At 38.6% G+C, this 57,671-nt stretch carries 48 protein-coding genes and 1 tRNA gene (1 of these 49 running past the window's edge); 17 read left to right on the forward strand and 32 right to left on the reverse strand.

Features of this window, described 5'->3' with window-relative positions; genetic code table 11:
• Positions 1-5 precede the first annotated feature (5 nt).
• Both FHK89_RS13670 and FHK89_RS13675 read right to left on the reverse strand, forming a co-directional pair.
• The gene (locus tag FHK89_RS13670; RefSeq protein WP_230655621.1) at positions 6-572 is read right to left on the reverse strand and encodes an IS630 family transposase; all 567 of its coding nucleotides are present in this window, start codon (positions 570-572) and stop codon (positions 6-8) included.
• A complete protein-coding gene (locus FHK89_RS13675; RefSeq protein ID WP_230655620.1) occupies positions 520-849 on the reverse strand; it encodes an IS630 transposase-related protein in 330 nt (109 codons plus the stop codon). The genes FHK89_RS13670 and FHK89_RS13675 overlap by 53 nt, the downstream gene beginning before the upstream one ends.
• Positions 850-1,046: 197 nt before the next feature.
• On the opposite strand from FHK89_RS13675, the gene FHK89_RS13680 reads away from it, so the two are divergent.
• From FHK89_RS13680 to FHK89_RS13690, 3 genes are all read left to right on the forward strand, one after another.
• On the forward strand, positions 1,047-1,385 hold the full coding sequence (locus FHK89_RS13680) for a hypothetical protein (protein WP_230661403.1): 339 nt from the start codon (positions 1,047-1,049) through the stop codon (positions 1,383-1,385).
• Between the two features lie 12 nt (positions 1,386-1,397).
• Complete coding sequence (locus FHK89_RS13685) at positions 1,398-1,568, forward strand: signal peptidase complex subunit 1 family protein (protein ID WP_230661405.1); 171 nt, start codon at positions 1,398-1,400, stop codon at positions 1,566-1,568.
• Between the two features lie 75 nt (positions 1,569-1,643).
• The gene (locus FHK89_RS13690; protein WP_230661407.1) at positions 1,644-2,798 is read left to right on the forward strand and encodes a hypothetical protein; all 1,155 of its coding nucleotides are present in this window, start codon (positions 1,644-1,646) and stop codon (positions 2,796-2,798) included.
• A gap of 22 nt (positions 2,799-2,820) precedes the next feature.
• Here the strand turns inward: FHK89_RS13690 and yaaA are convergent, their stop codons facing one another.
• Positions 2,821-3,621, reverse strand: a complete 801-nt coding sequence (gene yaaA, locus FHK89_RS13695) for a peroxide stress protein YaaA (protein ID WP_230661409.1) — start codon at positions 3,619-3,621, stop codon at positions 2,821-2,823.
• A gap of 564 nt (positions 3,622-4,185) precedes the next feature.
• Here yaaA and FHK89_RS13700 point away from each other — a divergent pair.
• A complete protein-coding gene (locus FHK89_RS13700) occupies positions 4,186-4,794 on the forward strand; it encodes a DUF3108 domain-containing protein (RefSeq protein ID WP_230661496.1) in 609 nt (202 codons plus the stop codon).
• A 408-nt stretch (positions 4,795-5,202) separates the two neighbouring features.
• Here FHK89_RS13700 and FHK89_RS13705 read toward each other — a convergent pair whose 3' ends face one another.
• Positions 5,203-5,646, reverse strand: a complete 444-nt coding sequence (locus FHK89_RS13705) for a hypothetical protein (protein ID WP_230661411.1) — start codon at positions 5,644-5,646, stop codon at positions 5,203-5,205.
• 83 nt (positions 5,647-5,729) lie between these two features.
• Positions 5,730-6,338 carry an NAD(P)H:quinone oxidoreductase gene (wrbA, locus tag FHK89_RS13710; RefSeq protein ID WP_230661413.1) on the reverse strand — a complete coding sequence of 203 codons (609 nt, stop codon included), beginning with the start codon at positions 6,336-6,338 and terminating at the stop codon, positions 5,730-5,732.
• Between the two features lie 279 nt (positions 6,339-6,617).
• On the opposite strand from wrbA, the gene FHK89_RS13715 reads away from it, so the two are divergent.
• From FHK89_RS13715 to FHK89_RS13725, 3 genes are all read left to right on the forward strand, one after another.
• Positions 6,618-8,141 carry a YihY family inner membrane protein gene (locus FHK89_RS13715; RefSeq protein WP_230661415.1) on the forward strand — a complete coding sequence of 508 codons (1,524 nt, stop codon included), beginning with the start codon at positions 6,618-6,620 and terminating at the stop codon, positions 8,139-8,141.
• A 32-nt stretch (positions 8,142-8,173) separates the two neighbouring features.
• Complete coding sequence (locus tag FHK89_RS13720) at positions 8,174-9,451, forward strand: cation:proton antiporter (protein ID WP_230661418.1); 1,278 nt, start codon at positions 8,174-8,176, stop codon at positions 9,449-9,451.
• Positions 9,452-10,030: 579 nt separating this feature from the next.
• Positions 10,031-10,798: a lytic transglycosylase domain-containing protein gene (locus FHK89_RS13725; RefSeq protein ID WP_230661498.1), complete on the forward strand. Its 768-nt coding sequence runs from the start codon at positions 10,031-10,033 to the stop codon at positions 10,796-10,798.
• Between the two features lie 120 nt (positions 10,799-10,918).
• On the opposite strand, the gene FHK89_RS13730 is transcribed toward FHK89_RS13725, so the two are convergent.
• Complete coding sequence (locus FHK89_RS13730; RefSeq protein ID WP_230661420.1) at positions 10,919-11,908, reverse strand: LysR family transcriptional regulator; 990 nt, start codon at positions 11,906-11,908, stop codon at positions 10,919-10,921.
• Positions 11,909-12,227: 319 nt separating this feature from the next.
• Here FHK89_RS13730 and FHK89_RS13735 point away from each other — a divergent pair, with 319 nt between their 5' ends.
• On the forward strand, positions 12,228-13,817 hold the full coding sequence (locus FHK89_RS13735; RefSeq protein WP_230661422.1) for an isocitrate lyase: 1,590 nt from the start codon (positions 12,228-12,230) through the stop codon (positions 13,815-13,817).
• Positions 13,818-14,005: 188 nt separating this feature from the next.
• Here FHK89_RS13735 and FHK89_RS13740 read toward each other — a convergent pair whose 3' ends face one another.
• Positions 14,006-15,166, reverse strand: coding sequence for a DUF4349 domain-containing protein (locus FHK89_RS13740; RefSeq protein WP_230661424.1), 1,161 nt, complete (start codon positions 15,164-15,166; stop codon positions 14,006-14,008).
• A 375-nt stretch (positions 15,167-15,541) separates the two neighbouring features.
• On the opposite strand from FHK89_RS13740, the gene FHK89_RS13745 reads away from it, so the two are divergent.
• Positions 15,542-17,047, forward strand: a complete 1,506-nt coding sequence (locus FHK89_RS13745; protein WP_230661426.1) for a CYTH and CHAD domain-containing protein — start codon at positions 15,542-15,544, stop codon at positions 17,045-17,047.
• Positions 17,048-17,087: 40 nt separating this feature from the next.
• On the opposite strand, the gene FHK89_RS13750 is transcribed toward FHK89_RS13745, so the two are convergent.
• Positions 17,088-17,675, reverse strand: a complete 588-nt coding sequence (locus FHK89_RS13750) for a L,D-transpeptidase (protein WP_230661428.1) — start codon at positions 17,673-17,675, stop codon at positions 17,088-17,090.
• Positions 17,676-17,813: 138 nt separating this feature from the next.
• Here FHK89_RS13750 and FHK89_RS13755 point away from each other — a divergent pair, with 138 nt between their 5' ends.
• A complete protein-coding gene (locus tag FHK89_RS13755) occupies positions 17,814-19,118 on the forward strand; it encodes a hypothetical protein (RefSeq protein ID WP_230661430.1) in 1,305 nt (434 codons plus the stop codon).
• A 113-nt stretch (positions 19,119-19,231) separates the two neighbouring features.
• Here FHK89_RS13755 and FHK89_RS13760 read toward each other — a convergent pair whose 3' ends face one another.
• On the reverse strand, positions 19,232-20,470 hold the full coding sequence (locus FHK89_RS13760) for an argininosuccinate synthase (protein ID WP_230661432.1): 1,239 nt from the start codon (positions 20,468-20,470) through the stop codon (positions 19,232-19,234).
• A 671-nt stretch (positions 20,471-21,141) separates the two neighbouring features.
• Between FHK89_RS13760 and pyrC the strand changes: the two genes are divergently transcribed.
• The 3 genes from pyrC to FHK89_RS13775 all read left to right on the forward strand — a co-directional run bounded on the left by pyrC (position 21,142) and on the right by FHK89_RS13775 (position 23,429).
• Complete coding sequence (pyrC, locus tag FHK89_RS13765) at positions 21,142-22,245, forward strand: dihydroorotase (protein WP_230661434.1); 1,104 nt, start codon at positions 21,142-21,144, stop codon at positions 22,243-22,245.
• A gap of 264 nt (positions 22,246-22,509) precedes the next feature.
• Positions 22,510-23,190, forward strand: a complete 681-nt coding sequence (gene rnt, locus FHK89_RS13770) for a ribonuclease T (RefSeq protein ID WP_329958712.1) — start codon at positions 22,510-22,512, stop codon at positions 23,188-23,190.
• Between the two features lie 163 nt (positions 23,191-23,353).
• Positions 23,354-23,429 (forward strand) — tRNA-Glu (locus tag FHK89_RS13775).
• Between the two features lie 185 nt (positions 23,430-23,614).
• On the opposite strand, the gene FHK89_RS13780 is transcribed toward FHK89_RS13775, so the two are convergent.
• The 12 genes from FHK89_RS13780 to FHK89_RS13835 all read right to left on the reverse strand — a co-directional run bounded on the left by FHK89_RS13780 (position 23,615) and on the right by FHK89_RS13835 (position 38,885).
• Positions 23,615-24,232, reverse strand: coding sequence for a BLUF domain-containing protein (locus FHK89_RS13780; RefSeq protein WP_230661436.1), 618 nt, complete (start codon positions 24,230-24,232; stop codon positions 23,615-23,617).
• A gap of 254 nt (positions 24,233-24,486) precedes the next feature.
• Positions 24,487-25,209 (reverse strand): 2-C-methyl-D-erythritol 4-phosphate cytidylyltransferase, encoded by a 723-nt coding sequence (ispD, locus tag FHK89_RS13785; protein WP_230661438.1) that lies wholly within the window; start codon positions 25,207-25,209, stop codon positions 24,487-24,489.
• A gap of 114 nt (positions 25,210-25,323) precedes the next feature.
• Positions 25,324-25,677 carry a septum formation initiator family protein gene (locus FHK89_RS13790; RefSeq protein ID WP_230661440.1) on the reverse strand — a complete coding sequence of 118 codons (354 nt, stop codon included), beginning with the start codon at positions 25,675-25,677 and terminating at the stop codon, positions 25,324-25,326.
• An 85-nt stretch (positions 25,678-25,762) separates the two neighbouring features.
• Complete coding sequence (gene eno / locus FHK89_RS13795) at positions 25,763-27,055, reverse strand: phosphopyruvate hydratase (RefSeq protein WP_230661501.1); 1,293 nt, start codon at positions 27,053-27,055, stop codon at positions 25,763-25,765.
• 296 nt (positions 27,056-27,351) lie between these two features.
• The gene (locus FHK89_RS13800; protein ID WP_230661442.1) at positions 27,352-29,691 is read right to left on the reverse strand and encodes a heavy metal translocating P-type ATPase; all 2,340 of its coding nucleotides are present in this window, start codon (positions 29,689-29,691) and stop codon (positions 27,352-27,354) included.
• A gap of 156 nt (positions 29,692-29,847) precedes the next feature.
• Positions 29,848-30,069 (reverse strand): heavy-metal-associated domain-containing protein, encoded by a 222-nt coding sequence (locus tag FHK89_RS13805; protein ID WP_230661444.1) that lies wholly within the window; start codon positions 30,067-30,069, stop codon positions 29,848-29,850.
• A gap of 318 nt (positions 30,070-30,387) precedes the next feature.
• Positions 30,388-30,639 (reverse strand): heavy-metal-associated domain-containing protein, encoded by a 252-nt coding sequence (locus FHK89_RS13810; RefSeq protein ID WP_230661446.1) that lies wholly within the window; start codon positions 30,637-30,639, stop codon positions 30,388-30,390.
• Between the two features lie 66 nt (positions 30,640-30,705).
• Entirely contained in the window at positions 30,706-31,545 is an 840-nt protein-coding gene (gene kdsA / locus FHK89_RS13815) for a 3-deoxy-8-phosphooctulonate synthase (protein WP_230661503.1), read from the reverse strand.
• 267 nt (positions 31,546-31,812) lie between these two features.
• Positions 31,813-33,456 carry a CTP synthase gene (locus FHK89_RS13820; RefSeq protein WP_230661448.1) on the reverse strand — a complete coding sequence of 548 codons (1,644 nt, stop codon included), beginning with the start codon at positions 33,454-33,456 and terminating at the stop codon, positions 31,813-31,815.
• A 210-nt stretch (positions 33,457-33,666) separates the two neighbouring features.
• Positions 33,667-34,668 carry a porin gene (locus FHK89_RS13825; RefSeq protein ID WP_230661450.1) on the reverse strand — a complete coding sequence of 334 codons (1,002 nt, stop codon included), beginning with the start codon at positions 34,666-34,668 and terminating at the stop codon, positions 33,667-33,669.
• A gap of 298 nt (positions 34,669-34,966) precedes the next feature.
• Positions 34,967-35,968 carry a porin gene (locus tag FHK89_RS13830; protein ID WP_230661452.1) on the reverse strand — a complete coding sequence of 334 codons (1,002 nt, stop codon included), beginning with the start codon at positions 35,966-35,968 and terminating at the stop codon, positions 34,967-34,969.
• 694 nt (positions 35,969-36,662) lie between these two features.
• Complete coding sequence (locus tag FHK89_RS13835; RefSeq protein WP_230661454.1) at positions 36,663-38,885, reverse strand: malate synthase G; 2,223 nt, start codon at positions 38,883-38,885, stop codon at positions 36,663-36,665.
• Between the two features lie 463 nt (positions 38,886-39,348).
• On the opposite strand from FHK89_RS13835, the gene FHK89_RS13840 reads away from it, so the two are divergent.
• From FHK89_RS13840 to tgt, 3 genes are all read left to right on the forward strand, one after another.
• Entirely contained in the window at positions 39,349-40,011 is a 663-nt protein-coding gene (locus tag FHK89_RS13840) for a tRNA-(ms[2]io[6]A)-hydroxylase (RefSeq protein WP_230661456.1), read from the forward strand.
• A gap of 186 nt (positions 40,012-40,197) precedes the next feature.
• Entirely contained in the window at positions 40,198-41,289 is a 1,092-nt protein-coding gene (gene queA / locus FHK89_RS13845; protein ID WP_230661458.1) for a tRNA preQ1(34) S-adenosylmethionine ribosyltransferase-isomerase QueA, read from the forward strand.
• 124 nt (positions 41,290-41,413) lie between these two features.
• Positions 41,414-42,565, forward strand: a complete 1,152-nt coding sequence (gene tgt, locus FHK89_RS13850; RefSeq protein WP_230661462.1) for a tRNA guanosine(34) transglycosylase Tgt — start codon at positions 41,414-41,416, stop codon at positions 42,563-42,565.
• 107 nt (positions 42,566-42,672) lie between these two features.
• On the opposite strand, the gene FHK89_RS13855 is transcribed toward tgt, so the two are convergent.
• The 11 genes from FHK89_RS13855 to pyrH all read right to left on the reverse strand — a co-directional run bounded on the left by FHK89_RS13855 (position 42,673) and on the right by pyrH (position 55,589).
• Entirely contained in the window at positions 42,673-44,028 is a 1,356-nt protein-coding gene (locus FHK89_RS13855; protein ID WP_230661464.1) for a sodium-dependent transporter, read from the reverse strand.
• Between the two features lie 248 nt (positions 44,029-44,276).
• Entirely contained in the window at positions 44,277-45,056 is a 780-nt protein-coding gene (gene lpxA, locus FHK89_RS13860) for an acyl-ACP--UDP-N-acetylglucosamine O-acyltransferase (protein ID WP_230661466.1), read from the reverse strand.
• A gap of 102 nt (positions 45,057-45,158) precedes the next feature.
• Positions 45,159-45,707, reverse strand: coding sequence for a 3-hydroxyacyl-ACP dehydratase FabZ (gene fabZ, locus FHK89_RS13865; protein ID WP_230661468.1), 549 nt, complete (start codon positions 45,705-45,707; stop codon positions 45,159-45,161).
• A gap of 115 nt (positions 45,708-45,822) precedes the next feature.
• Complete coding sequence (gene lpxD / locus FHK89_RS13870; protein WP_230661470.1) at positions 45,823-46,926, reverse strand: UDP-3-O-(3-hydroxymyristoyl)glucosamine N-acyltransferase; 1,104 nt, start codon at positions 46,924-46,926, stop codon at positions 45,823-45,825.
• Positions 46,927-46,929: 3 nt separating this feature from the next.
• Positions 46,930-49,377: an outer membrane protein assembly factor BamA gene (gene bamA, locus FHK89_RS13875; protein WP_230661472.1), complete on the reverse strand. Its 2,448-nt coding sequence runs from the start codon at positions 49,375-49,377 to the stop codon at positions 46,930-46,932.
• 195 nt (positions 49,378-49,572) lie between these two features.
• Positions 49,573-50,973, reverse strand: coding sequence for an RIP metalloprotease RseP (gene rseP, locus FHK89_RS13880; RefSeq protein ID WP_230661508.1), 1,401 nt, complete (start codon positions 50,971-50,973; stop codon positions 49,573-49,575).
• Positions 50,970-52,184: a 1-deoxy-D-xylulose-5-phosphate reductoisomerase gene (locus tag FHK89_RS13885; protein ID WP_230661474.1), complete on the reverse strand. Its 1,215-nt coding sequence runs from the start codon at positions 52,182-52,184 to the stop codon at positions 50,970-50,972. The genes rseP and FHK89_RS13885 overlap by 4 nt, the downstream gene beginning before the upstream one ends.
• 49 nt (positions 52,185-52,233) lie before the next feature.
• Positions 52,234-53,052: a phosphatidate cytidylyltransferase gene (locus FHK89_RS13890; protein WP_230661476.1), complete on the reverse strand. Its 819-nt coding sequence runs from the start codon at positions 53,050-53,052 to the stop codon at positions 52,234-52,236.
• 151 nt (positions 53,053-53,203) lie between these two features.
• Complete coding sequence (uppS, locus tag FHK89_RS13895; RefSeq protein WP_268993021.1) at positions 53,204-53,989, reverse strand: polyprenyl diphosphate synthase; 786 nt, start codon at positions 53,987-53,989, stop codon at positions 53,204-53,206.
• Between the two features lie 171 nt (positions 53,990-54,160).
• On the reverse strand, positions 54,161-54,715 hold the full coding sequence (gene frr, locus FHK89_RS13900) for a ribosome recycling factor (RefSeq protein ID WP_230661478.1): 555 nt from the start codon (positions 54,713-54,715) through the stop codon (positions 54,161-54,163).
• Between the two features lie 148 nt (positions 54,716-54,863).
• Complete coding sequence (pyrH, locus tag FHK89_RS13905) at positions 54,864-55,589, reverse strand: UMP kinase (protein WP_230661486.1); 726 nt, start codon at positions 55,587-55,589, stop codon at positions 54,864-54,866.
• 364 nt (positions 55,590-55,953) lie between these two features.
• On the opposite strand from pyrH, the gene FHK89_RS13910 reads away from it, so the two are divergent.
• Positions 55,954-57,671 carry the 5' portion of a non-ribosomal peptide synthetase gene (locus FHK89_RS13910; RefSeq protein WP_230661488.1) on the forward strand. 1,447 nt of this gene lie beyond the right edge of the window, so 1,718 of the gene's 3,165 nt are visible here — the first part of the coding sequence; it begins with the start codon at positions 55,954-55,956; its stop codon lies off the right edge, out of view.

Consider the following 57,671-nt stretch of genomic DNA (forward strand, 5'->3'; position numbering starts at 1 on the left):
TATAGTCAATTCAAAACAAAAGAGTTATAGTAAGGACAAATATCATAAAATAATTTAGATAAATCGTTTTCTAACCAACCTTTACGTAAAGATTTCACGTTTCCCCACTTCTTTTCAATAGGATTTAAATCAGGACTATAAGGAGGTAGGAACAACACACGATGACCATGTCTATTAAAAAGACGTGTTACTTTCTTATGGAAGCTGGCATTATCCATGACAATGACGCATTTAGTATTAAGCCTCGGAATTAAGGTGTTCTTACACCAACTACGAAATACTTTTGAGTTAATGTTTTGTTTAAAGTAATCAATAGCAAACAAGGTTTTATTATAGAGTGCACCTATAACATTTGTTCTGCTACGAGCTTGCCAATTATAACTATCAATACAAGGTTTGCCGATAGCGCTATAGCCAAAAGGACGTATGACTTCCTGCTCAAAACCGCTCTCATCCATATATACTATGGGAAATCCTTGCTTTTGATAAAAAGCTAGCTTAGCTTGATACTCTGCTCTTTTAATCAGACAAGCTTTTGGATGGCTTAAGGTCTTTTTTTTGAGTGATACCAAGGCGTTTTAGTGCGACACAGATACCTGAAGTGCTACATCCTAAACGTCTTGCACGTTCATAATGATAGCTGTCTGGATGGTTCTCTACATCTTTAAGTAAAGCGTCATTAGCAATTTTAGTCGGTTCGATATTGCGTGTTTTCTTGCTATATAACCGTTTTTTCCATTTCTGGATGGTGGTTGGACTGATATCATATTCTTGAACAGCTTCTTTAAAGGTCATTCCCTTTTCTAAGCTTTTTAATACTTGTTTGCGAAATTCTAAAGAGTATGTCATTGGTTTCCTAATTTTTGGTTCTTTGAATGACTTTATAACATTTTTAGTATGAATTGACTATAAAAGGGGTTGATGACATACAAACCATTGAGCAAGATAAGGTGGACTATCACCCAATATTGCAACAAAAGTCAAATATTTATTGTCCTGAATGTCATTCTTATCGTTTGGTCGAATTATATTGGTATCGCCGATATTTGGCAGAACATAATGTAGAAGATAGTAAAACCCATGACAACATTATAAACTTACCAAAAATATTTACTGATGATGCAAAAAACTTTGTTGGCTGTTTGCATTGTCAGCAAACCTTTAAAATAAAAATTAATGCAAAAAAAGAATGGATTGAAACTTTATTGACACTAGGATTTATACTGATAATAACTTTTGTATTACCTATAGTTTCAGATTATCTTGATACTTTGGGGATAAAGAGTAATATTTTTCTAGGATTTTTAGTGAGTTTTATTTATTTTTATTTAAGCTTTTCCACTAAACCCACCAGTGACTGTCTTGAAAAAATCTCGTTGAGTTAACAAGGAGAGATTATGAGTAATAAAAAGTGGCTAATCGTTTTAATCTTATCAACCATTATTAGCTTTATTTTGGGATACCAACTCAAATCTTTTTTATATACCGATACTTGTCTTGATATGGGGGGTGGAATGAACCCTGAGGGTTATGGAATTTGTGTGGTCAGTGAACCTACAGACCTGTAAGTATATACCCTAATCATTTTGACAATTAGACTTTGTTAGACTGGTATCTACTAAGGTATTTTTTTAGGATAAATAATGAATATTCCAAGCTATTGGTCAGAACATACCATTGAGTTTGCTTACGAAAATAAACGCAGTAAAAACAAAACCACTAAAATCAAACGTTATGGCTGGTCAAATACCAGTCAAGCTGAGGCAAAAGAACATGCCATTGAGCGTTGCCAGCAAGCAAAGCAGACTTTATTAGCAACAGGCAAAGTCAAACGGGTTGAAGGTAAAGACAGCTATTTGGATAAAACAGATTTGCCCATTCGTGAGCAAGTGCTTCATCATTATGCTGATTTAAATTGTGTCACTACGGTAAATAGTTATGGGGCAACTTGTCTAAATGTCGAAAATGTGATGATTTTGGATATTGATAATGATGATATAACACGATTTTGTTGGCGGCATAAATTTATAGATAAGCCTTTTCTAATTTTAGATAAAATAAAAATGAGATTTGTTCTTTTTGCAATATTTTTATTGGCTGTTATTTTTTTATTTAGTGTAAAGCCTTTTACCTCATGTGTTAGTGATGTCGTGTTGTATCTTAAATATATTATATGGGCTTTTTTTAGTAGTTTTTTTATAGTATGGGCTTTATTTATACTGTTTGATTCTATAGATGACAAGAGAATGGCACAATGGCTAAAAAAACAAGGCGGTGAATTAGCTATTTTAGAGATGATTATCAATAAATTCTTAGAAGAAAATAATGACTTTGCTTTTAATATTTATCAAACGCCCTTAGGTTTTCGCTTAATTGCTTTGCAAGACACTTTTTTTGCCAATGACGATAAAACCCAACTGTGTTTTAATCAGTTACCTGTTGATAGCTGTTATGCCAAATTGTGCCAAGTTCAAAATTGCTTTCGAGCCAGAGTCACAGCAAAGCCGTGGCGGATCGAGCAAGATAAATATCACCACCCACAGCAACAGCAACAACAAATAGAGCCTAGAATACCCAATAGATATTTTTGGCTAAACAATGATAAGACCAAAGAGCGTAATGAATGGCTACAGAGCTATCATCAATTAGCTAAGAATTATTCTGCTTGTCATTTTATTAAATGCATCGGGCAATCTGCTACTCATTCTATTAACTCACCTATCAATGAACAAGTAGCAAAAGTGGTGCAGTTGTATGATGATTTATGCCGTAGCCATCGTAAGTTGCCATTGGCATAAGTTAAAATTTTTGGCTTTTTACTTATTGGTTTTTTTTATCTCGGCGGAATGTCCATGTATTCTCATCAGAATCATCGGCACAATAATAATACCCTGCCAAATTAAAGTCTTTTAGCTGTTCAGCATTACTCAGTTTATTTTCTACCACATATTTCACCATTAAGCCACGAGCCTTTTTGGCATAAAAGCTAATTACTTTGTAGCTGCCATTTTTCTCATCTTCAAAACGAGGGGTAATGATATTGGCGGTCAACTCTTTTTTCTTCACTGATTTAAAGTATTCATTTGATGCCAAGTTAATCAGCACTTTATCGTCACTGTCTGTCATACGCTCATTAATTACTTGGGTGATTTTTTCTCCCCAAAATTCATATAAGTTATCACCTTGTGGGTTTTTGAGTTTTGTACCCATCTCTAGGCGGTAAGGTAGGATTAAATCTAGCGGTTTTAACACACCATATAACCCTGACAAAATCCCCAAATGCTCATTTAGATAAATAACGCTGTCTTTATCCATATTATAGACATCAAGTCCTGTATAAACGTCACCATCGAATAGATAAACAGCAGGCTTGGCATTATCTGCGCTAAACGGCTTATCTTTACTCCACTGCCAATCTTGGTTGCGTTTGGTATTCAGCTGAGCTAAGTCATCAGAGATGTTCATTAACTCTTGTAAGTCGATGGGTTCTTTATTTTTTAATACCTTCATCAAACTTTGTGATTGCTCAATCAACTCTGGCTGACTGTAGTAATTGCCGATATTGATGGGCAACTCATCACTTTCGTTTAGGCTTTTGGCAGGGGATAAAACAAAGTACATGGTTATCCTTATTTTTTAAATAGGTTTATTTTTTATTAATTTTAGCTCAATTTTTCTTGCAACTTTTCCTATAACAATGAAAGTTCAACAGACTCTAAACAAAACATAATAACTATGAATCAGGGTATCTTAGCCATTATGGCAATACAGAAATATGGCATAAAAAATCTCAGAAACAATTTGTCACAAAATCCAACCCAATTTTTTTTAAATTACACCACAATACCATTAGTTATGATTTTTACTCTATTCACTACAACTTAACTTGTCTCAACTTCTTGCTATTCTCTCTTAAAAAGAAAGAAGCAAAGGGCCTCTATCGATTATTAATCAACTGACAAATTCAAAGTGAACTAAGTAAAATAAACATTGATGCCATAAGGATACAAAACCATGCTGAAACATATATTGCGTGCTAAATTTCAAACAGACTCAAGCACAATAAGTCATGAGAAACGGCAAAAAACTGATAAAAAAGCATCATTATTGACAAATATTGGCATTGGTGTCAGTCTAGCAACGGCTGCAACTGCCCCCCTCTCAGCAACGGCTGCCAATGAAATTATGCCATCTACTGCAACCTATAAATTTACTGTTGATAATAAGTACGATGGTACAGCAACTCGCAAATTAACGAAATCAGGCAGTAACTGGAATTATAAAGTCAATGCCAAAGCTTCTGGTGTGGCTCGTGCAAATCAAAGCAGCATTTTTAAAATAAATGGCAATACGGTATCACCAAGCTCTGCTAGCACCTCCTACAAGTTTTTGGGTGTTGGACGTACCCATAACCTTAGTTTTAATCCTACTGCAAAAAAAGTCACCAGTACCTATCGTGGCAAAACCAATACTTTTTCTGCACCAAATGGTGCATTTGATGATCTTAGTCTTGAGGTACAAATCAGAGAAGATTTATTAAATGGGCGTTTTTCTGGCACTTATTACATGGCAAAAAAAGACAAGGTAGAAAAAACTCAATTTAAAAAAGTAGGTACTTATAATATTACTGTTCCTGCAGGCACTTATCAAACGGTACGTATTGACCGTATCCATGATGACAGTGACCGTGCTTCTAGCTTTTGGCTTGCCCCTAGTTTAGACTATTTACCCATAAAAATAACGCAATTAAATGATGGCAAAAAAATGGAGATGCAGCTCACTGGTGTGCAATAGTTAACATACATATAGTTAATAACCTCACTCTCAACTTTATTTTATAAAATCATATATGCCCCCTCCCAAACCCTCTCCTTACTTCAAGGGGAGAACTTAAAAACCAGTTCCTCTCCCTGATGAGGGATATAGCGAAACACTGTTTCGCTCCTGAAGAGCGTTAATAAATAGTCCAGTGGACTATTTTAGCGATGCAAGACGAAAAGCTGTGCTTGTAGTACAAGACAAGAGCTATGCTCACCTAGTAAGGGGGAGGTTAGGAGGGGGTCTTATAAGTTAATAGTTAATAGTTATTGTCACTAACCATAGCTAAAAAAAGTGGGCAAAACCTAAAATATGGTCTCATCCGCTTTTTTATCTCATTGAATATGAATATTGATACCCAGATTTATGAATCATGATCAAATATTAAGCATGATTGACTGGATTATTCATAGAAGGCAAACGCTTTAATAGCTGAAATAACCAGATGTTAATCAATAATAATAACACCGCATCAATCACATAAATCCATAACGATGACCAGTTTTCAGCATAAATATGCGTAAATAACACCACCCCACTTGCACCAAAATAAACCAAAGTAATCATACTTGCCAATAATAAAGCATAGGCGGACTTACCTTTTGTCATCCATGGAGATAGCACAAATGCTGGAATTAGCCATAGACTTTGCCACACAATACCACCGATGATATCAAGTTGTGCATCATTTGTAATACTAATGCACACTGGCATGGCGAGCATACGGTATAACAGCCAAATAATCCATACTACTTTTAACCTTCGACGTATGGGCGTGACGGGTCTGACTCCTCGTGTCGCTTTGCTACGACTTTGGCGCATACGCATAAACCTTACTTTCCTTACTATTAAAAACGAGTCATTATAGATTATTTTTTAGGATCGGTATAACTTGTCACTGATAACGCTATTTATAATGATGCATTAAGTAGTGCACGTGCAGTTAGTCCCAAACGTTTACCTTGCGCCACTGCTAACATACGCTCATCTTTACTCATCGGCTCATCATGATCTGCCCCACTTACATGGGTTGCACCATAAGGCGTACCACCACGGTTGGTACGATTAAGTGCAGGCTCAGCATACGGTAAGCCCAATACCATCATGCCATGATGCAATAATGGCAACATCATACTGATTAGTGTGCTCTCTTGACCACCATGCATTGATCCTGTACTGGTAAACACACAAGCAGGTTTATTTTGCAAATTGCCTGCCAGCCAAAGCGTTACTGTACTATCCCAAAAATACTTCATTGGTGCTGCCATATTGCCAAAATGTGTCGGGCTACCTAATGCTAAGCCTACACAATCTTTTAAGTCTGCCATTGTGCAGTATAAATCGCCCTCATCAGGAATGGCAGGGCTGGCAGTGGTAATCTCTGTAGCAACCTTAGGAACAGTGCGAATACGTGCCGTTATACCCACATCTTCAATCCCTTGAGCAATGGCATACGCCAACTGCTTTGTTGTTCCATATTGTGAATAATATAGCACCAGCACATAAGGTGTTGTGGTCATAATAGGTCCTTTACATTATTTATTAAATATCAGTTTATTAAATATCAGTTTATGAAGTATTGGTTTATTAGCTATCGGATAATTAAGAAGAAGAAAAGTCATTTTGATGGTTAAAATACTGCTTGCCATCACCTATCATCAAATAATCAACCTGATAATTGATAGGAGACCCATCAGCATACACTGCAATCAATTGTATTTTGACACAATTTTTTTGCATATATAAAAGTGTAATTTTTGCTACACTATGGCAAATTTTACAATAATGTGTGCCTAAGTATGGAAAAGTTACTTAAAAAACTGCCATTTTATAACCAACAATGGTTTGTTTTTCTACGTTTTTTAATTCATCATTTTCTAGAAGATAACTGTCAACAAAAAGCAGCGTCTCTTACCTATACAACACTATTATCTATTGTCCCTGTCTTAACCATTTTACTAATAATTTTATCTTCTGTCCCAGCTTTAGGAGATGTTAGAGCGCAAATTTATCAGGTGATATATAATAACCTACTGCCACAATCGAGCATGCAAGTCAGTCAATATATCAATGAGTTTACCGAAAAGTCCACTAATTTGACTGCCATGGGTATTATGGTGCTGTTTGTGACCACAGTCATGACATTATTTACCATCGAAACTGCATTTAATCAAATATGGCGAGTAGAAGACAAATCTGGTGGTATGAAAAGTATCGTGCGCTATTGGCTTTTGCTCACCGTAGGGCCTTTGGTATTAGGCACTGCGTTTATTGTGTCGAGTACAGTACAAAGTTTGAGTTTTTTAAATCAACAAATTGCAGGCTATGGTATTGACTGGTCTTTTTGGGTTCACATTGTTTCATTTGTGGTAACCACGGCTGGCTTTATTGGCATGTATTGGTTTATCCCTAAAGCTTACGTTCCAATAAAAAATGCGGCCATCGCTGGAGTTATTGCTGCCATCTCTTTTGAATTGCTTAAATATATATTTGGTATTGCCATGTCAAATGCGACCAATTATGAAGCGATTTATGGCGCTTTTGCTGCATTACCCATCTTTTTATTATGGATATACTTATCATGGAACCTTATTTTAATCGGGGTTGAGATTAGCTATACCTTAACCATTTTTGAGACCAAAGAAGTCTATCCTCGTCATCCTTTGTTTAGTCTCCTTGACATGCTTAATTTGATTTATGACCGCTATCAATTAGGGCAACCTGTTGATGAGCAAGATCTCAGAGATGTTTTGGGACGAAAAGAGTTGCCCAAATGGTATACCTATATCCACTATCTGAAAAAAAATGACTTAATTACGGTAACAGAACATAATCGTTATGTCTTAAAAAGAGACTTATCGCAAATGTCATTATGGGATTTTTATACTACCTTACCCTACCCGCTGCCCATCAAAGACGAACTTGACCTTATGGATGATAGCATCCAAACACCATGGCTGAGTTTATTAGCACCCCGCCTTATTAATACCGAAAACTATGCCCGCAAAACTCTTGATGTGCCACTGGCAGATATTTTTTCACACAGTCATCCTCGCCCAAAAACAGAGCCACCTGAAGCTAACTTACCACAAGATAGCAATGAATATCCTGCACAACCAGAGGCTTTTGATGAGAGTGCCAACAAAACTTATGACAATCAAAATCGTGAACAAATTTTACCTGAGACAAATGAACAACCAAAGAAAGCAGAAAAAAATCGCTTCGCTATATTTAATAAACTTCGCTTGCATAAAAACACAAACACCACTTTAATTAGTGAAGATGACAATCCTAATAAACCGAATAAAACAGCGAATAAATAATAAAAACTAACCCATTTAATGAGACCTTAGCAATGCTACCAACTGCATCTCTTTCTGTATTAGATATCAGTGCCATTTTTTTATCACTAACCGCGCTTCTTGCCTATACAAATAAACGCTTTATTGGATTACCCACCACCATTGGCGTCATGGTCATCTCTTTAATACTCTCCATACTGGCAATTTTTTTGGGCTTCTTAGGGTTTGATGAGCTATTTGACTATGAAGTAAGCTTATTAGATCAACTCGACTTTACTGAAGTCTTGCTAGATGGCATGTTGTCTATGTTGCTGTTTGCAGGTGCGTTACATATTAACATTAGTGACTTACGCCGCTACAAGCTACCCATTGGTATTTTAGCGTTTTTGGGCACATTGGTATCTGCCTTTTTAATTGCCGCTGCCACCTATGTCGTTCTGCCTTTACTTGGCTTTGAATTATCATTTATCTGGTGTCTATTATTCGGTGCCCTCATCTCTCCCACAGACCCCATTGCAGTGATGGGTATTTTATCTTCAGCAGGCGCACCCAAAAGTTTAGAAACTGTGATTGCTGGCGAGTCATTATTTAATGATGGTATTGGTGTGGTGATATTTGTGCTACTACTTGGCATTCTTGCCAGTGGTGACATTCCCACAGCAGGACACATTGGACATAGCCTAGCAGTAGAAGCTGGTGGTGGTATTGCCTTTGGTATCATATTAGGGCTTATCTTGTATTACTTAATCAAAAGTATCAACAGCTATCAAGAAGAAGTACTACTCACCTTAGCAGGTGTATTGGGTGGTTACTCACTTGCCAGCTACTGGCATTTATCTGGCCCTTTGGCAATGGTGATGATGGGATTGATGCTGGGTAATCATGGACGCGCCTATGCCATGAGTGATGAAACACGTCATTATGTGGATTTATTTTGGGAATTAATAGATGAGATTTTAAACGCCATTTTATTTGTCTTAATTGGACTAGAAGTGGTGGTCATTGCTTATTCTATTAATTTATTTATTGCTGCCATTTTAGCCATTATCATTGCCTTAGCGGCTCGTTTTATCGTTGTTGGCATGACCACCAAGACCTTTAGAAAACAGCTTGACTTACCTAAAGGTGCATGGAAAGTATTGACATGGGGTGGCTTACGTGGTGGTATTTCAGTTGCATTGGTACTGCAATTGCCTGTAGGTGAAGAGCGCAATTTACTACTGGCTCTTACCTATGCCATTGTCATATTTTCTATTTTAGTACAAGGCTTAACCATTGGTAGAGTTGCAAAAAGTATCAAACAGCCCTTACCACACAAAGTCTTAGAATAATTGTAATTAAATCAAGTATTCTTAAGCTTAAGGTACTTCAATCTCAACTTTTCCCCATCTTAATCTCCTCCTTAAAAAAGTGGGAGAAACTGACTTTTAAGCTCTCCCCTTACTTCAAGGGGATGGGTTGGGAGAAGTCATATATCAATTGAGTAAATTAAGTTGAAAGTGGGGAGTAAGATAGATAGTTATAAAACTTCCCTACTTTTGGGTTATATTTATCCCTCATCAACCATGCCCACTAAATAGTTACTAAATGACTGAGGTACAATTAATGGGAGTGAATGGCTGAACAAGGTTTAAAAAAATTCATAAAATATGTTATATTAGAGCATGTTAGGCGTGTCTTATTGAATCAATTTTTTTAATATTAGATTTTTTTAATATCAGTTTGATATGGCAGTGGTTTTTAAACACTGCATCATACTATGCTTATGACCATAAAACTATAAAGCGAACTTTATCATGTATAACTCATTCGTCTCAGTCACCCGCCAACTGATGGCTAATCATTTGTTTGGAAAAAGTCATCGCTATGCTTCTATTTGTCTGCAAGCCTCTTTACCTTTGTTAGCATTCATGGCTTTACCTTCAGCACAAGCAGGCAATATGTATATTTATAAAGATAAAGACAGTGGGCAAGTGCTATTAACAAACGTGCACAAACCATCTGGCAATTTTAATAAATTTACCCAACCTGTGAAAGTCACTTATTATCCTGACTCCAAGCTCCAAACAAATAACAGTAGTAGTACTGCTACTAATGGGTATAACGGCTTTGCTGCGCCAAGTCCCAGTGCCAATCGTAACTCCTATGATGCTTTTATTAGAGACTCAGGGGCGCGCCATGGTGTTGACCCTGCGCTTATTAAAGCAATGATGCATACTGAATCGGCGTTTAATCCTAATGCACGCTCACCAGTAGGCGCACAAGGACTGATGCAACTGATGCCAGCCACTGCCAGACGCTTTGCTGTCAATAACCCTTGGAATCCTGCTGAAAATATCGAAGGTGCTGCCAAATATATCGCTTGGCTAAAACGACGCTTTAATAACAATATTGAATTTGTTGTTGCTGGTTATAACGCAGGTGAAGGTAATGTCACTAAATATGGTGGTATTCCTCCATTTAGAGAAACCCAAAACTACGTCAAAAAGGTATTGGGACGCTACAACAATCTATACAAACTTGACAGCTCGTTACTCAATACAGCAGTAGCTCAGCCAAACGTACAAGCGATGCCTGTTAGCTATGCAACCGTTAGCAATCAAGTCATTTATAATGACTCCCTAAATAATGTAAGCAGTGACAGTTATACGCAATCAGCCTATGCAGCTTTGCGTTAATACATTTTCATATTTAGTTTGATACTAAATCACAGTCATAGCGGTTCAATAAAAAGTTCAACAAAAAAGGGTAGATTAAAATATTTAATCCACCCTTTTTAATTATCCCCTATCAACCAACTAAAATAAATGATTAATCACTGGCATTTGTGGCTGCCCAGCATCTTCTTCTGCCACCACCTGACGTGCCACATGCATGATTAATTGCCGCAACCATCTGTGTGCTGGGTGATGCTGTAAAAGCGGCGACCATGCCATTGTTAGCTCAAACTCAGGAATAAAAAACGGTGGCTCTTTTAACACAATGCTGTCATTGGTCGCCTGCATCCGCGCCACTCGAGTTGGCAGGGTTGCAATCAAATCCTTATTTGCAGCAAGCATGGCAGGCATCTGATAATGACGGGTAAACACACTGATTTGCCGTTTTTGTCCTAAACGCTGCAATGCCTGATCAATCGAGCCAAGCCCACCTGACTTTTCTGGATTCACCCCAAATCCAACTCCCATACCTGTTTTGGACACCCAAACATGTTGGGCTTTTAGATAGTTTTTTAAATTAAAACGGTTGATATAAGGGCTTTCCGCTGACAACAAACAACTAAAGGTATCTCGCCATACCAAAACTTGATGGAAACTTTGTGGTATTTCATTAAAACGATTAATGGCTAAATCTACTCGCCCCTGCTCCATATCACGATAAGAAACATCTGATGGGGTCAAAAAATCCAAAATCACATTAGGCGCTTCTGAGCGTAATGCTTTTACCAGTCTTGGTACTAATGTTGCCTCTGCATAATCTGAGGTCATGATACGAAAGACCCGTGACGTACTATAAGGGCGAAACTCTGTACGTGGCTCTAATACTTGGGTCAAATCTGCCAATATTTCACGAATACGTGGCTGTAACTCCAATGCACGCTCTGTTGGAGTCATTCCCTCAGATGAGCGCACCAATAAAGGATCATTAAACAGCTTGCGCAATCGGCGTAATATATTACTCATCGCTGGTTGGGTAATACCTAATTGCTCGGCGGCACGAGTGACGTTTTTTTCACGTAATAAAACATCCAAATGCACCAATAAATTTAAATCAACTCGCTGTAAATTCATAAATATCTATATCCACTAATCTCTACCTAATAATAATTAATACCCAAAAGCACCTTGAAACTCCTATAAATACTATACTATAATAAAGGTGAATACCAAAGATAACTATCATAAATTAGATAAATCTTCTTAACCACTATATAGTTATTGACACTACTTGAGATGGTACTGAGATAGAGGGATGATGTTAATCTGCCAATTCAAATAAGTTCGGTTGTCGCAGCATTTTTGCTGCTTTTGAGTGACTACATTATACCAATAAACCTATCTTTTCTTTTTTTATTTACTTTAATATTTTATTCATCAAAGGAGATGTTAGATGTCAACTTATACATCAGCAATAGATCATATTCGTGAACTAAAACAAAAACATGGTAACTGGCAAAATATCAGTGAAACTGATGCCGCTCGTATGATTGTACAAAACCGCTTTAAGACGGGCTTAGATATTGCTAAATATACTGCTGCTATCATGCGTCAAGACATGCAAGAATACGATGAAGATACTTCTAAATACACCCAATCTCTAGGTGCATGGCATGGTTTTATCGCTCAACAAACCATGTATGCTAACAAAAAATATTTTGGTACTACCTCAAAACGCTACATTTATCTCTCTGGTTGGATGGTTGCCGCTCTTCGCTCAGAGCTAGGTCCATTACCTGACCAATCAATGCACGAAAAAACCACTGTTCCTGCATTGATTGAAGAGATCTATACTTTCTTACGTCAAGCAGATGCCAAAGTATTAAATGACTATTTCCGTGAGCTAAATGCAGCAAAAGAAGCAGGTCAAGACACCAAAGAAATTCAAGATAAAATTGATAATTTTGAATCACACGTTGTGCCAATCATTGCTGATATCGATGCAGGTTTTGGTAATGAAGAAGCAACATACCTACTAGCAAAAAGCATGATTGAAGCAGGTGCTGCTGCCATTCAGATTGAAAACCAAGTATCTGATGCCAAACAGTGTGGACACCAAGCAGGTAAAGTCACTGTACCACATGAAGATTTTATCTCTAAGCTAAATGCCGTACGCTATGCATTTTTAGAGCTTGGTGTAGATGATGGCGTTATTGTTGCTCGTACTGACTCAGAAGGTGCCTCACTAACACAAAAAATCCCAGTATCACAAGAAAAAGGCGATCTAGCTTCTAAATACATCGACTTTATCGAAGTAGAAGAAATTGATATTGCTGATGCACGTGAAAACGACGTTCTACTTAAACGTGATGGCAAACTGGTACGTCCTGTACGTCTAGCAAATGGTCTCTATCAATTCCGTGATGGTACTAACATTGACCGTGTTGTTCTAGACTGTGTGACTGCCCTAGAAAATGGTGCAGATTTACTATGGATTGAAACACCAACCCCAGATATCGCACACATTAAATCAATGGTTGATCGCATCAAAGAACAACAACCAAAAGCCAAACTTGTTTATAACAATAGCCCATCATTTAACTGGACACTGAACTTCCGTAAGCAAATCATCGCTAAATGGGAAGAAGAAGGTAAAGACATATCAGCCTATGATAAAGACAACCTAATGAGTGCTGAGTATGATGGTACTGATCTTGACAAGGCTGCTGATGAACTAGCACAAAACTTCCAGCGTGATGCAGCACGTGAAGCAGGTGTCTTCCATCACCTCATCACCTTGCCAACCTATCACACTGCTGCTCTAAGCACCCATGAGCTTGCAAAAGGCTACTTTGGTGAAGAAGGTATGCTGGCTTATGTTTCTGGCGTACAACGTAAAGAGATCCGTGAAGGCGTCTCTTGCGTTAAGCACCAAGCAATGGCTGGCTCTGACTTAGGTGATGATCACAAAGAGATCTTCTCTGGTGACAACGCGCTTAAAGCTGGTGGTGAGAAAAATACCATGAACCAATTTAATCATTAATCAATGATTAAGTTGTCCTTTAAAAACTAACTAGATATCTAATGCTAATATTAAGTCAAATAGTGTTAAATTAAATAGTTAGCAGCAAATCTTAAAAAAGACCACTCTACAATGTAGGGTGGTCTTTTTATATTTTAAACACCAATTTATATCTAAATTGGACATTGACTGTCTGGATATATCACCTATCAATTTTTATCTTTTGCTTTAGCTGGATCATCATTTTCCACTTTCATCTCTCCAAGCTGAATCGTTGCTGCACCATGAGGCTGCTTATGATTTAAATGTTGCAAACGTTGATAGACTTTTTTTATTATTTTAAATAATAAATATGCAGTTATTGCTAATAACCATAGCCACCATAAACCAATCACTCCTAGCACCACCACTTTAAGACTATCCCAACCTTTAACAAAGCGATGATAGGCTTGGGTCGAAAAGCTTGGCTGCTGTGTTGCTATCACTGATTCTAAATTTTTACTGACTTCCTTATATACAATATCAGGTTGGCTAAAACTTAGATGAATGGTGCTAAAAGCCACTTGATCTGCTATTGCTAAGCGTTGCAATTTTGCCATCTGTTGCTGCTCTTTGGCAGCATAAGTCGCTGTAATACTATCAACATTACTATTTTGGTCTTTATCATTATGGCTATTGAGGCGCTCACCACTCAACTCGTCTGCCATATCAGCATTGAGTTTGGATTCTAGCTGTTGCCGATATAAATCTAATGTCACATCTTGGGCAGTAAAATTATGCGCATTTAAAAAGGTAATTTGCTGTTGTAATTGACGCAAAAACTCACTCACTTTTTGACGTGGAATACGCAGCGTCATATTCGCTTGTCGATAATAAGTGGTCAGGGTAATATCGTCATCACCTTGCTGAAACACACGTTGAGAAAGTGATTGATTACTGATATTACTTTGTGCCACATAGCCACCTTGTTGTTGCGTGAGTATCTCAATGGCATTGCTACTTTTTACCACGTCAGCAACTTTAAAATCGGCTTCGACATTAATGACAAGTTTTTTACCTGCCACTTCAATATCAGTGGCAGTAGTATTTAGTATAATATTGCTATCTGATGTCAAGTTTTGTGTGCTATTTGAGGGTAAAATCTCTGAGCTAAAGCTATCCATTGATGTGGTCGATAAATCAGTATCAGGCATATTAGTGACTGCCATATCCGTACTACTGCTCATTGACTCAGCGACATTGTCTATCTCAGCTTCATGTTGTGGTGCCTTACCTTGACTACAGCCACTCACTACCAAAGCCCCGATTAACACCATCGAAATGAATTTACCATTTAAATGAGCGAATATGTAAGGCGGCTTTATTAACATTATTTTTGCCTTCATTTTGTTGTCATCCCATATTTATTATTGATTAAATTTATATCATATATTTCAATTTACTGAAATTTATTTTTAAACCATATAGCCACTTATTTATATATTTAATGTATATCAGCAATCAACATTCATACCATTAACTTTATTAAAAAGCTCATAATGCCTTTATAGCTTTCAATAAAATTTATTTAAAAAAATAAATTAATTTATATAAGTTATTGTTATTACAGTAAATATAAGGTAATAGTAATTATTTACAAAAATTTTAGAAATGTCATGAAGATGTCATATAAATTTGCTTGTTATTATTTGCCAACTCACCTAGGATATGAGTATCCTATTTTTTAATCGACCGAGAATTGAATTATGCAAGAGATTGAGCTGAAATTTTTAGTCCCAGAGTACAAAGTTGATGCGCTGATGCGTCAAGCTAATATCAAATCTTCACAAACCAATCAATTAGCTGCCTATTATTTTGATACTGCCAAACAAGATTTAGCAAAATCTGGCATCGCTTTACGTATTCGCAAAGAAGGAGAAGACTGGGTACAAACAATTAAAGCAACAGGTGATGGTATGGCAGCTCGACTTGAGCATAACCATACATTAGATAATCAGCAAGCCCAACTAGCAGCTGATGAACAAACACTCAGCCCTGACTTACAAATTTATAATGACTCTGATCTGGCTGACATATTAGCTCATTTTGATTTAGAGACACTTGCTGATGAGTTAATCCAGCAGTATGTCACTGATGTAGAGCGTATTACCCGTTTGGTCAAAAAAGAGGGTAATGTGATTGAAGTGGCTTATGATGAAGGACTGGTGCATCATGGTGAAGATGACAGCATTCAACAAACTATCCATGAAATCGAATTTGAACTGCTACAAGGCAGTCCTGAGTATTTATTTGAAGTTGCAAAAACTTGGTGTAAACGCTATAAACTCTGTGTCTCTACTGTCACTAAAGCTGAACGTGGTAGCCTTTTACTTGCAAACAAAGAGTTTACAGATGCAGTGAAGTCTGATCTAGATCAGCTTGATATATCCAAAAAAATGAGTCAACCCGCCTTTATGCGTGCAGTGGTGCATAACTGTATGTTACAGATACTGCCCAACGCCAGTGCCATTGCCGCAGGTAGTCCTGATGGCAACCATGTACACCAATTGCGAGTAGGTATTCGCCGTCTACGCACTGCTCTTAAGTTTTTTGATGGCTTCTCCGAGCAAGTCAATAGCGACTGGATTCCAGTGTTAAAACAGACCTTTAGTTTATTAGGAGAATATCGAGATCGTGAGATTTTGCAAATAAAAACTCAGCCCATGCTAGAGGAACAAGGTGCACCACATGTTGACTGGACACCTGAACGTGATGCGCTAAAGGTACAGCCTATCGATGCGGTACGTGCCAACGACTTCCAATTAACTTTATTGGAATTAATTGAATTTACCATGAGCGATCCCAGCAGCGAAGCAAATGCAGATAAACTTGCCAAACCCAAATTGTGTAAGATTTTAAATAAATTATTTGCAAAAATTGCCAAAGCCAGCGAACATTTTGCTGAGTTAGATCTTGAAGAACAACATGATGTACGCAAACGTCTAAAAAGCCTACGCTATATTAGTGAGTTTGTCGCTCCGATGTTCAAAAAGAAAAAGACCAAGAAGTTTTTAAAATACCTTGAACCTGCTCAAGATATACTTGGAGAATATAATGACAGCTTAGTTGGTCATGAATTTTATCAACAAAAAACGGAACAAGATGCAAATGCTTGGTTTGCAGTGGGTTACTTTGGCGCTGAACAAGAACATGCCGCAAAAGAGTGTGGCAATAGCCTAAAAACCGTAAAAAATGCACCTACTTTTTGGTAGTCTATTATAAGACTTTGGCTAGTGATTTTTGGTTAGTGATTTATTTGTTATTCGAGTGGTGGGCAACGATAGTCACTGGTGTACCTTCACTGACATAGTCAAATAGTTCCACCACGTCATCATTACGCATACGGATACAGCCGTGTGATAATGGGATACCCATAGGCTCACTATCGGGTATCCCATGTATATAAATATAGCGTTGATAGGTATCACAGCAGCCTTGATCATTCTCTCCTTTATTTATACCCGACTCACAACCCTGTAGCCAAAGAATACGACTGAGTATCCAATCTCGTTTAGGTGCTTGCCTGCCAAGATGGGTATCATAAATCTCACCTGTTGGCACTCTAGCAATAAATACACTGCGTATGGGCTGATCGCCACCAATTTTTTGTGCAATGATATGCCGTCCTAGTGGTGTACAACCACTGCCTTCCATCGCACCAATGCCATTTTTTGCTGTCGAAACAAGATATTGTTTTATCAGTTGCTGCTGTCTATACAAGCTCAAAGTTTGCTCAGCAATATTCACGATAAGATGCACACTTTGCTTATTTTTTTGTTCTTTTTGTTGTATGCCATCTTGGCAAGTTTGCACAGTGGTTATTTTTTCAGTGGTTAACATTCTTACCTCTTTAAAGCCTATATTTACAGATTATTGCTTATAAAAATATCACTTCATACCACTATATTTGAATTCAGGGATTGTATCAACGCTGCTTCCACCGTAATATAGCGTTAAACTTTAACGATCAAACTCATTATGGCTAAAATCACGCCCGCCCGTGTTTCATTGTATGATTTTTTAAGTATAGATACGCTACCGATTGCTTCATTAGCTGCTGATAGTGGACACATCTCCATACCTCAAGCAAAGATTGTTATTCATTGTGCCATTGAAGTGACAGTTAGTGCACTATTGGCATATCAACAGCAGTTTGATGCAGATAGCATACTCAAAAAGCTATTATCTCGGCATCAGGTTAAAGAGCTGCGTCGTTACAATGCTTTTAATCTGCGTACCATGCAAGTTGCCATGCAATATGGATCTTCTCTACTAGATGCCCTATATAAAGATACTGCCAGAATAGAAAAAATATCCCAAAAAATAGCAATAAAAAGTCAATCTAATATACAGCAGATACGTCCATTATTGGGTGCACTGACGTTACTTAGTCTACGAGAAATTGCTATTTTAGCAGATTATGCTCAGTTAGATGCTCAAGAGATAGAACAATGGCTACAACTACAACCACAGTTTCTACAGCTCCATTCTCGCCCAATAGATCCCTTATTAAGTGTTGCTCATACACATAGTCAGCCATCTGGTTTATCAACTGGTGATGATGCTACTGACATTAATGAGACAAATATTCAAACTTATGAGCCTATATCGGACTCATCTATAATAACGCCCAAACTGCCCTCAACAAATTATATTGTGCCAACTTTTGATAACAGTTGGCATGAATTGACAGGTTTTATATCTGAGCCTGCACGACAAAGTATACAAAACGCTGATAGTATTCCTAACTATGCTAAAGTTATCGGACATGCCATAGAAGATAATACCTCAACTATATCTGCGCCACTGAATCAACAAGACGATAGGATTTTAGCATTTGCTAATCTGCCTAACATTACCCTATCAAATCAACGCTGGCTATTAAAGCTGGCAAAAATTGCTGATATCTATCTTAGTCGTAATCGTTTGCGCATCACTGCTGAACCAAAAAAACCACCCAGCCGCCCACTCATTCCCAAGCATCTACTTGGCAATGTCAGTGATGCACCTATACAATATGATCAATCACAGCCCATTTGGAAAAATCAGGTAGTTTTGTTAATCATCGCAATTATTGGTGGTCTTAGTATTTTGGCAGTTATCAAATATCAATATAAAAAAGCCAATACCACACCCGTTGCAGAGTCATTGGTTAATAACGCATTGATTAAAGAAGCTTTAGAGAATGAATCACGTGTCCCTGATATTGCCATTGTTAGAGTAGATGATGATACGACAGAAACGCAAGCAGAAGAAGACAATACTGATAAATCTCATCAGTGATGAATGATGACTAAGAACCTAAATATCATGATATTGTAAAAAAAACAGAGACAATATATTGTCTCTGTTTTTTTATAAATCTGTACTTTACAAAATAATGAAAACAAGTCAAATTAAGAGGACAAATCTCGTCCTTTGCTGGCTTCAATGGCTAGGCGTAATCCATTAAGACGGATAAAACCTTCTGCATCTTTTTGATCATAAGCACCAGCATCATCTTCAAATGTCGCTATTTTTTCATCGAATAAAGATTGCTCAGATTTGCGTCCAACCACGCTCACGCTACCCTTATAAAGCTTGACGCGTACGCTTCCTGATACATATTCTTGCGACTTATCAATCAACGCCTGTAGCATTTCACGCTCAGGACTGAACCAATAACCATTATAGATGATTTTAGCATAACGAGGCATTAACTCATCTTTTAGATGTGCCGCTTCACGATCAAGCGTTAATGACTCAATGGCACGGTGTGCTTTGATCATAATGGTGCCAGCAGGTGTTTCATAGCAGCCACGAGACTTCATACCCACATAACGGTTTTCAACGATATCTAAACGTCCAATACCATGTTTACCACCCAGTTCATTGAGCTTAATCATCACTTCATATGGCTTAAGTGGCTCACCATCAATTGCGACAATATCACCTTGCTTATATTCAAGCTCAATATATTCTGCCTCATCAGGTGCATTTTCAGGGCTGACCGACCAACGCCACATATCTTCTTCGGCTTCAGCATAAGGATCTTCTAACAAGCCACCTTCATAAGAGATGTGTAATAAGTTGGCGTCCATTGAATAAGGTGATTTTTTCTTATTGGCAGCAAAATCGATAGGGATATTATGCTCTTCGGCATATTGCATCAAGCTTTCACGACTTGATAAATCCCATTCACGCCATGGTGCAATGGTCTTGATATCAGGAGCAAGTGCAATTGCACCCAATTCAAAACGTACTTGGTCATTGCCTTTTCCTGTCGCTCCATGACTGATGGCATCGGCATTATGTTCTTTGGCTATCTCAACCAAACGCTTGGCAATCAAGGGACGGGCAATCGATGTTCCTAACAGATATTCACCCTCATAAATGGCATTGGCACGAAACATTGGGAAGACATAATCACGAGCAAACTCTTCTCGTAAATCTTCAATATGAATATTTTTAATACCCATGGCTTGTGCTTTAGCACGTGCTGGCTCAACTTCTTCACCTTGCCCAATATCAGCAGTAAAGGTAATCACCTCAGCATCATAAGTTTCTTGTAACCACTTGGCAATAATCGACGTATCAAGTCCGCCTGAATAAGCCAAAACAATCTTGTTAATATTTTTTGCATCAATTTTTGACATAAAACATTCCTAATAAAGTTCCTAAAGTTGTGAATAAAAACCACAAATAAAAATAATCAATAAATCTAACCACCAGTCTACACCAAATTCAAAAATGACAAAAGCCAGTTTGCCCTTACTTTGTCACCATTGTGTCTACTGGCAGAAAATTTGACTAATATTTACCACCAATTTATTTATAAAACACCCAATATAATCATATAGTCCATCTAATATCATGTCACCACAAGAAAAGCACGCAAAGTTAACATCGTGGTGAATTTATAGTAGGGTCTGTTGAACTTTCACCCTATCAGGCTAATACCCATAAGGAATACAGCTATTTTTTACTTTCATGTAAAAATTGGCTAAATTTGCATGATGAAGCGTTAATGAACTGGTTAATATCCCGCTGTTATTAACAAAAGCTACCTGCGTTCATTGCCTTGACTAAGTCACTGTTTATTAAAATCAGTATCTCAATTTTTCCTATGAAGATGAATGTTCAACAGACCCTAGACAAATGATAGTAAATATAAATGGTGTTAGCCTTGTTAGGCTATAGACAGATGCTAAAACCTGCTATCATAGCCATAATTAGTATTTATAGAACTTACTATCTTATTTATCTTACCTAGTAAATGCCATTTTTATTAGCCAACATATATTATACTACATAGACCATCATGATTATGAGCAACTCTCACACCAATACGCTAGAAAATTCCCAAAACTCATCACCTTTAACAATCACTATACGCCAGCCCGATGATTGGCATATACATTTGCGTGATGGCAACGCCTTAACCACCACGGTTGCCCATGCAGCACAAAGCTTTAATCGGGTGATTTGTATGCCAAATCTTGTTCCACCCGTCAAAACTGCTGCGGACGCCATTACCTATCGCCAACGTATCGAGCAAGCTTTGATGCAAACCAATATCGACGCACAACGTAAAACACAATTTAACCCACGTATGACGCTATATTTTACTGATAACACCAGTGCTGCTGACATCAAACAAGCAGCCGAAAGTGGTATCGTACAAGCCGTTAAACTATATCCAGCAGGAGCAACTACCAATTCTGCTGATGGGGTAACTGACCTAAAACATTGCACAGCAGCCCTTGATGCCATGCAACAATATGAGCTGCCATTATTGGTACATAGCGAAGTCACCCGTGCCGATGTCGATATTTTTGATAGAGAAAAACAATTTATTGAAAACAACCTGCAACAAATCGTCCATGACTATCCAGAATTAAAAATTGTTGTCGAGCACATCACCACCGGTGATGCTGCTGATTTTGTATTGGCACAAAAAGATAATGTGGCAGCAACCATCACACCACAGCATCTATTATTCAATCGTAACCACTTGCTTGTCGGTGGCATTAAACCCCATTTTTACTGCTTACCCATTCTTAAAAAAGCCACCCATCAAGCACGACTTTTAGAAGTCGCTACCAGTGGCAACCCTAAATTTTTCTTAGGAACAGACTCAGCTCCTCATGCCACCCATGCTAAAGAAAATGCCTGCGGCTGTGCTGGTTGTTATAGTGCTGCTCATGCCCTACCCTTATATGCAACAGCATTTGATGGTATTGGAAAAATAGATAAATTAGAAGACTTTTGCAGTCGCTTTGGGGCAGAATTTTATGGTCTACCTTTAAATGACACCACCATTACACTGGTAAAAACTGACATGACCGTACCAGCAACCTACGCTTATATTGACGATAGCACCCTTACGCCACTTTTAGCAGGTGATACCCTACCTTGGTCAATCCAATAGAAGCATACTTGCAAATTAGATAATAATCAGGCTCTATAAAACTCTATTTTTTAAACAGATACATTACTTATGAATGCAAATAGCTTAACAACAAGCACCATAAACAACAGTACTAATAATACTACCACCAATATTGCTGCTGAGGCATCTCCACCGCAATTAGAAACAACATCATCAAACAACACACTAACTCATAAGACAGCGGATAGTGATGCTAATGATGATACAATCACCCATTCATCGGCAACATTAAACGCCACACCCATTCCACATATTACCCAATTAAATGAGCGTTTTCGTAAATTTATGCCAGTGGTGGTTGATGTTGAAACGGCAGGGTTTAATGCTAATACCGATGCACTGCTTGAAATCGCCTGTATTCCCATACTCATGGATAATACAGGTCGCTTTTATCAGGGTGAAGCCATTAATGCGCATATAGAACCATTTAAAGGTGCAAACCTCGAACCTAAAGCATTGGAGTTTACAGGTATCGACCCAAATAACCCCATGCGCAAAGCCATTGCCGAAGAGGAAAAAGTGGCACTGCGTCGTATATTCAAAGCGCTCAAAGAAGTTCGCAAAGCACACGACTGTCGTCAATGTGTGTTGGTCGGTCACAATGCTCACTTTGATTTGAGTTTTTTAAATGCAGCCATTACCCGTACCAATAGCAAAAATCACACACCATTTCACCCTTTTTCAGTCCTTGATACCGTTACCTTATCGGCACTGGCATTTGGACAAACTGTACTTGCCAGAGCCTGTAAAGCAGCAGGACTTGAATTTGATGGTAGTGATGCGCACTCTGCATTATATGATACTCAAAAAACAGCGGAGCTATTTTGCCATATCCTAAATCACTATCCTATGTTAGCCAACGCGCTACATACACCTAATAATGATGATATAGATACCAACAACAATAATGTTATTAATCAATAGCAAAATGACACAGAAATCTGTAATTTATATATTTAACAAGTCTATCCAAAAAAATTTGCTAAATATTGGATAAATTTAAAAAAACAGGTTGACAAAGACTCTGCTGATCATTAAAATATGCACCACTTCGATATTAATGGTGAAAGCAGTCGAAGTCTGTTGTGTCCCGTTCGTCTAGAGGCCTAGGACACTGCCCTTTCACGGCGGTAACAGGGGTTCGAATCCCCTACGGGATACCACCTATTCCTTTAGAAAATAATATAATTTTTTATATTTCTATCAAAAAGCCCAATCTATATTAGATTGGGCTTTTTTATGTATTTGTTTTTACTTATCTTAAACTTACAGGATCTTAAACTTACAGGTTCATTAAATAAGTGTTGTAAAAAATCCTAACTGCATCATTACATTAGAATATTTTATGTCAATCTGACACAATCAATAAATAAATGGATAATGTAATAAGTAGACTTAGCACTACTTGCACAGAGACAAAAGCCACATGTCTCTCTAAAAACTCAATGATCATTTTAGTTTTATTTTCCTTATTATGATTTCTATCAAAACTACTGGTAATATCAAGCTCAAAGGTGGCGCATTGATTGGGTATTAATGCCTGTAAAAAATCTTGCCATTCTGTAAGCTGCCATTGAGCCGGCTTAAAAGGTACTATGCCACTCACCTGCTGAGCATTGGCAATAGGCTTTTCAGAAGCTAATAACTGCATACTCCATGATGAAAAACGCCGCTGTGCTAAATGGCTAAACTCTAAAAAATTGACATTATAATGACGTCCATCACGAATAAGATTTTCTTTTAATTGCTGCAAGGTATATTTACTACCTTCTAAATATTGAAAAAACCAGCCATTGCCATAAAATAAAACACCTGTGAGATTATTTTTATCATTCTGTTGAGCAGATACTACTGCTATATCATTGAGTACTGGTTGAATGGGCAACAGATTATCTTTGATTTGACTGATATAAACCAACTGATACAAAGAATGTTGATGACATGACAAGGCTTTTTTATTATTCATATATACCTCTACATGACAAAAGGATAAAAAATAAGTAATCTGATGGGATTTAAATAATAGGTAATAGGATAGGTACTAAAGATTTGAATATCTAACTCTTACTCTCTTATTAATTATAATGAACATTATTATTGAATTAATTATTAACCCATAGCATGAACTAAAAACAAAATTAATACAACTAATAAATGCAATATTTTATTTCATGATTAATTTTTTATAAATCCAAAAATATGAAAATGGTTCTTATTTTATTACTCAGCAATTTGATGTGATAACACCGCTTGCAAAAGCAGTTTATCTTCAGGGCGGGTCAATTTTATATTCAGGGTGCTACCTTCAACCAGACGAATTTCGTGTCCTAGTAACTCAAAGCCACTGGCCTCATCAGTAATCAGCAGATTTTGTTTATTAATCTCTGCTAGCATGTCTCGCAGGGCAGCAAATCGAAATACCTGTGGTGTTTGTGCTTGCCACAGACAACGACGATCTAAAGTTTGCTGTATATAGTTATCGGCGGTGGATTTTTTGATGGTATCGACCACAGGGACAGCTAATATTGCACCATAGGTTTCTTGTGCTGCCGCTTGTATGACTTTATTTATATGTGCTTTGGTTACCGCTGGACGCGCCGCATCATGAATCAATACCAAGTCATTATCACTGATTGTAGATAGCTGACCGATAGCCGCCACACCCGCTAATACAGACTGCCAACGCTCAGCACCACCGATAACATAGGTTACGGGGATCGGAAGTGGTAAATGAGTAATATGATTATCATCTTTTGCCACCACCAAAAAAATATGATTAATATAATCGCTGCTGGCTAGCTTTACCAATGAATGTAGTAATATGGGCTTATCATTGAGTTGCACATACTGTTTTGGAATATCAGCACCAAAACGACTGCCTTTACCTGCTGCTACTACCAGTGTATGTACACGAGCATCAACCAAAGTCTTTGTATTATCCATACTTATTGTCTTAGTGGTTTAGTAATTTGCTAAATAACCTATCTTTATCAAACTCAATCAAACTCATAGGCAGCAATAACAACAGACATACTGTATATGACTGTCATTTCTAACTTAGGGAATACTTTCAATAACGTCATTAGGATCTACTGCTGGAGCGGCAATACTGGTATGGGTATTAGGAGCAGTAGAGAGTTGGACAAAAGTCTCATGTGGCTTAATTAAGCCCAAGTCAATCCTTGCATGCTCTTCTACTGCCTCAAGTCCAGTTTTCAGATCTTTGACATCAGCACGCAATACTTTATTTTGCTGTTCTTGTACTTGGTTTTTTGTACGCTGCTCAGCTATCTGTTGTTGCAATCGTTGACTGTCATTATAACCATTTTCACCTAGCCAATATTGATATTGCAATCCCATTAATACTGAGATTGCAACAATAAATAAGATAAACTGAGCAAAGTACTTCATTGTATTAAAACTACCAAAAAGTGGGCTGAATCACTAAATTTATAACTGAAGCAGCCAACATTAGCTTGACTACCAAACACCATAACTAGCCACGTAAGCCAATAAAAGCATCTCGACCAGGATAGCTGGCACGTACTTGTTGCTCAATACGCAATAACTGATTGTACTTCGCCACACGATCAGAGCGACATAAAGATCCAGTTTTAATTTGTCCAGCTGCTGTACCCACAGCCAAATCTGCAATGGTGCTGTCTTCTGTCTCACCAGAGCGATGTGAGATAACAGTAGCATAACCATTATCTTTTGCCAGATAAATGGCATCTAAAGTCTCAGATAATGTACCAATCTGGTTAAACTTAATTAAGATGGCATTAGCAATACCTTTATCAATACCTTGACGTAAGATGGCAGGATTGGTCACAAATAAATCATCACCCACCAGCTGCACTTTATCACCAAGCTGTTGGGTTAAATATGCCCAACCTTCCCAATCTGATTCATCAAGACCATCTTCTATTGAAATGATAGGATATTGTTTGGCTAGATTTGCCAAATAGTCAGAAAAAGCTTGGCTATCAAAGGCTTTGTTACCTTCACCAGCAAGAATATACTGACCATCTTTATAAAACTCACTGGCAGCACAATCTAATGCCAGATGCACATCATCACCAGCATGATAGCCTGCTTGCTCAATCGCCTGCAAAATAACGGTAATCGCTTCTTCATTGCTACGTAGATTAGGAGCAAATCCACCTTCATCACCCACAGCGGTATTTAAGCCTTGAGCTTTTAATACAGATTTTAGGCTATGGAAAATTTCGGTACCAGCACGCAATGCTTCAGAGAAGCTAGTAAAGCCGACAGGTTCAATCATAAACTCTTGAATATCAACGTTATTATCAGCATGTGATCCTCCATTTAAGATATTCATCATCGGCACAGGCATGGTCAAAGAGGTTTGATTGCGCAGATTGGCAATATACTGATGCAACGGTAGTTGTGAAGACAATGCAGCCGCTTTGGCAGCGGCTAGTGATACTGCCAACATGGCATTCGCACCAAGCTTCTCTTTATTTTCAGTACCATCTAAACTAATGAGTTTGTCATCTAATGCTTGTTGGTCGGTGACGTCCATTTCCATCAATGCAGCACGAATCTGACTATTCACATTGGCAACCGCTTTTTTGACACCTTTACCACCATAGCGACTTTTATCACCATCTCTTAGCTCTAGTGCTTCACGAGACCCTGTGGATGCACCACTTGGCGCAGCAGCTCGTCCGAGTGTACCATCGGCTAAGATGACATCGGCTTCAATGGTAGGATTGCCACGAGAATCTAGAATTTCACGAGCGCGAATGTCTGAGATTTCAGAAATATTGTTGGTGTTTTCAGCATACATAATCTGATTTTTATCCTTAATTGTTAAATTGTTAAGAGGTGTTTTTGCTCAATAGTGATAATTTGCAAACATGATCACAAATCTATCACCTTCATAAAAATTTTTACTTATCATAGCACAGAGTCATAGAAATTTAATATCAAGATGATACAACAATGACCAATCCATGCGACAATTAAGCCAATCAGTACCCAAATACCATAACTACCAACAGCAAACCCTCACCAAACCATGCAGTTTAGATTCATAATCTATATCAGCAAGCGATATCACTAATTTGTATCTGTTTGATTTTGATATTGGCAATGATAGCGAGTCAATCGCAGGGCATTAAATAATACAGATAATGAGCTCATTGCCATCGCAGCAGCAGCTATCATGGGATTTAAAAAACCAAAGGCAGCTAAGGGAATCCCAATGCAATTATAAATAAAGGCAAAAAATAAGTTTTGTTTGATGTTTTTAATGGTTGCTTTGGCTATATTTTGTGCTTCTAATACATGATCCAGACTGTGACCAAGTAAACGAGCAGATGCACTGTGCTTGGCGGCATCACTGCCCTCTGACATCGCAAAGCTTGCCGTTGCAGTTGCCATTGCAGGGGCATCGTTGACGCCATCACCCACCATAACCACTCGCCTGCCTTGCTGTTGTAATTGGCTGATATCTGCTGCTTTATCACGGGGGCTCATACTACCATAAGCAACATGAATATCTAATGCATTGGCAATATAATCCACCACACTTTGCTTATCACCACTCATTAAAATGACCTGATAGCCTGCATCATGCAAGTGTTGTACCGTCTGTTTGGCATCTGCTTTGATCTCATCTGCCAAGGCAAATGCACCCAACGGCACATCATCAACACTAACCGCCACCGTACTGGCAATCTGCCATGCTTTAGGTAAATGCTTGGGTAATGACAACCCTGTAAATTCAGGCGTGCCGACTTTTACCAATCCGTATCCTGATATTTGTGCCTGTATGCCCTGCCCTTGCACCACTTCAACATTTTTAGCAGCAAATAAAGATAACTGTTCTGATTTTGCAGCTTCCACCAAAGTTGTCGCTAAAGGGTGGCTAGCATGAACCTCAACACTGGCTGCCAACTGCAATACTTCCTGCCAGTTAATCTGATTGCTCACCATCATGTGGGTGATAATGACAGGCTGACCCTGTGTTAAAGTCCCAGTCTTATCAAATACCACCGTATCCACACTGCCTGCTGCCTCTAAACTTTGTGCATCTTTAAACCAAACTCCATGCCGAGCTGCCACACCCATGCCAGCCATAATAGCGGCAGGTGTTGCCAAACCAAGCGCACATGGACATGCAATGACTAATACCGACACAGCATGCAAAATGCTACGATCCATCTGTCCTGTAAACCAGTAGGTCAAGGCAAAGGTAATGATGGCAATTGACACCACAACAGGCACAAATATGGCAGCGACTTTATCCGCCAAACGCGCAAGATTGGCTTTACTACCTTGCGCTTCACTCAATGCTAGTACCATATCACCCAGTTGGGTTTGACTGCCAGTTGCTTGCACTTTATACACCAAGCTGCCATCAGCAACCAATGCACCTGCCAATACGTTATCCCCTACTTTTTTGCTCAAAGGTAGAAACTCACCTGTTAAATGACTTTCATCACACCAACCCTCACCGGCGACAACAATACCATCTGTGGCTACTCGTGAGCCTTGCTTGGCTCGCAAAACATCACCACGCTGTACTTTTGATAAATCCACCAGTTCAAAATTAGCAGCAGTTTCAGATTGAGTTTGATCATCATAATCTTGATGCTGAGCTGCAACTTGCCGCTCAACTTTTTCAGGTGTGAGCTGTAATAATAAATTAATACTATTTAGGCTTTGTTTTTTAGTGCGGTGCTCTAAATATTTGCCCAAACGTACAAAAGCAATGATCATTACCCCTGCTTCAAAATACACAGGTGCTGTATGCATGTCACCAGCATGATGTAATAGATGCTGCCACTGTATACCTTGGGAAAAAATTGCCAATCCATCATGAGTCAACCAACTATAAGTAGAATATGCCCAAATGGTTAATGTACCGATAACAACCAGTACGTCCATATTAGCAAGTCTACCTTTAATTGATGACCATGCGCTTTGATAAAAAGGAATTGCCAAACCAAATTGCACAATCGTTGACAAAACAAACTGTATCCACAGCGGTGGCATCCACACCATGCCCTGCCCGAGTAGCATACCTGCCATACCTATTAAAAATGGCAATAAACATACCCAAAGAGCAATCAGTTGCCAAGGTGGACGTTTATCTATCTTATCCTCAGGTTGCTGCGCAAATAGACTATCACTTTGTTGCTCCGTTGCCCGAAAGCCAGTCTTTTCAATCCAAGCAATGATTTCGTCTGTATTGGTTTGTGATTTATCATAATCCACACTGGCAGTTTCTCCAGCAAAATTCACACTGGCTTGCTCAATGGCTGGTTTTTTATTGAGTACTTTTTCAATACGAGTAGCGCAAGCTTGACAAGACATATCCTCAATGAATAATTGCAAATGTGCAGATTTTGCTTGAGATGTATCCGTCACTTCTTTACCAGTATCAGATGTCATAACAGCCTTCTTTAACCTTTAACTTTTATTTTATTATCAAGTTTATTTATTATCAGATATTGCTATAAAAAATAACCAGCCGTAAAGACTGGTTATGGTCGGTCAGTGCCACTACTATCATCAAAAGACAAATATAGTCAAAAGACAAAATTTTTATCAATCAGCAATCACCACATCAAAACCTGCTTCTTCAATCGTATCAACAATACGACTTAGTGAGACGACGTCATCATCAAAGCTAACCGTACCCTGTTTCTCTTCTAAACTCACCTCAATGCTCTGCACACCCTTAAGCGTGCTAACAACATCTTGCACACTTTTGACACAGCCACCACAGGTCATACCTTCAATATGAATCACTTGAGTTTGTTTACTCATTATATTGTTCCTTAGTAATAAAATTAATAATAAAAATAAAAAATCATCTAAACTTATTGCAAAAAGTATATTAAATATAACTTATACATATTATAGATTATCGGCAACTGGTAATCATTGCCTTTTATAAAGTGGGCGGGCTGTACGTATTTCCAGAAGCTTCATAGTAGTAACATGAACGTTGTAGGGTACATTTTACGTACAGCTAAATAAAAGGTAAAGGTGCATGAAATGCACCCTACAAAATGACATCGTGTTTTTGCGTAAGTCCTACTAAACAAAGCACTCAAGCTTCATCTGCTATAAGTTATCATCAGTTTATAAATTATCTGGATTTTGTGGTGCATCAACAGGAAATGGCTGAGTCACATAATCCACCATACTAATGGCAGCCTTAAGTGCATGGATTGAAGTTTGCGTATCATCATAACGCACATAAGCTACATCTTGCTCAGGTTGTAAATCAATAGCCGTTACTCCATCGATATTTTTTAATGCGGTCATGATGCTCTCAAGCCCTGCTGCATCATCAATATTTTCAATACCTACTTGCGCTGTTTGTAAGCTCATATTTTTTTCTCTTTATATTTTTCTCTTTTTGTACATTGATATCATACCTATTTTTATGGGGATGAATTAATGAGTATCAAGGACTGCAAACCCTTTGACCAAGGTATCAATTTGCTTTAGCTGCTGTAAAAATGGCTCTAGCTGCTCTAGACGTAAGGCACAAGGACCATCACACTTAGCTTTATCTGGATCAGGGTGTGCCTCCAAAAATAGCCCTGCCAAGCCCGTTGCCATACCTGCTCGTGCCAAGGTAGTAATCTGCTCACGACGACCACCAGCACTGTCTTGACGCGCACCTGGCTGCTGCAAACTGTGAGTTACATCAAAAAACACAGGCACTTGCATTTTTTTCATGGTATCAAAGCCGAGCATATCTACTACTAAGTTGTTATAACCAAATGCACTACCACGCTCACACAAAATAATTTTATCATTACCTGCTTCCAAGCATTTATTGATGATATGGCGCATCTCATGTGGGGCTAAAAACTGCGCTTTTTTGATATTAATAATGGCATCAGTTTTTGCCATTGCCTGTACCAGATCTGTTTGTCTGGATAAAAATGCAGGTAACTGGATAATATCAGCAACTTGTGCGACTGGCTCGGCTTGATAAGGCTCATGCACATCGGTAATAATGGGTACATTATATTTCTGCTTAATTTGACCCAACCAATCTATCCCCTTTTCTAGCCCTGGTCCTCTAAAGGAATGTAAACTTGAGCGATTTGCCTTATCAAAACTGGCTTTAAATACATAACCAATGCCCAAACGATTGCAAATCTCAATATAAGTCTCGGCAATCTCAAATGCCAACGCTTTCGACTCAAGCACATTCATACCGCCAAACAATACAAACGGTTGATCATTACCAATACTTATCTCATTGAGCTGAATATGTGACATTGCCACTTTTTTGTCGTTATCATTTTTTATACTGTCTGCTAAACTCATGATTGTCCTTATCACTCTTATTAAAAAATCAGTATTTATAATACAATGTTGATAAATCTGTGCAAATAAACATAGGATTTATTTTAATCATTTATCATTAAAAAAATGTAATATTTACGTAGTTAATAGATGATCCATAAAAAAGACCAATACATGCGTATCGGTCTTTTATCATATATATCAAATATTTATGAGTGATAATCAGTGACTACTAACCATCTAAGATTTATCACGTATTTGTTGATAATCAATCGCTGCCTTGATAAAGCTGGCAAATAGCGGATGTCCACCACGTGGTGAGCTGGTAAACTCAGGGTGAAACTGTACCGCCACAAACCAAGGATGATCGCTGATTTCAACTGCCTCCACCAAATGTTGCTTTGCAGAATATCCAGAAATAGTCATACCTGCTTTTTCTAATGGCTCAATATAACGATTATTCATCTCATAACGATGACGATGACGCTCAGTAATGGTGCTAGAACCATAGATTTGGCGTAATTTGCTACCTTCAACCAATTCAGCCTTTTGACCACCTAAGCGCATTGTACCACCTAAATCTGAATCATCACTACGGATTTGCAGCTCACCACGCTCATCAAGCCATTCTGTAATCAACCCAATAATAGGCTGTTCAGTTTTCCGATCAAACTCAGTTGAATTTGCTGCAATATTCATCACATTACAAGCATACTCAATTACTGCCAGCTGCATACCTAAGCAAATACCAAGATAGGGTACTTTATTTTCACGCGCATAAGTAATCGCTTTCATTTTTCCTAATTTGCCACGCTCACCAAAACCGCCTGGAACCAAAATCGCATCGGCTTGCTTTAAGGTCTCAAATAATGAATCATCCGTTTCGAACTTCTCAGCATCCATATAGGTAATAGATACATGCGTTTTATGAATGATACCTGCATGCAACAAAGCCTCATTAATCGACTTATAAGCATCAGGTAATTCAACATATTTACCCACCATAACGATATTAACATCGCCTTTAGCATCTAATAATCCATCAACCACCGCGTCCCAATCTGATAAATCAGCTTCAGGTACTTCAATACCAAAACGCTCACAAATCAAATCGTCCAAATCTTGTTCATATAGCTTTCTGGGAATCTGATAGATGGTCTGTGCATCTTCACACATAACAACCGCCCGCTCTTCGACATTGGTAAACAATGCGATCTTACGGCGATTATCTTCACTAATGGGGTGCTCAGAACGGCAAATAAGTACATCAGGCTGCAATCCAATCGAACGCAACTCTTTCACCGAATGTTGAGTGGGCTTGGTTTTGGTTTCACCTGCACTCGATATATAAGGCACAAGTGTCAAATGCATCAATAACGCATTGCTACGACCAAGCTCCACCTGCATCTGACGTACCGCTTCCATAAATGGCAATGACTCAATATCACCAACCGTCCCACCAATCTCGATGATGGCAATATCATAACCTTGCCCACTGGCATGAATTCGGTTTTTAATCTCATCAGTGATGTGCGGAATCACCTGCACTGTGCCACCCAAATAGTCACCACGACGCTCTTTATTAAGAACGGTTTGATAAATGCGACCACTGGTAAAGTTATTGGTTTTGCTCATCTTAGAGTGGCGCAAGAAACGCTCATAATAACCAAGATCAAGATCCGTTTCTGCCCCATCTTCGGTAACAAAAACTTCACCATGCTGAAACGGGCTCATGGTTCCTGGATCAACATTAATATAAGGATCCATTTTGGTCATGGTCACTTTCAGACCACGAGCTTCTAAAATGGCAGCAACAGAGGCGGCAGTAATGCCTTTACCAAGTGATGAAACCACACCACCAGTTACGAAGATAAATTTTGTCATAATAATAATTGATCTGTGAGTAAAAAAGAATTTTACTAGAAATTTGCCAAAAAATACAGACTTGACAACTTATCTATTTCTCTATTTCGCCATTTGATTCCATTTGAGTATAGACAAGACTTACAAAATTCATCTATATACCCAAAACGAACCCATAAAAAAACCCACTCCAAAGAGTGAGTTTTTTAGCAATATGAATTCTAAATGAGATTAGAATTTGTATTCTAGACCACCACCAATACCAAAGCCAGTCGTTTCGGTCTTGGTAGCAGCAGTTTCTTTTTCATCTTTATTAAATGCACCATAAACATGTCCCGTGGTTGCTTTATTGAAGGCATATTTGCCACCTACTGCAACACGAAATTTATCAGCGTCTTTAGCACCTTTGACATTAGAAAGCATATCACCTTGAGCATAGGCAGTCCAAGGGGTTCCTGTCTTCATTGTACCACTGATAGTAAATCCATTTTCTTTATCATCTCTATCATAATCTGTCACTTGATATAAAGCCCCAACAGTAATCTCTGGACTCACAGCAAAAGCACCACTAACACGGATGGCATCTTTTATGGTGCCTTTTGCAGCAGAAGCACGATGAATATAGCTTGCACCTGCTTTAAATGGCTGATCTGCTGGCTCATATTTACCAGCAATACCAGAAATTTCACCACCCGTTTTATCTTCATCTAAAGCATACATAGCCAAAAGTTGCATACCATCATAGTTTGGTGAGGCATACGCAAACGCATTGTCTGCCCGACCTAAAGCTGGCGCATATACCTTATCACCACCTCTGACACCACCAGCCGTAACATTCGCAAAGTCGACAGCATCATCAATGGCAGTCAAACGACCCGCTTTTAGAGTACCAAGCTGAGTATTTGCCAAACCTAAATAAGTATCACGTGATTTAAACTGTTGTGACTTATCACCATTAGCGATATCAATACCATACTCTAACTGATAAACAATATCTGTATTAGCAGTCAATGCTTCTTTACCTTTAAAACCAATCCGTGATGAATTTGATTTTAACGCTGGACGAGTCTTTTTATCACTACTAATGGTTTTGTTAGTTGCTTTGTCAGTCGTGTCAGTATCTTCAGAATTAACATCTAAAGTTAAAAATGCTTTACCATATACAGTAGGCGCGGCTTGCGCAGCAGATACAGATAGAGCAGTAACAGCAATTGCTAGCATTAATTTTTTCATGGGAACTCTCTCCACCTTACATTTTAGTGATGGGCTAGTCTATGACCAATACCCAGTTGTATGACCTAATAACAAAATTGAAATCCTCAAAATAATCAGTTATTTACAAATATTTAGGCATCAACTTGTGTGAGAGTAGTATGGTATATATCTATGACAACTTTATGAAAAATTAGAGTTTTATACTGATATTTATGAGCGTAAATGGTTTAGAATTCTCTAATAGATCCATAATAGAAGACATAAAAAAACTCACTCCGAAGAGTGAGTCTTTTTGCAGTTAGATACTAAATTCAAATTAGAATTTGTATTCTAGACCACCACCGATACCAAAACCAGTCATTTCGGTCTTGGTAGCAATATTTTCTTCTTCTGTTTTACCAAATGCACCATAAACGTGTCCTGTGGTTGCTTTATTAAAGGCATATTTACCACCCACAGCAACACGGAATGCATCAGCGTCTTTAGCACCTGATACATTCGATACCATATCACCTTGAGCATAGGCAGTCCAAGGAGTTGCCGTTGCCATTTCACCACTAACAGTAAAGGCATTTTCTTTATCATCAGTCTCATAGTCAGTTACTTGATATAATGCACCAACAGTGATTTCTGGGCTAACAGTATAAGCACCACTGACACGGATGGCATCTTTCATACTACCAACACCGGCTGATGCACCATGAATATAGCTTGCACCTGCTTTAAATGGCTGACCTGCTGGCTCATATTTACCAGCAATACCTGCAAATTCACGACCAGACTTGTCTGCATCTAAAGAGTACATAGCTAGAACTTGCATACCATCATAATCTGGTGAAGCATAAGCAAATGCGTTATTTGCACGAGGTGCATCAAATGAGGCTTGAACACCATCACCACCTAATACACCACCCGCTGTTACATTTGCATAATCAACTGCACCATCAATAGCTGTCAAACGACCAGCCATAATAGTACCAAGTTGTGCATTTGCTAGACCTAGATACGTATCACGTGAGTTGAATTGTGCTCCGCCACCATTTGCAACATCTACACCATACTCAAGTTGGTAAATAAGGTCAGTATTAGCAGTCAAAGCTTCACCACCTTTAAAGCCAATACGCGAAGCATTTGAATTTAAGCCTGGACGGCTCTTGCTATCAGTACTAGTGGTTGTATTAGTAGCTTTATCAGTAGTGTCAGTATCAGTAGACTGAGCATCGACAGTTAAAAATACTTTACCGTAAACGGTAGGAGCCGCTTGCGCAGCAGATACAGATAGAGCAGCAACAGCTGATGCTAAAAGTAGTTTTTTCATGGGAAGTCTCTCCACTTTACATTACATTTTTTAGTGATGGGCTGCCCTAACAGCTAACGCCCAGTAAATAAAACTTTTTTTAAACTTAATTGTAATTACAGCCCTCAAAAAAGTAGTATATATAATTACAACTATAATTACAGTAAAGTTTGGCTCATTATCAACAATAAAATAAATAGTATTGTATATCTAGTTTGTCTCATTTAATGAATGAACAAATAAAGTAATAAGATAACAATATTTATTTTAGTAATATTTTTAACCAAACTCATACTTCGCCTATAAGGATAACAACTTTGACATAATTTGCAACATTTTTTTTAATACTTGCCATTTTTATGTCAATATTTTGTGTCCTATAACCAATGTAATCACATCTAAAACATTACAACATTAGTGCAACTTATTGATTTGTATGAAAAATTTTAAATTTATTTAATAGGTGGTTAAAACTAAAGATATATTAAGTTTTTTAACTATTTCTAAAAACATACTCCCCCTTGTCTATTTGATTTTTCAAAAAGACAATCAGGGGAAGCAAATTATACTAAATTTAGAAACATCGGTGCAAGATTATCATTAATAAATAGTTAAATATTTAGTTTGAGTTAACTAATGTATACCAACATTTATGATGTTTATATTTTATATAGTCACTTTAACTAACTATTTATTAATCTTTGAGCTATGCATCTTAAGAGGCACGATCACGTTTCATTGCAAGGCGTGTCTGGTGTAATAAAGGCTCTGTATAGCCACTTGGCTGCTCATGTCCTTTAAACACCAAATCACAAGCTGCTTTAAAGGCATAAGATTTATCAAAATCTGCTGCCATAGGCAAATAATTACTATCGCCTTTATTTTGCTCATCAACCACTTTTGCCATGCGTTTTAATGCGTCCATGACCTGCTCTTCATTGACAATACCATGCTGTAACCAGTTGGCAATGTGCTGACTTGAGATACGTAGGGTCGCTCTATCTTCCATCAAGCCAACATCATTGATATCAGGTACTTTGGAGCAACCAATTCCTTGATCAATCCAGCGTACTACGTAGCCTAAGATACCTTGTGCATTGTTTTCAAGCTCTTGGCGTTTTTCTTCCTCAGTCCAATTCGTATCTTTGGCAAGTGGAATGGTTAATATATCATCTATATTGGCACGATTACGGCTTTTTAATGATTCTTGCACTTCAGGTACATTGATTTGATGATAGTGAATACTGTGCAAGGTCGCACCTGTAGGTGAGGGTACCCAAGCAGTAGTTGCACCTGCTTTTGGATGACCTGACTTAGTGGCAACCATCTCTTTCATTTCGTCAGGTTTTGCCCACATACCTTTACCAATCTGTGCTCGACCAAGCAGTCCAGTTTCTAGACCCACATCGACATTCCACTGCTCGTAAGCGGGCTGCCATGCTTGTGATTTCATATCACCTTTACGTACAAATGCACCTGCTTTCATACTGGTATGGATTTCATCACCGGTACGATCCAAGAATCCAGTATTGATAAATATCACCCGCTCACGTGCTTGGCGGATACACTCTTTTAGGTTAATGGTTGTACGACGCTCTTCATCCATAATACCTATTTTTAGGGTATTGGCAGGCAGTGATAAAGCTTGTTCAACCGCAGCAAATAAATCATTGGCAAATTTAACTTCATCAGGACCATGCATTTTTGGCTTCACAATATACATCGAACCTTCACGAGAATTTGATAAGGTATTATTGCCTTTGATGTCATTTAGTGACAATAGTGAGGTAATAAGTACATCCATAATACCTTCAAATATCTCTTCTTGCCCATCACCCAAATCAACCAAAATCGCTGGGTTTTGCATCAAATGTCCAACATTACGAATCAATAACAAGGCACGTCCTGGTAAAACCAACTTGCCACCCTCTGGCGTGGTATATTCACGATCAGGATTTAACTGACGTGTATATTCTTTGCCATTTTTATTAAAGGTCTCAGTCAAGTCACCATTCATTAGCCCAAACCAATTGCGGTAAACTTCTACTTTTTCTTCAGCATCAACCGCTGCAACAGAGTCTTCACAGTCTTGAATCGCTGTGATGGCAGACTCTAATAACACATCTTTGATATGGGCAGGATCGTCTTTTCCAACAGGATGATTGGCATCAATTTGTATCTCAACATGCAAGTTATTATTTTTTAGCAAGATACCTGAAGGCTGCTGCTCACTGCCAACGTAACCTACAAATTTTTCTGGATTTTTAAGCCCTGTATTTTGTTCACCCAAGGCAATTTGCAATTGTCCATCGGCAACACTAAAGCCAGTAACATCAGTATAAGAACCTGTTTGCAATGCAAAATGTTCATCAAGAAAAGCTTTGGCATAAGCCACTACTTCTGCGCCACGCTTTGGATTATAGCTGCTACCTTTATCTTTGCCATCAGTAGTATCAATCATATCAGTGCCATATAAGGCATCATAGAAGCTGCCCCAACGTGCATTGGCTGCGTTTAGCGCATAGCGGGCATTGCGTACAGGTACAACTAGCTGAGGCCCTGGAATACTGGCAATTTCTGCATCAACATTTTCGGTTGATACTTGAAAAGCTTCACCTTCTGGCAATAAATAGCCAATATCCGTCAAAAACTGCTTGTATTTGGCAAAGTCAATTTCACCATCTTTTGCAGGGTTGTCTAAATGCCATTGATCAATTTTACTTTGCATGTCATCACGAATGGCCAACAGCTCTTTGTTACGTGGAGTAAACTGCTTAACGATATCTGCAAATGATGACCAGTAACTATCTGACTCCACATTAACTTTGGCTAATACTTCATTTTCAATAAAGTCATACAATGTTTTATCAATAGCTAGGCACCCTTTTTGAATACGCTCGGCTTGATTGTTATTTGAGGGAGTTTGGCTTTGAGTCATTTTAGAGTCCTTGTAGTTAATGAATTAATAAAATTGTTGTTAAAAAATGAGTTAGGAATGCTAATATGGCTATAATTTCCTAAAGATTCATGAAATACATAAAAGCTTTTTACTGTATTGGTTTTATCCTACTATCAAATAATAAAATATACAAGAAACATTCATTTATCAAAAAAATATCTGTTCTTTTAATAAATGATAATCTATAGGCTGCAATACCTACAGAGATATTTTTAGTTGTTATAGAAGTATGCTCTGAGCAGTATTGAACATACCTATTATTCAAAGTCATCTATCTTATGATGATTTTAATGTGTATCAACTATATAATACTGAGTTCTTCTATTGATGAATATTGTCCATTCTCAAATAATGACAATACTACATGCTAATTTATCCTACGAAAAGCCAATATCTTAACAAATTTTATTTATCTTATTCAGCCAATGTAATTGACACTACTATGACAATCAGCACCGATGCCAGTTTATCGCAACAAGCTATTATCACATCAACCACTGATATTTCCCATATTCATAAGTTTTTGGGCGCACGTACTCCCAAAGATTGGCTCACCGCTGCCCTAGATAATATTCCGTTATTGTTACAAGATCATGCAAATTGCGAGAAAAAAGCAGCAGGGACAGCAATGAATCTCATTTTTCGCTATGAATTTCATCAAGATTTACAGTTAAAGCTGGCGCAATTGATCCGTGAAGAAATGCTACATTATGAACAAGTCATCGGCATAATGAATGAGCGAGGACAAGCATGGTCACACCTGCCCGCAGGACGCTATGCCAAAGGATTACTTAAACACAAACGTACTTACGAACCTGCGGCAATGATAGATGTATTAATTATTGGTGCATTTATTGAAGCACGCTCATGTGAACGCTTTGCTGCGCTAGCAGATGTGATTGATGACTCAAGGCTAGCAAAATACTATCGCTATCTTTTAAAGTCCGAAAGTCGCCATTATGAAGACTATCTTGCTTTAGCCGCCTCGTTAAGTGATACGCCGATAGATGAGCGAGTGGCATTTTTTAGGCAAGCTGAAGCTGAGCTCATTACCACTGTAGATGAAGAGTTTAGATTTCATAGTGGTGTGCCAGTTGCTTATTGATCTTAAATAAAAACTAAAAAACATCAAGACCTCTAAAACTGATGCACTATGCACCCCAACATCATGCTGCATTATTAAAGGTCAATGGTGTAATTTCTGCTAAACTAGCGTCTTTTAACATACCTGAATAAATAACTCTAATTGCATCACAGCTCACATTTTCAATATTAATGAATGACCAATATTATGACGAATAAGCCCTATTTAAGTGTCAATGACTACGACTACGATTTACCCGAGTCGCTTATCGCCCGCTATCCCCTTGAACAGCGTTCTGCTTCTCGCTTATTGTACCTACCCCAAACTGGTAATATCGAAGACAGACAGTTTAGTCATTTGCCTGATTTATTAAACGCAGGTGATTTAATTGTATTTAATGATACCAAAGTGATGAAAGCGAGACTGTTTGGGCAAAAAGACACAGGTGGTAAAGTTGAAGTATTGGTCGAACGCTTAACAGATGACCCAGCTATCACCCAAGAGAGATCGCATGTAGCATTGTGTCATGTACGTGCCAGTAAAGCTCCCAAACTAGGGCAAACCTTACTGCTTGCAAATAATAATATACACTGTGAGATGATTGGACGGCAGGAAAATTTATTCATCTTGGCATTTTCTGCCCCAATTTTGCCAGATTTAGAGCAATATGGTGAATTGCCCATTCCCCCTTATTTTGAGCGTCAGGCTGATGCGACAGATAATAATCGCTATCAAACGGTATTTCATGACCCTGCCAAGCTCGCCAGCGTCGCCGCTCCCACTGCCAGTTTGCATTTTGATGCGCAAATACTACAGCAAATTGCTGATAAAGGTGTGCAAACAGCATTTGTCACTTTACATGTGGGCGCAGGTACGTTTGCCCCCGTCAAAACCGATAATTTACTTGAGCACACCATGCACAGTGAATATGCGCACTTACCTCAAGCAACCGCAGAACAAATTTTGCAGACCAAAGCCTCTGGCAATCAAGTCATTGCTGTGGGGACAACGGTAACTCGGGTGCTAGAAACAGCGCAGCAACATGCCAGCAAAACCAAGCAACCCTTAGCCACATGGTCTGGCGATACCAATATATTTATTTATCCGAGTTTTGAATTTGGAGTGGTGGATCGTCTATTAACCAATTTTCATCTGCCAAAATCGACTCTATTAATGTTGGTATCTGCTTTTGCAGGCAAACAAAATATTGAAAAGGCTTATCAACACGCCATTAATAAGCAATATCGCTTTTTTAGCTATGGTGATGCCATGCTATTAGACAAACAAACCTCGATTTAGCAAAATGATGCTTGAAAATAGCTTGTGATTTGTGAAACAACTACAATTTACCAATCATTATCCTTATCGCTATTTCAATTTTCACCAAAACCTTTTATTTTTTTATTTAGTTAAGTGACATACTATGCAATTTACCCTACATAAAACCGCCACAGGCAATACCCGAGCCAGACGAGGCACAGTGCATCTAGCTCATGGCGATGTACAAACCCCTGCGTTTATGCCAGTTGGCACTTATGGTACTGTCAAAGGCATGCTACCCCGTGATATTGAAGCCATTGGGGCAGATATTATTTTGGGCAACACCTTTCATTTATGGTTACGTCCCACCACCGAAATCATCGATAAATTTGGCGGATTACACCAATTTATGAATTGGGACAAACCTATTTTGACCGATTCAGGTGGTTTTCAAGTGTTTAGCTTAGGAGCGATGCGTAAAATCAAAGAAGAAGGGGTACATTTTAAATCGCCCATTAATGGGGCAAAGGTATTTTTATCACCTGAGATTTCGATGCAAATTCAATATTCACTAAATTCTGACATCGTCATGCAGTTTGATGAATGCACCCCCTATCCTGCCACCCATGATGAAGCACAAAAATCACTGGAGCTATCACTCCGTTGGGGGCAACGCTGTAAAGATGAGCATCAAAAATTGGGCAATCAAAATGCCTTATTTGGCATCATTCAAGGCAGTATGTTTGCTGATTTACGTCAGCAATCATTAGAGGGCTTATTAGAGATTGACTTTGATGGTTATGCCATCGGTGGCTTGTCAGTGGGTGAACCAAAACACGAGATGATTGACGTATTAAACTACTTACCCGATGACATGCCAGCAGACAAACCTCGCTATCTGATGGGAGTGGGTAAACCTGAGGACATCGTTGAGGCGGTACGGCGTGGTGTGGATATGTTTGATTGTGTGATGCCAACACGGAATGCCAGAAATGGACATTACTTTGTGACAGGCAATCTGCATAATCAAGGCATTGTACGCATTCGTAACAGTCAATATCGTGATGATTTAACCCCACTTGACCCAGAATGTGACTGCTATACTTGCCAAAACTTTAGCCGAGCCTATTTGTATCATCTAAATAAATGTAAAGAGATGCTAGGGGCTCAGCTTGCTACCATTCATAACCTACGCTATTACCAACGCTTAATGGCAGGTATTCGTCAAGCGATTGAAGATGATAACTTTGATGCGTTTGTGGCAGATTTTTATGGCAAACGTGGTCAGCCAGTGCCTGCGTTAGAGTTAGAATAAATTTTAACCAATAGCAAACATTCAAAACAAAACCCCCCATAAATATTTATGAGGGGTTTTTAGATTTATAATTGCAATCCTATCTATTCTCAGCAAAAATTAGCTGTTTAGGCTGCACCAATTAAGCTACTGATAAACACAATCACCACACCGATAGGGGCGATGAATTTAGCCACTATTTGCCATGCTTTCCATGCACCATCAGACATACCAAGTTCAGCTTTAATACTGTCCTGCGCTAGCACCCAACCAACAAAGATGATGGCGGCAAGTCCTGTCAATGGCAACATAAACTTACTGGTCAACTTATCAAGTAAATCAAAGACACCATTGCCCATAATGGTAAATTCTGACCAAAGGTTAAATGACAACAACGCTGCCACACCCAGTAGCCAAATCACCACACTAGCAACAATGGTAGACATTGTACGATTCAGTGAAGTACGCTCTTCTAAAAACTCAACTGATGGCTCAAGTAAAGAGATGGATGATGTTAATGCAGCAAAGGTAATCAATAAAAAGAATAATGTACCAATTAATGTACCGCCTGTCATACTACCAAATGCAATAGGTAGACTAACAAAGATAAGACCTGGCCCTGCGGCAGGGTCTAAACCATTAACAAAGATAATAGGGAAAATTGCCAATCCTGCTGCCAATGCAAAAACAGTATCTAAGATAATCACAGTACGAGCAGTTTTTAATAGATTAAACTCACGACCCATATATGAGCCATAAGCCACCATGATGCCCATACCCAATGATAAGGTAAAGAAAGCATGACCAAGTGCAGCCAATAGAACGCCACTGTTCATTTTGCTCATATCAGGGGTAAACAGATAGCTGACTGCTTGACCAAATCCACCATTTAAAATATTGTAGCCTAAGATGACCAAAAGGATCACACCCAATAATGGCATTAATACTTTTGCAGCTTTTTCAATACCACCCGCCACACCAACACCAACAATAATTGCAGTTAGTGCCATAAACACAGTATGCCAAATTGTTAGTGTACCTGGACTTGCCAACATGGCATCAAATACAGCAGCCACAGCATCGCTGTTTTGACCCACAAAACTACCTGAGCCAATTTTAGTGACATAATTTAACGCCCAACCACCAATCACACTATAAAATGATAAGACGATAAAGCCACCTAAAATACCTGCACCACCAACAATGCCCCAAGCACGAGATTTGCCTTCACTGGCTGCTACATCTTCAAATGAATTGATGGGGTTTTTTTGACCACGACGACCAATCAGCCATTCTGCGACCAAAATTGGAAAACCAATTAACGCAATACAAAATAAATAGGTGATAACAAATACTGCCCCACCACTTTCTCCCACCATATAGGGAAACTTCCAAATATTACCTAAACCGACGGCGGAGCCAACAGCTGCAAGCACAAAGCCAAAGCTTGAGCTCCACTGGGCATGATCTTGTTTGTTTGACATCTTAATATCCTTAATAAAAATCCTAAATATAACCCCAATTCCCAGTTTTATTTCAATACAACTTGTATTTATTAGGGAAGCTAAAAAATGAATAGAAAGGGTCATTTACATTTAGTAAACGCTAAGTTTCATCTAAGAAACATAAAATGTCAAGCATATAAAAACAAAAAACCATAACTAATCGTTATGGTTTCTAAAATAATTAACAATTAGGCTAAATAATATAGCAGCTTCTTAAGACACTACTACTATCTCACAACCCCCCGTTTACTTTGCTTTAGTGAGTGAATCAATAATGCAATCATTGGCTCTTGTGGCAGTAGCTTATCTTCTAATTCACTGATGGCTTGCTTCGTCGTTAATCCAGAACGATAGACGATTTTATATGCTTGCCTTAACAAGTTAATGGTTTGCTTTGACCAGCCTTTACGCCGCATGCCTTCCAAATTTAATCCATGTGCACTCGCTGGATTACCCGACACCATGGTAAAGGCTGCCACATCTTTAAGGATCAAACTTGCTCCCCCCACCAGACTATAGTCATCAATACGGCAAAACTGATGAATACCTGAATTACCACCAATAATGACATGGCTACCAATACCAACATGACCTGCCACACCAACATTATTAGCAAAAATGTTATGGTCACCAATCACACAATCATGAGCAATATGGGTATTGACCATAAATAAGTTATGACTACCTATCTTTGTCAGTGATTTATCTTGTGCCGTGCCGCGATGAAAACTACACGCTTCACGAATGGTATTATGATCTCCAATCTCAAGCCACGTTGGCTCACCATTATATTTTAGATCCTGACAATCTTCACCAATACTGGCAAACTGATAAATTTGATTATGCGCACCAATGCGAGTATTTTTGGTCACCACAACATGGCGATGTAACACACTGTGTGCACCAATACTGACATCCTCTCCAATGATACAATAAGGTCCAATGACTGCCGTATCATCAATAATGGCACGATCTGATATGATGGCAGTAGGATGGATTTGACTCATAAAGCGTGCCCTAGTCTTAATAAAAGCAATTTAATAATTTAATGAAACTTTAAAACGTATGCTGTGACAATTGTTAATTTAATATTTTAAATCATCATACACTTAGCTATTTATTAGCATAGATGCCTTTTCTTGACGTGCTATCATGATTTCGGCACAAGCAGCTAATTTATCTTCAACATGAGCAGTACAAGAAAATTTATAAATACCCCGCTTATTCATCACTTTTTTTGCACGAATAATCAGTTGATCACCAGGCACAACTTGGTATTTAAAGCGCACCTTATCAACCCCTGCAAATAGATATAAATACCCATCTTCTGCGGTCATATTTTCACTAATAAAACCTAATACACCGGCTACTTGAGCCATCGCTTCAACCATCAACACGCCTGGCATGATAGGCTCTTGTGGAAAATGTCCCTGAAAAAACTCTTCATTGATACTCAAGTTTTTATAGGCAGTAATCCACTCACCAGGACGGCATGCGGTAACCCTATCTACCAACATAAAAGGATAACGATGTGGCAAATAATGCTTTAATACATCATATTTTAATGGCAATGTTAGTTGTCTTTGTGCCAATGCGGCAACGTCTTGCTCAGTGACTAAATGTGAGTCATCATAAGTCTGGTGATTTGCTTGAGGCATACATACTTCCTTATATTCGTATGCGCATATTGATTTATGCACACCTTTATTTATAAACTAGCTTTGACTTTTATCAATATCAAAAGTTAGTAATATTCATGAATAAAAATAAGCGTTATTTTTTACCCAATTGCCGAAAACGTACCGCAGCACGTCGCCAATCTGCTGATGGCATCGCCACTGTACCCGACGAATAAGATCCCGATTGAGTAATCGACTTGGTTACCAAGGTCGTACCAGTAATGGTGACATCATCTGTAATGGTTAAATGACCAGATATACCCACTGCCCCACCAATCATACAACGCTTACCAATGTGTGCACTACCTGCTATCCCCGTTTTGGCAGCGATGGCTGTACCTGCACCGATAATGACATTATGAGCAATCTGTACTTGATTATCTATAATAACGTTATCTTCGATAATGGTATCTGCAATCGCACCCCGATCAATACAGGTATGACTGCCAATACGAACACGATCACCTATTATCACCCGACCAAGCTGAGCTATTCGCTCCCAACCTAATTTGGCAGGATTGCTACTTGGAGCAAAGCCAAAACCATCTGAGCCAATACTGGCATGCGCATGCACTCGTACTGCTTGACCAAGCTCACAGTGATGTGCAACAACCACTTGTGACATCAAAACACAATCACTGCCTAATATAGCGCCCTCTTCTATTACCACTTGATTAGCCAAATAACAGCGATCACCAATAATAACATCATCACCAATCACACAATAAGCACCAATATAAACACCGGCTCCAATTTGTGCAGACTCCGCAATGATGGCAGTTGGATGAATACTTGCTTCTTTATTTGTTTGACTGCCTGATTTATCCTCTGGGTTTTTAACCTTAGAATGATTGCTCACGTTATCAGTTGTTAAATGATTGGCTAAATGATCTTCAAATAACTGTGATGCACTGGCATAAGCCAAATAAGGATTGTTAGTCATCAGTAACAAGCGATCATCTGCCACTTTATCTGCCTGTGCGGGGGTAATAATAATGGCACCTGCTTGTGAAGATGGTAGCGCATCTGCATAACGTGCATTTGCCAAAAAGCTAAGCTGATCATCTGTTGCTGTCGATAAACTGGCAACAGCTCGCAAACCTGTATTCAACTGGGTCTCATTGAGACTATGTTTATTGAGTACAGGCTGGCGCAGCTCTATGGCAGCAATAATTTGGGCAATAGTTACTTTAGTCATGATCTAGAATGTGCTACCAATCTGGAATTGAACATTTTCGGTTTGATCGCCTTCTTGATCATTAAATGGAAAAGCATAGCTGATTGAGATAGGACCAATGGGTGTGTACCATGTGATGCCCGCTCCGGCACTATAACGCAGTTTTTTATCTTGGGTAATTAGAGGAATATCTTGATACTTTTTACCATCTTGAATCGTACCATTATAATTTTTACCCTCATAGCTAAAGGTTTTATTTTCTTTATCGGTGGTATCAAATACTTGTCCACCTTCGACAAAGAGTACAGGGCGTACTTGATCTGCCCAATCTCCTTTAAATGGCATCGGTAAAATGAGCTCAGTACCAAAGGTTGCCAACGCATTACCCCCCACTTTTTCTGGTCGATACGTCACACCATCAACCTGAGTTTGATAAAATGGTGCTGAGCGAGGCCCTAGACTAGAGGCATCATAGCCCCGCACTGAGCCATAGCCTCCTGCATAAAAGTTTTCATAGAAAGGCAGGTCATTACCATAGCCTAGTTTGGCATAACCACGAGCAATCAAGTCTTTGTATATTGGATGATAGATATTACCTTTATAAACCACTTTTTGATATGTTTGATCACCAAAGCCAATGGTTGCATCAACTGAATGACTCATACCACGAGTCGGAAATACAGGGCGATCAAGGCTACTATAATCCCAGCCTAACAACAGATTATAAGTATTATAATCATTGTTAAAGCTGGTACGACCTTCATCTTTACCAGTATAAGTTTTTGCCTCACCACCACTATCTAGTAGCTCATGGACATTTGAAACCCCCATAAAGCGTCCACCACGTATTTCAGTATTATCAAAGTTAAAGCCTGCGCTTAGACGCTTCGTCTCATCGATGGGATAACTATAATTGACGGTTGCTCCATAAGAGTCAGTGACATAGTTACTGACGTTTTTATCATCATATTTTGTCTTTTTGTAATAAGCACTGACCCCTTGTGATACACCATTTTCGGTAAAATAAGGATTGGTGTAACCAAGACTATAAGAATCATACGTCTCTGAGCGCGACAACGCAGCATTGACTTTATTGCCTGTCCCTAAAAAGTTACGTTGACTCAAATCCACCTGAAAGGTAAAACCACCACTTTGAGAATAACCAGCGGCAATTGTTGAACTACCTGATGGCTGCTCAACGACGGTATAATTGACATCGATTTGATCTGGAGTATTAGGCACAGGACGAATATCAACATTAACTGACTTAAAATAACCTGTGCGCATGAGGCGAGCTCTAGATTGTGCTATTTTATCATTTGAAGCCAATGCGCCTTCTAGCTGACGCATCTCACGGCGCAATACTTCATCCACCGTTTTTAGATTACCAGCAAAGTTGATACGACGCACATAAACAGGGCGCGCAGGATCAATAAAATAGTCAATATCAACGGTTTTGGTCTCATCATTAATACGTGGCACAGGACGTATTTGGGCAAAATAATAGCCGTCATCACCATAACGTGTTTGCAGTGCAGCAGTTGTTTCATCCAAACTGCGCTGAGAATACTGCTCATTGGCTGCAAAACTAATATCTTTTTTTAAGGTTGCCACATCATACTTTGGCTCACCTAAGAAGTTCACTTCACCAAATTTATATTGATCGCCTTCTGTAACACTCACTTCTATAAAGATATTTTTTTTATCTTCACTAATATTTAATATGGCATTATCAATATTAAATCTAACAAAGCCATCATTTTGATACAGTGCTTTGAGATTCTCAAGACTGGCAGCCAGCTTTTCTTTGGCATAACGATCTGATTTAGATAGTACTCGTGTCCAAGAAGCTTCTTTAACAGCAAACACATCTTTGATGTCTTCATCACTAAAGTGCTGATTACCAATGATATTAATATCCACAACTTTCGCAGGTTTACCTTCAATAAATCGAATGTCTAATTTGACACGATTTCCATCTAGTAGAGTCTGCTTAACTTCAATATCACTATTATAATAACCTTGTGAGATGTATTGTTGTTGTAGCTCATTAGCAACCGCTTGTAGTGTTGATTGTTTGAGTACATCACCAACTGCTAAACCTGCTGCTTTTAGACCTTGCTGTAACCCATCTTTTGGAATGAGTTTATTACCTTCAAAATCAACTTCAGCAATGATGGGACGCTCCACCATATAATAAGTCAGCCTACCATCTTCTACTTTTGCTTGAATATTAGCAAAATTACCTGTGGCATAAAGGGCTTCAATACTTTGTGCCAGTGCTGGATCTGTCACTGTATCACCAATGTTTATAGGCAATATAGGATATAAACTATCTACTGTCTGTCTTTGTAGACCCGAAAACTCAATATCAGTGACGACAAACTGCTCAGCATGAGCAGAAACGGTAACTAAAGCTGCCAATACAGGCACACTTAAGAGTTGAATACTTAAAGATAAAGGCTTACGCATAAATATTTTCCGTAAATAAAATCTTGCTAACGTTAAAATGGATAACTTATGTTGTCTAATATTACAATAAACAGTGAAAGCTTACATTCAGATTTGTTATTCAAACTTATGTAATAAAATTAATTTTTTTGGCTAAATTTTTATATTATATCTTGTCATATGATGAATATCATACCATTAACTTTATAAGCAACTTTACAATAAACGGCTGATATCATTACCAATCGCTAATATCATAAATCCAAGCAATAATAACAAGCCTAAATTAAATCCCATCGCCTGTACCCCCTCAGATAATGGCTTACCACGAATAAGCTCAACAGAATAATAGAGGATATGCCCACCATCGAGAACAGGAATAGGCAACAAGTTTAAGACGGCCAGACTTAAGCTAATAATGGCTGTGGTTGATAACACCATCTCCCAACTAATCTCAAAACTTTGTTTTGCTACTTTAGCAATGGTGATAGGTCCTGACAAATTATCAAGCCCTATCATTCCTGAGATCATTTTACCCATTGATGACAAGGTCATGGTGGTCAGTTGTGCTGTCTTATCAAATGACTTGCCCAACGCTGCTAAAGGAGAATACGCCACCATTGTTTTATACTCATCAGGAACAACAACATCGACATCAACAGGTACAACTGCTGCTCCAATCTGTCCAATGTGATGTCCCATATTGTCTTTTTTACCTTGTGGCATAATCTGTAGCTTAACGGATTGCCCATCTCGTAATACCATAAAATCTAGCAAAGTCTCAGGATTATCTCTAATAATATAAGTGGCACTAATCCAGTCATGAACATCCACACCATTGATACTCAGTAATTTATCACCAACTTGCATACCCTGACGAATGGCTGCACCATCTGCTGTTAACTTGCCAATTACTGGCTCAATATGCGGTTGCCAAGGTAGTACACCTAAGCTAGCTAACGCATCTTGCCCCCTATCATCACCTTGCATAAATGAGTGCAACGGTACTTGATAGCTCTTAATAGCTGCTACTGTGTTGGTGTTGTTATTAGCAGTATAAGGCTGCACCGCCACCTGCAAAGTACCTGTTTCACCCATTCTATCAGCCAAACGATAATTGATCTCTTCCCAAGTTTGCACAAAATGATCATCAATGGCAATGATTTTATCGCCCACAGGCAAATTTGCAATCGCCGCAGGGGTATTGGGTAATACGCTACCAATACGTGTATTTAATTGCTCAGAAGGGGTTAAAAATAACACCCAAAATAGGAAAATGGCAATGATGAAATTCATCAACGGGCCTGCGGCAGCAATGGCAATTTTTTTCAGTGGCGTTTGGTTATTAAATGCCAAATGTTTTTCTGACTCTGCCACCTCACCTTCACGCTCATCGAGCATCTTAACATAACCACCTAATGGCAATGCTGACAATCGGTAGTTAATGCCTGTTTTTTTACTTGTCCAGCCAAATAACTTCGGTCCAAACCCTATTGAGTAAGTCAATACTTTGACTCCACATAAGCGAGCAACAATATAATGCCCCCACTCATGTAAAGCCACTAATGGTCCTAATACGACAATGGCTGCCAAAAAAGCAAGAAAAACTGTACTCATTGCTGACATAATAAGACCTCATTTGCTGCAAACTGACGTGCAATGGCATCCATTGCCATAATGTCCTCAAGACTATTGATTGACGAATTACCAAACCCAGAATTAGATGCTATCTTGTCTAAGCTGCGCTCATTAATCAAGGCAATGTCGGTTAATTTAACTTTCGCCTCTATAAACGCTTGCACGGCTACCTCATTAGCAGCATTAAGGGTAATGGTCGCCAATACCCCTGTTTTCATAGCTTCACGAGCTAATTTAAGACAGGAAAATTTCGTCAAATCTGGTGCTAAAAATTGTAAATCAGCCAAATCATAAAGCGATAAGCTGGCAACACCACTATTAATACGCTCAGGATAACTAAGCGCATGTGCAATCGGTGTTTTCATATCTGGACTGCCCATTTGTGCCAAAAAACTACCATCACAGTACTCTACCAAAGAATGGACAATACTTTGTGGATGAATCACTACATGAATACTACTTTCTGGCAAATCAAACAAATGACAGGCTTCGATCAGCTCTAACCCTTTGTTCATCATGGTAGCAGAATCAATTGATATTTTTTGTCCCATGGACCAATTAGGATGTTTAACCGCCTCAGCTAAACTGGCCTTCTGCATATCCTCATAGGTTTTATGCAAAAAAGGTCCACCAGAGGCGGTTAACCATAACCGCTGCACACCATGCGTTTTTTGATGTATTTGTTGGTTATCTAACTGCACAGCAGCAGGCAAGCATTGATAAATGGCATTGTGCTCGGAATCTAGTGGCAACAAAATAGCATCATTATCACGCACTGCTTGCATCATTAAGCTGCCTGCCATCACCAAGGCTTCTTTATTGGCAAGCAAGATACGCTTTCCTGCCTGTGCTGCTGCCAATGTTGATGCCAGTCCTGCTGCCCCAACAATGGCAGCAACCACTGTATCTACTTGAGTATCGTTAGCAACTGCCACCAAACCCTGTTCACCACCAAGTACTTCTATGCTCAAATTAGCCGCTTTAATCCGCTCAGCAAATGTATCGACTTGCTGTACTGGTACTACCACACACTTAGGTTGAAATTGCTGACATAATGCAAAGAGCTTATCTAACCGACTATGACCAGACAAGGCATAAACAGAAAAACGCTCAGGGTGAGCGGCTAATAGGGCAAGTGTACTATCACCGATAGAGCCCGTCGCTCCCAAAACTGCTACATGCTGAGTCATATTTTTATATACCTTGAATACCAATCAATCTAAAACCAACAGAACAATCTTAATATACTGATAAATTAAAAATGCCTGCTAATTGCAACAACCAACAGCCTAACGCAAAAATAGGTGTCGCAGATAATAACGAATCAATGCGATCTAATACACCACCATGCCCTGGTAAAATCGTACCCGAATCCTTCACACCTGCTCTGCGCTTGAGCATAGATTCAAATAAATCACCAAGTACCGACGCCAAAATAGTTATTGCTGAGAGTAAAACAAAAGTCGCCAATGCTATACCAGACAAATGTAACTTGAAAATACTAATCGCAATGACAACCAATAGCCCTGTGATTAACCCACCTGCCAATCCTTCCATGCTTTTATTAGGAGATACATTGGGTGCCATCTTACGTCGACCCAGTTTGCGCCCCACAAAATAAGCGCCACTATCTGCACACCACACTAACATAAAGACATACATCAGCCACCATGGTGACTGTTGCCATAGAAAAAACATCGCTGTGATAGATGCAGTTAATATGACCACTCCCATTAATGATAAACGTCTGCCATACCAGTTAGTTTTATCTGGAAACTTAGTTACCCATGACAGTGCCATGAGCCAAATTATCACTGATAAGCACCACCAAATCACCCAAACCTTTGGAAACATCAAAGTAATCATGGTAACTGCTAATACCAAAAGGACAAAACGGGCTGGTAGTCGCCACCTTGGCATCAGCTTTGTCCACTCATGAGCAGCGATTGTCACACCCACTGCTAATAGAGGAACAAATAAAATGGGGGAGTTACTTGCAAATAAAGCAACGCCAACGATAATGACTAAAATAATTGCCGTTTTGATTCGTTGCCACATAAATTCAATGCCTTACTGCCAAAAGAAACGATAAAAAAGAGAGAAATAATTGTTGTTATACTTTATATATTACGTTAAAAAATAGGATTACGTTAAAATCTTGTATTTATAATATAAATGCGATAGGTAGAATAAAAGATAGATAAAACTATTAACAAGACTCTATTTGCTCACTGGTCTTGCCAAAACGGCGTTGCCGCTGTGCAAACTGCTCTAACATCATTGCCAATTCTGTGGCATCAAACTGAGGCCATAAGGTATCGGTAAAAAACAGCTCTGCATACGCTGATTGCCACAATAAAAAATTAGAGATACGATACTCACCGCCGGTGCGAATCAACATATCGACAGCTGGCAAATCTCCTAGCTGCATATACGCATTCATCTGTGTTTCATTCACTTGCTCAGCACTTAGTTGTCCCGATTCTACTTGCTGCGCCAACTGACGGGCAGCATTAGCAATATCCCACTGCCCACCATAACTAATGGCAATCACTAATGTCATGGCATCAAAATGTGCTGTCTTTGCTTCTGCATCTGCCATTAAGTCTCGCAAATCCTCTGCTAGCTGACTGCGATCACCAATAAAACGTAAACGAATATGATACTTATGCATACGTGGCATCTGCTCATAAATAGTGGCAGTTAATAGACGCATTAACAAGGCTACTTCTTCAGCAGGACGCTGCCAATTTTCACTAGAAAAAGCAAAAACCGTTAATACCTTGATACCCACTTGCAAACAATACTCAACGATGGGATCAAGGGCATCTTTGCCCATCACATGCCCCTGCCCTTTTGGCATGGCTCTGGCAGTAGCATAACGGTTATTGCCATCCATAATGATGGCAATATGTTTGGGTATACTGGCTAAATGTTGGATATTTTTAGTATCATCACTGTGAGCAGCCGTCTCTACTGAAGTCTGTTTTATCATCAATCAACTGCCCCTAGCCCAAATCTAAACACTCAATAAATAACAAAAAACACATAACAAAAATGTGCAAAAGAACCAATATAAATGATTTAAAGCGCCTTTAACGGAACAAACCATCATGGTATTAGAGTCTGTTGAACTTTCATCCCGTAATATTCAACAGACCCTAGCCTATACTTCCATCAATTCAGCTTCTTTATTCTCAAGCTTATTATCAATCATGGCGATATATTTATCAGTCAGCTTTTGAATCTCATCACTGGCACGACGCTCTTCATCTTCTGAAATTTCTTTTTCTTTTGCTAAGTCTTTTACATCACTTAACATATCACGGCGCACATTACGGATAGATACACGGCTATTTTCTGCTTCACCACGTGCCAATTTTTGCATATCACGGCGTGTCTCTTCAGTCAGCGCAGGCATGGGCACACGAATGACATCAGCGGTCATTGGATTTAAACCCAAATCTGCTTCACGAATGGCTTTATCGACAGCTTGTACCATAGTACGATCAAATGGCTGTACCAGTAGCGTGCGTGAATCTTCAACATTGACACTAGCTACCTGATTAAGCGGGGTATCTGCACCATAGTAACTCACCATCACACTCGATAACATACCAGGATGCGCACGCCCTGTACGTACTTTACTAAAAGCACTTTCTAACGCTTCGATGGTTTTTTTCATCCGCGCTTCGCCATCTTTTTTAATATCATTAATCATCTTATCTTCCTTTTAAAAACCTATTTATAAAGCAAATTATACAGCCAATGGTTAAATACACTCATGCTATCAATCCAAAATGTGTTTTTAATACTATCAGTTTAATACCATAAGTTTATCAATTCGATTCATACTCAATCATGAAAAATTAGTGGAATACTCGTGTTCCTTCTGTTTCACCCATGATGACATTCAGCAGCGCATTGGGTTTGGTCATATCAAATACTTGCAAAGGGACGTTATGCTCACGACATAAGGCAATGGCGGTCAAATCCATCACCCCCAGCTTTTGCTCTAACACTTCATCAAAGGTCAGCGCATCATATTTAATGGCATCATCATTGACACTTGGATCTTTGTCATAGACACCATCAACTTTGGTGGCTTTAAGAATAATACCCGCTTCAATCTCAATCCCACGTAAACACGCCGCGGTATCGGTAGTAAAAAATGGATTGCCCGTACCTGCGACAAAGATACATACTTCACCATTTTTAAGATAGCGAATGGCATTGCGGCTACTATAACTTTCGGTGACCTCACCAATAGGCAGGGCTGACATAAGACGAGTTTTGATATTACGACGCTCTAGCGCATCACGCATCGCCAGTCCATTCATCACAGTGGCAAGCATACCCATTTGGTCACCAGTCACTCGTCCAACCAGACCTTCTTTTTGTAACTGGCTACCACGATATAAATTACCACCACCGACCACAATACCTACTTGCACACCAAGTCCACAAAGGTGTGCAATAGACAAGCTCATTTTGTCCAAAACGGCAGTATCAATACCCATACCTTTACCACCTGCCAGTGCTTCACCAGATAGCTTTAGCAGGATACGAGAATAACAAGGATTATTATCAGACATGAAGACCCTTTTTTATAATTTATAATTAATGAAATGCAAACAGTGGTTAAACGGCAAAATTCTACCAAAAATTGCAGATATTTGATAGGGTAGATATGATAAGCTCAAACAAAGTAGTAAAGAATCATAGTAATATGAAGAAAATTAAGAAAGTAGCGACTATGTCTCTTCTAATTTCATCATAAAAATCAATAGCAATTTTTAAAAAAATTCACTTTTTAATAAGAATTTAATAAGAGTGAATAAGAAAACTTCCACCCATCACTAAATAGTAAGTTTATAATATACTGACATCAAATATGATTTTAGAAAGATAACTAACCATAATATTCCTGCTCCTATTTTATTAACAGTGTACTTCATAATGACAATCCCACATTCAATAAAACAGTCTATATCTTATCAATGCCAACAATATCCACAACAAAGCTGTATTTATACAGAGCATCAGCAAATAAGCTATGACAGCTTAGAAAAAACAATAAATCAATTAAATCAAAATCTTAATCAACACCTATCTATCTTACCCATACAACAAAATTCATCTATCACCATCGCTGTCTTATTACCCCAAACAATAGATAATTTAATCACCTGTTTGACATTACTGTGCCATCATACCTGCCTACCCCTAAATCCAAATTTAAAGGCAAATGAACATATTGAGTTATTAAAGTTAGCTCAAAGCAGTGTTTTAATCACCCAACAAGGCTTCGCTACAGAAACAGCAAAACTGGCATCACAACAGGGAATTACCATTCTCACCCTACAAGTAGCAGAGGTTAGTCATAACAACAATAATAACAATCAAACAGACCGACTCACGTTAGAATTATGGCAATCCAACCAAAACCAAACTAATAATAATACTGATAATAAGCCTTATAGCGAGCCAAATCCAAACGGCTCTAAATATCACGATGATTCAACTGAAACAGTCCGCTTGATATTACCCACCTCAGGCACAACAGGGCAACCAAAACTTGTTGGCTTAACAGATAACCAACTATTAACTGCAACACAAGTGATTATCGATACCTTACAATTAACACAAAAAGACTGTGGCTTGCACGCCATGCCTATGTATCATATTGGTACATTTGTTGATATGTTACTTGTGCCTTTATTATCTGGTGGCAGCTTGTTTGTTAGACAAATTCAACAAACCCAACAAATCGTAAATACCTTATGCACTGATAAGATAACTTGGTATCAGTGCGTCCCCACCATGCTTAGCGACTTGATACGTCATGCCAACCCTCAACTAAACGCTCAACTACGTTTTATTCGTTCAGTATCCTCACCCTTATCACAACAACTACAAGATGAATTTGTGAGCCATTATCATATCCCCATCATTCCTATGTATGGTATGACCGAGGCAGCAGGACAAATCACCAGTTGGGGATTAGATACTTCATGGCAAAAACAAGACTCTGTTGGTAAAGTCTGTACCACGCAAGTGTGTATTATTGATGAACAACATAACCGCTTACCCTCACCACAAAAGGGGCAAATATGTATCACAGGCACACAAGTTATTACGGATTATTTTTATAACCCTTCCTCTCAAGATACTCATATCACTATTGATGGGCAAAAATGGCTAATGACAGGTGACCAAGGTTATATTGATAGCGATGGGTTTTTATTTATCACAGGTAGAATAAAAGAGCTGATTAATCGAGGTGGTGAAAAAATATCAGCACAATTTATTGATTTTGCATTAAACCAACACCCCATCGTTGCTGAGCTTGCCAGTTTTGCCATACCTCACCCCACATTAGGCGAGGAAGTGGCTGTGGCGGTTGTGCCAACGACTGATAAAAATTTACTCAATGAAGCGGCGGTAATAGACTCTATTTTAACTTATGCAAAATCGCAACTATCTACATTTCAACTCCCCAAACTTATCGTGCTGGTTGATAAATTACCAAAAACCAATAGTGGCAAAGTACAACGCCACCAATTATCGAAACAGTTTGCAAATCAGCACTTAACAAATTTCACAACCACGCCTAAAACCACCATCACAACAAAAAATGAGCCACTTGATGATAAGGAATATGCACAGCTTTTAAT

Source organism: Psychrobacter sp. I-STPA10 (assembly GCF_021012795.1).
GTDB lineage: Bacteria > Pseudomonadota > Gammaproteobacteria > Pseudomonadales > Moraxellaceae > Psychrobacter.

Excerpts from the sequence above, each read along its gene's own strand:
- FHK89_RS13675 (WP_230655620.1), bottom strand. The coding sequence starts at position 849 with ATGACATACTCTTTAGAATTTCGCAAACAAGTATTAAAAAGCTTAGAA.
- FHK89_RS13685 (WP_230661405.1), top strand. The coding sequence starts at position 1,398 with ATGAGTAATAAAAAGTGGCTAATCGTTTTAATCTTATCAACCATTATT.
- FHK89_RS13690 (WP_230661407.1), top strand. The coding sequence starts at position 1,644 with ATGAATATTCCAAGCTATTGGTCAGAACATACCATTGAGTTTGCTTAC.
- yaaA (WP_230661409.1), bottom strand. The coding sequence starts at position 3,621 with ATGTACTTTGTTTTATCCCCTGCCAAAAGCCTAAACGAAAGTGATGAG.
- FHK89_RS13700 (WP_230661496.1), top strand. The coding sequence starts at position 4,186 with ATGCCATCTACTGCAACCTATAAATTTACTGTTGATAATAAGTACGAT.
- FHK89_RS13705 (WP_230661411.1), bottom strand. The coding sequence starts at position 5,646 with ATGCGTATGCGCCAAAGTCGTAGCAAAGCGACACGAGGAGTCAGACCC.
- wrbA (WP_230661413.1), bottom strand. The coding sequence starts at position 6,338 with ATGACCACAACACCTTATGTGCTGGTGCTATATTATTCACAATATGGA.
- FHK89_RS13715 (WP_230661415.1), top strand. The coding sequence starts at position 6,618 with ATGGAAAAGTTACTTAAAAAACTGCCATTTTATAACCAACAATGGTTT.
- FHK89_RS13720 (WP_230661418.1), top strand. The coding sequence starts at position 8,174 with ATGCTACCAACTGCATCTCTTTCTGTATTAGATATCAGTGCCATTTTT.
- FHK89_RS13725 (WP_230661498.1), top strand. The coding sequence starts at position 10,031 with ATGGCTTTACCTTCAGCACAAGCAGGCAATATGTATATTTATAAAGAT.
- FHK89_RS13730 (WP_230661420.1), bottom strand. The coding sequence starts at position 11,908 with ATGAATTTACAGCGAGTTGATTTAAATTTATTGGTGCATTTGGATGTT.
- FHK89_RS13735 (WP_230661422.1), top strand. The coding sequence starts at position 12,228 with ATGTCAACTTATACATCAGCAATAGATCATATTCGTGAACTAAAACAA.
- FHK89_RS13740 (WP_230661424.1), bottom strand. The coding sequence starts at position 15,166 with ATGTTAATAAAGCCGCCTTACATATTCGCTCATTTAAATGGTAAATTC.
- FHK89_RS13745 (WP_230661426.1), top strand. The coding sequence starts at position 15,542 with ATGCAAGAGATTGAGCTGAAATTTTTAGTCCCAGAGTACAAAGTTGAT.
- FHK89_RS13750 (WP_230661428.1), bottom strand. The coding sequence starts at position 17,675 with ATGTTAACCACTGAAAAAATAACCACTGTGCAAACTTGCCAAGATGGC.
- FHK89_RS13755 (WP_230661430.1), top strand. The coding sequence starts at position 17,814 with ATGGCTAAAATCACGCCCGCCCGTGTTTCATTGTATGATTTTTTAAGT.
- FHK89_RS13760 (WP_230661432.1), bottom strand. The coding sequence starts at position 20,470 with ATGTCAAAAATTGATGCAAAAAATATTAACAAGATTGTTTTGGCTTAT.
- pyrC (WP_230661434.1), top strand. The coding sequence starts at position 21,142 with ATGAGCAACTCTCACACCAATACGCTAGAAAATTCCCAAAACTCATCA.
- FHK89_RS13780 (WP_230661436.1), bottom strand. The coding sequence starts at position 24,232 with ATGAATAATAAAAAAGCCTTGTCATGTCATCAACATTCTTTGTATCAG.
- ispD (WP_230661438.1), bottom strand. The coding sequence starts at position 25,209 with ATGGATAATACAAAGACTTTGGTTGATGCTCGTGTACATACACTGGTA.
- FHK89_RS13790 (WP_230661440.1), bottom strand. The coding sequence starts at position 25,677 with ATGAAGTACTTTGCTCAGTTTATCTTATTTATTGTTGCAATCTCAGTA.
- FHK89_RS13800 (WP_230661442.1), bottom strand. The coding sequence starts at position 29,691 with ATGACATCTGATACTGGTAAAGAAGTGACGGATACATCTCAAGCAAAA.
- FHK89_RS13805 (WP_230661444.1), bottom strand. The coding sequence starts at position 30,069 with ATGAGTAAACAAACTCAAGTGATTCATATTGAAGGTATGACCTGTGGT.
- FHK89_RS13810 (WP_230661446.1), bottom strand. The coding sequence starts at position 30,639 with ATGAGCTTACAAACAGCGCAAGTAGGTATTGAAAATATTGATGATGCA.
- kdsA (WP_230661503.1), bottom strand. The coding sequence starts at position 31,545 with ATGTCACATATTCAGCTCAATGAGATAAGTATTGGTAATGATCAACCG.
- FHK89_RS13820 (WP_230661448.1), bottom strand. The coding sequence starts at position 33,456 with ATGACAAAATTTATCTTCGTAACTGGTGGTGTGGTTTCATCACTTGGT.
- FHK89_RS13825 (WP_230661450.1), bottom strand. The coding sequence starts at position 34,668 with ATGAAAAAATTAATGCTAGCAATTGCTGTTACTGCTCTATCTGTATCT.
- FHK89_RS13830 (WP_230661452.1), bottom strand. The coding sequence starts at position 35,968 with ATGAAAAAACTACTTTTAGCATCAGCTGTTGCTGCTCTATCTGTATCT.
- FHK89_RS13835 (WP_230661454.1), bottom strand. The coding sequence starts at position 38,885 with ATGACTCAAAGCCAAACTCCCTCAAATAACAATCAAGCCGAGCGTATT.
- FHK89_RS13840 (WP_230661456.1), top strand. The coding sequence starts at position 39,349 with ATGACAATCAGCACCGATGCCAGTTTATCGCAACAAGCTATTATCACA.
- queA (WP_230661458.1), top strand. The coding sequence starts at position 40,198 with ATGACGAATAAGCCCTATTTAAGTGTCAATGACTACGACTACGATTTA.
- tgt (WP_230661462.1), top strand. The coding sequence starts at position 41,414 with ATGCAATTTACCCTACATAAAACCGCCACAGGCAATACCCGAGCCAGA.
- FHK89_RS13855 (WP_230661464.1), bottom strand. The coding sequence starts at position 44,028 with ATGTCAAACAAACAAGATCATGCCCAGTGGAGCTCAAGCTTTGGCTTT.
- lpxA (WP_230661466.1), bottom strand. The coding sequence starts at position 45,056 with ATGAGTCAAATCCATCCTACTGCCATCATATCAGATCGTGCCATTATT.
- fabZ (WP_230661468.1), bottom strand. The coding sequence starts at position 45,707 with ATGCCTCAAGCAAATCACCAGACTTATGATGACTCACATTTAGTCACT.
- lpxD (WP_230661470.1), bottom strand. The coding sequence starts at position 46,926 with ATGACTAAAGTAACTATTGCCCAAATTATTGCTGCCATAGAGCTGCGC.
- bamA (WP_230661472.1), bottom strand. The coding sequence starts at position 49,377 with ATGCGTAAGCCTTTATCTTTAAGTATTCAACTCTTAAGTGTGCCTGTA.
- rseP (WP_230661508.1), bottom strand. The coding sequence starts at position 50,973 with ATGAGTACAGTTTTTCTTGCTTTTTTGGCAGCCATTGTCGTATTAGGA.
- FHK89_RS13885 (WP_230661474.1), bottom strand. The coding sequence starts at position 52,184 with ATGACTCAGCATGTAGCAGTTTTGGGAGCGACGGGCTCTATCGGTGAT.
- FHK89_RS13890 (WP_230661476.1), bottom strand. The coding sequence starts at position 53,052 with ATGTGGCAACGAATCAAAACGGCAATTATTTTAGTCATTATCGTTGGC.
- uppS (WP_268993021.1), bottom strand. The coding sequence starts at position 53,989 with ATGATAAAACAGACTTCAGTAGAGACGGCTGCTCACAGTGATGATACT.
- frr (WP_230661478.1), bottom strand. The coding sequence starts at position 54,715 with ATGATTAATGATATTAAAAAAGATGGCGAAGCGCGGATGAAAAAAACC.
- pyrH (WP_230661486.1), bottom strand. The coding sequence starts at position 55,589 with ATGTCTGATAATAATCCTTGTTATTCTCGTATCCTGCTAAAGCTATCT.